The sequence below is a fragment of the Shewanella carassii genome (assembly GCF_002777975.1).
Taxonomy (GTDB): Bacteria; Pseudomonadota; Gammaproteobacteria; order Enterobacterales; family Shewanellaceae; genus Shewanella; species Shewanella carassii.
Genome location: NZ_NGVS01000022.1, coordinates 1 through 57671, shown reverse-complemented (window position 1 = coordinate 57671; position 57671 = coordinate 1). Strand labels below are relative to the sequence as shown.

General features: G+C 50.4%; 52 protein-coding genes (1 of these 52 running past the window's edge). 37 read left to right on the top strand and 15 right to left on the bottom strand.

Annotated elements, in window-relative coordinates:
• The 3 genes in view from rsmB to CBE72_RS10820 are tightly spaced (at most 15 nt apart) and all read left to right on the top strand, a layout consistent with a single transcriptional unit that may run on beyond the window.
• Positions 1-554 carry the end of a 16S rRNA (cytosine(967)-C(5))-methyltransferase RsmB gene (gene rsmB / locus CBE72_RS10830; protein WP_100143537.1) on the top strand. It extends 739 nt beyond the left edge of the window, so only the last 554 of its 1293 coding nucleotides appear in the window; its start codon lies beyond the left edge, outside the window; the stop codon is at positions 552-554.
• Between the two features lie 15 nt (positions 555-569).
• Positions 570-1979, top strand: coding sequence for a Trk system potassium transporter TrkA (trkA, locus tag CBE72_RS10825; protein ID WP_100143536.1), 1410 nt, complete (start codon positions 570-572; stop codon positions 1977-1979).
• Positions 1980-1989: 10 nt separating this feature from the next.
• Complete coding sequence (locus CBE72_RS10820; RefSeq protein ID WP_100143535.1) at positions 1990-3432, top strand: TrkH family potassium uptake protein; 1443 nt, start codon at positions 1990-1992, stop codon at positions 3430-3432.
• Positions 3433-3478: 46 nt separating this feature from the next.
• Here the strand turns inward: CBE72_RS10820 and hemG (CBE72_RS10815) are convergent, their stop codons facing one another.
• Positions 3479-4021, bottom strand: a complete 543-nt coding sequence (hemG, locus tag CBE72_RS10815) for a menaquinone-dependent protoporphyrinogen IX dehydrogenase (RefSeq protein ID WP_100143534.1) — start codon at positions 4019-4021, stop codon at positions 3479-3481.
• Positions 4022-4250: 229 nt separating this feature from the next.
• On the opposite strand from hemG (CBE72_RS10815), the gene CBE72_RS10810 reads away from it, so the two are divergent.
• The gene (locus tag CBE72_RS10810) at positions 4251-4556 is read left to right on the top strand and encodes an ArsR/SmtB family transcription factor (RefSeq protein ID WP_039035694.1); all 306 of its coding nucleotides are present in this window, start codon (positions 4251-4253) and stop codon (positions 4554-4556) included.
• On the opposite strand, the gene hemG (CBE72_RS10805) is transcribed toward CBE72_RS10810, so the two are convergent.
• From hemG (CBE72_RS10805) to pepQ, 4 genes are all read right to left on the bottom strand, one after another.
• Complete coding sequence (gene hemG, locus CBE72_RS10805; RefSeq protein ID WP_100143533.1) at positions 4553-5086, bottom strand: menaquinone-dependent protoporphyrinogen IX dehydrogenase; 534 nt, start codon at positions 5084-5086, stop codon at positions 4553-4555. The genes CBE72_RS10810 and hemG (CBE72_RS10805) overlap by 4 nt on opposite strands.
• The gene (locus CBE72_RS10800; RefSeq protein ID WP_100143549.1) at positions 5086-6543 is read right to left on the bottom strand and encodes a TrkH family potassium uptake protein; all 1458 of its coding nucleotides are present in this window, start codon (positions 6541-6543) and stop codon (positions 5086-5088) included. Before CBE72_RS10800 ends, hemG (CBE72_RS10805) begins: the two co-directional genes overlap by 1 nt.
• A gap of 63 nt (positions 6544-6606) precedes the next feature.
• Positions 6607-7221: a YigZ family protein gene (locus CBE72_RS10795; RefSeq protein WP_100143532.1), complete on the bottom strand. Its 615-nt coding sequence runs from the start codon at positions 7219-7221 to the stop codon at positions 6607-6609.
• Positions 7214-8536, bottom strand: a complete 1323-nt coding sequence (gene pepQ, locus CBE72_RS10790) for a Xaa-Pro dipeptidase (protein ID WP_100143531.1) — start codon at positions 8534-8536, stop codon at positions 7214-7216. The genes CBE72_RS10795 and pepQ overlap by 8 nt, the downstream gene beginning before the upstream one ends.
• 236 nt (positions 8537-8772) lie before the next feature.
• Here pepQ and fadB point away from each other — a divergent pair, with 236 nt between their 5' ends.
• From fadB to CBE72_RS10765, 5 genes are all read left to right on the top strand, one after another.
• On the top strand, positions 8773-10923 hold the full coding sequence (gene fadB, locus CBE72_RS10785) for a fatty acid oxidation complex subunit alpha FadB (protein ID WP_100143530.1): 2151 nt from the start codon (positions 8773-8775) through the stop codon (positions 10921-10923).
• Positions 10924-10944: 21 nt separating this feature from the next.
• Positions 10945-12108 carry an acetyl-CoA C-acyltransferase FadA gene (gene fadA, locus CBE72_RS10780; RefSeq protein WP_100143529.1) on the top strand — a complete coding sequence of 388 codons (1164 nt, stop codon included), beginning with the start codon at positions 10945-10947 and terminating at the stop codon, positions 12106-12108.
• A 333-nt stretch (positions 12109-12441) separates the two neighbouring features.
• The gene (tusA, locus tag CBE72_RS10775; protein ID WP_025011832.1) at positions 12442-12687 is read left to right on the top strand and encodes a sulfurtransferase TusA; all 246 of its coding nucleotides are present in this window, start codon (positions 12442-12444) and stop codon (positions 12685-12687) included.
• 23 nt (positions 12688-12710) lie between these two features.
• A complete protein-coding gene (locus CBE72_RS10770; RefSeq protein WP_100143528.1) occupies positions 12711-13181 on the top strand; it encodes an MOSC domain-containing protein in 471 nt (156 codons plus the stop codon).
• A 100-nt stretch (positions 13182-13281) separates the two neighbouring features.
• Complete coding sequence (locus tag CBE72_RS10765) at positions 13282-16458, top strand: amidohydrolase family protein (protein WP_100143527.1); 3177 nt, start codon at positions 13282-13284, stop codon at positions 16456-16458.
• Between the two features lie 402 nt (positions 16459-16860).
• Here the strand turns inward: CBE72_RS10765 and CBE72_RS10755 are convergent, their stop codons facing one another.
• The gene (locus CBE72_RS10755; protein WP_100143525.1) at positions 16861-17424 is read right to left on the bottom strand and encodes a DNA-3-methyladenine glycosylase I; all 564 of its coding nucleotides are present in this window, start codon (positions 17422-17424) and stop codon (positions 16861-16863) included.
• A gap of 109 nt (positions 17425-17533) precedes the next feature.
• On the opposite strand from CBE72_RS10755, the gene glyQ reads away from it, so the two are divergent.
• The gene (gene glyQ, locus CBE72_RS10750) at positions 17534-18439 is read left to right on the top strand and encodes a glycine--tRNA ligase subunit alpha (RefSeq protein ID WP_028780936.1); all 906 of its coding nucleotides are present in this window, start codon (positions 17534-17536) and stop codon (positions 18437-18439) included.
• 10 nt (positions 18440-18449) lie between these two features.
• Positions 18450-20519, top strand: coding sequence for a glycine--tRNA ligase subunit beta (glyS, locus tag CBE72_RS10745; protein ID WP_100143524.1), 2070 nt, complete (start codon positions 18450-18452; stop codon positions 20517-20519).
• Positions 20520-20588: 69 nt separating this feature from the next.
• Here glyS and CBE72_RS10740 read toward each other — a convergent pair whose 3' ends face one another.
• From CBE72_RS10740 to dnaA, 5 genes are all read right to left on the bottom strand, one after another.
• Entirely contained in the window at positions 20589-21641 is a 1053-nt protein-coding gene (locus tag CBE72_RS10740; protein ID WP_229672035.1) for an HDOD domain-containing protein, read from the bottom strand.
• Positions 21642-21770: 129 nt separating this feature from the next.
• Complete coding sequence (gene gyrB, locus CBE72_RS10735) at positions 21771-24188, bottom strand: DNA topoisomerase (ATP-hydrolyzing) subunit B (protein WP_100143523.1); 2418 nt, start codon at positions 24186-24188, stop codon at positions 21771-21773.
• A 16-nt stretch (positions 24189-24204) separates the two neighbouring features.
• Positions 24205-25287: a DNA replication/repair protein RecF gene (gene recF / locus CBE72_RS10730; RefSeq protein ID WP_062793861.1), complete on the bottom strand. Its 1083-nt coding sequence runs from the start codon at positions 25285-25287 to the stop codon at positions 24205-24207.
• A gap of 19 nt (positions 25288-25306) precedes the next feature.
• Positions 25307-26407: a DNA polymerase III subunit beta gene (gene dnaN, locus CBE72_RS10725; RefSeq protein WP_028780941.1), complete on the bottom strand. Its 1101-nt coding sequence runs from the start codon at positions 26405-26407 to the stop codon at positions 25307-25309.
• A gap of 15 nt (positions 26408-26422) precedes the next feature.
• Positions 26423-27811: a chromosomal replication initiator protein DnaA gene (dnaA, locus tag CBE72_RS10720; protein ID WP_100143522.1), complete on the bottom strand. Its 1389-nt coding sequence runs from the start codon at positions 27809-27811 to the stop codon at positions 26423-26425.
• A 440-nt stretch (positions 27812-28251) separates the two neighbouring features.
• Here dnaA and rpmH point away from each other — a divergent pair, with 440 nt between their 5' ends.
• From rpmH to CBE72_RS10680, 7 genes are all read left to right on the top strand, one after another.
• Positions 28252-28389, top strand: coding sequence for a 50S ribosomal protein L34 (gene rpmH / locus CBE72_RS10715; RefSeq protein WP_011758135.1), 138 nt, complete (start codon positions 28252-28254; stop codon positions 28387-28389).
• Positions 28390-28407: 18 nt separating this feature from the next.
• A complete protein-coding gene (gene rnpA, locus CBE72_RS10710) occupies positions 28408-28764 on the top strand; it encodes a ribonuclease P protein component (protein WP_025889662.1) in 357 nt (118 codons plus the stop codon).
• Entirely contained in the window at positions 28731-28985 is a 255-nt protein-coding gene (yidD, locus tag CBE72_RS10705; RefSeq protein ID WP_100143521.1) for a membrane protein insertion efficiency factor YidD, read from the top strand. The genes rnpA and yidD overlap by 34 nt, the downstream gene beginning before the upstream one ends.
• A 3-nt stretch (positions 28986-28988) precedes the next feature.
• Entirely contained in the window at positions 28989-30614 is a 1626-nt protein-coding gene (gene yidC, locus CBE72_RS10700) for a membrane protein insertase YidC (protein WP_100143520.1), read from the top strand.
• A gap of 81 nt (positions 30615-30695) precedes the next feature.
• Positions 30696-32057: a tRNA uridine-5-carboxymethylaminomethyl(34) synthesis GTPase MnmE gene (gene mnmE / locus CBE72_RS10695; RefSeq protein ID WP_100143519.1), complete on the top strand. Its 1362-nt coding sequence runs from the start codon at positions 30696-30698 to the stop codon at positions 32055-32057.
• Between the two features lie 769 nt (positions 32058-32826).
• Positions 32827-33417: a hypothetical protein gene (locus tag CBE72_RS20320; protein ID WP_188726047.1), complete on the top strand. Its 591-nt coding sequence runs from the start codon at positions 32827-32829 to the stop codon at positions 33415-33417.
• A 150-nt stretch (positions 33418-33567) separates the two neighbouring features.
• Positions 33568-33750, top strand: a complete 183-nt coding sequence (locus CBE72_RS10680; protein WP_100143518.1) for a hypothetical protein — start codon at positions 33568-33570, stop codon at positions 33748-33750.
• Between the two features lie 282 nt (positions 33751-34032).
• Here the strand turns inward: CBE72_RS10680 and CBE72_RS10675 are convergent, their stop codons facing one another.
• Positions 34033-34884, bottom strand: coding sequence for an endonuclease/exonuclease/phosphatase family protein (locus tag CBE72_RS10675; RefSeq protein ID WP_100143517.1), 852 nt, complete (start codon positions 34882-34884; stop codon positions 34033-34035).
• A 148-nt stretch (positions 34885-35032) separates the two neighbouring features.
• Here CBE72_RS10675 and mioC point away from each other — a divergent pair, with 148 nt between their 5' ends.
• The 18 genes from mioC (at position 35033) to glmS (ending at position 54098) form a co-directional block, all read left to right on the top strand.
• On the top strand, positions 35033-35494 hold the full coding sequence (gene mioC / locus CBE72_RS10670) for an FMN-binding protein MioC (protein WP_100143516.1): 462 nt from the start codon (positions 35033-35035) through the stop codon (positions 35492-35494).
• Positions 35495-35923: 429 nt separating this feature from the next.
• Complete coding sequence (mnmG, locus tag CBE72_RS10665) at positions 35924-37813, top strand: tRNA uridine-5-carboxymethylaminomethyl(34) synthesis enzyme MnmG (protein WP_100143515.1); 1890 nt, start codon at positions 35924-35926, stop codon at positions 37811-37813.
• Between the two features lie 100 nt (positions 37814-37913).
• Entirely contained in the window at positions 37914-38537 is a 624-nt protein-coding gene (gene rsmG / locus CBE72_RS10660) for a 16S rRNA (guanine(527)-N(7))-methyltransferase RsmG (protein WP_100143514.1), read from the top strand.
• Positions 38538-38623: 86 nt separating this feature from the next.
• Complete coding sequence (locus CBE72_RS10655) at positions 38624-39412, top strand: ParA family protein (RefSeq protein WP_100143547.1); 789 nt, start codon at positions 38624-38626, stop codon at positions 39410-39412.
• Positions 39413-39422: 10 nt separating this feature from the next.
• The gene (locus CBE72_RS10650) at positions 39423-40304 is read left to right on the top strand and encodes a ParB/RepB/Spo0J family partition protein (RefSeq protein ID WP_100143513.1); all 882 of its coding nucleotides are present in this window, start codon (positions 39423-39425) and stop codon (positions 40302-40304) included.
• Between the two features lie 225 nt (positions 40305-40529).
• The gene (locus CBE72_RS10645; protein WP_100143512.1) at positions 40530-40913 is read left to right on the top strand and encodes an ATP synthase subunit I; all 384 of its coding nucleotides are present in this window, start codon (positions 40530-40532) and stop codon (positions 40911-40913) included.
• Positions 40914-40925: 12 nt separating this feature from the next.
• Complete coding sequence (gene atpB, locus CBE72_RS10640) at positions 40926-41720, top strand: F0F1 ATP synthase subunit A (RefSeq protein WP_100143511.1); 795 nt, start codon at positions 40926-40928, stop codon at positions 41718-41720.
• Positions 41721-41785: 65 nt separating this feature from the next.
• Positions 41786-42037, top strand: a complete 252-nt coding sequence (gene atpE / locus CBE72_RS10635) for a F0F1 ATP synthase subunit C (RefSeq protein WP_025011729.1) — start codon at positions 41786-41788, stop codon at positions 42035-42037.
• 37 nt (positions 42038-42074) lie between these two features.
• Positions 42075-42545 carry a F0F1 ATP synthase subunit B gene (atpF, locus tag CBE72_RS10630; protein WP_100143510.1) on the top strand — a complete coding sequence of 157 codons (471 nt, stop codon included), beginning with the start codon at positions 42075-42077 and terminating at the stop codon, positions 42543-42545.
• Between the two features lie 15 nt (positions 42546-42560).
• A complete protein-coding gene (gene atpH, locus CBE72_RS10625) occupies positions 42561-43094 on the top strand; it encodes a F0F1 ATP synthase subunit delta (protein ID WP_100143509.1) in 534 nt (177 codons plus the stop codon).
• Between the two features lie 14 nt (positions 43095-43108).
• Positions 43109-44650 carry a F0F1 ATP synthase subunit alpha gene (atpA, locus tag CBE72_RS10620; RefSeq protein WP_039035952.1) on the top strand — a complete coding sequence of 514 codons (1542 nt, stop codon included), beginning with the start codon at positions 43109-43111 and terminating at the stop codon, positions 44648-44650.
• A gap of 50 nt (positions 44651-44700) precedes the next feature.
• On the top strand, positions 44701-45561 hold the full coding sequence (gene atpG / locus CBE72_RS10615) for a F0F1 ATP synthase subunit gamma (RefSeq protein ID WP_100143508.1): 861 nt from the start codon (positions 44701-44703) through the stop codon (positions 45559-45561).
• A gap of 35 nt (positions 45562-45596) precedes the next feature.
• On the top strand, positions 45597-46985 hold the full coding sequence (atpD, locus tag CBE72_RS10610; protein ID WP_100143507.1) for a F0F1 ATP synthase subunit beta: 1389 nt from the start codon (positions 45597-45599) through the stop codon (positions 46983-46985).
• Positions 46986-47021: 36 nt separating this feature from the next.
• A complete protein-coding gene (locus CBE72_RS10605; RefSeq protein WP_100143506.1) occupies positions 47022-47450 on the top strand; it encodes a F0F1 ATP synthase subunit epsilon in 429 nt (142 codons plus the stop codon).
• A 155-nt stretch (positions 47451-47605) separates the two neighbouring features.
• Entirely contained in the window at positions 47606-48970 is a 1365-nt protein-coding gene (gene glmU, locus CBE72_RS10600) for a bifunctional UDP-N-acetylglucosamine diphosphorylase/glucosamine-1-phosphate N-acetyltransferase GlmU (protein WP_100143505.1), read from the top strand.
• A 181-nt stretch (positions 48971-49151) separates the two neighbouring features.
• The gene (locus tag CBE72_RS10595) at positions 49152-51242 is read left to right on the top strand and encodes a TonB-dependent siderophore receptor (protein WP_100143504.1); all 2091 of its coding nucleotides are present in this window, start codon (positions 49152-49154) and stop codon (positions 51240-51242) included.
• Positions 51243-51472: 230 nt separating this feature from the next.
• A complete protein-coding gene (locus CBE72_RS10590) occupies positions 51473-52243 on the top strand; it encodes a DeoR/GlpR family DNA-binding transcription regulator (protein ID WP_100143503.1) in 771 nt (256 codons plus the stop codon).
• Between the two features lie 25 nt (positions 52244-52268).
• A complete protein-coding gene (gene glmS / locus CBE72_RS10585; protein ID WP_100143502.1) occupies positions 52269-54098 on the top strand; it encodes a glutamine--fructose-6-phosphate transaminase (isomerizing) in 1830 nt (609 codons plus the stop codon).
• A 57-nt stretch (positions 54099-54155) separates the two neighbouring features.
• Here glmS and CBE72_RS10580 read toward each other — a convergent pair whose 3' ends face one another.
• The 3 genes from CBE72_RS10580 to CBE72_RS10570 form a co-directional block, all read right to left on the bottom strand.
• Positions 54156-54359 carry a DUF2061 domain-containing protein gene (locus CBE72_RS10580; RefSeq protein WP_100143501.1) on the bottom strand — a complete coding sequence of 68 codons (204 nt, stop codon included), beginning with the start codon at positions 54357-54359 and terminating at the stop codon, positions 54156-54158.
• Positions 54360-54491: 132 nt separating this feature from the next.
• Positions 54492-55394, bottom strand: coding sequence for a 1,4-dihydroxy-2-naphthoyl-CoA synthase (locus CBE72_RS10575; protein ID WP_028780956.1), 903 nt, complete (start codon positions 55392-55394; stop codon positions 54492-54494).
• A 110-nt stretch (positions 55395-55504) separates the two neighbouring features.
• The gene (locus CBE72_RS10570; RefSeq protein ID WP_100143500.1) at positions 55505-55855 is read right to left on the bottom strand and encodes a hypothetical protein; all 351 of its coding nucleotides are present in this window, start codon (positions 55853-55855) and stop codon (positions 55505-55507) included.
• Between the two features lie 87 nt (positions 55856-55942).
• On the opposite strand from CBE72_RS10570, the gene ccoG reads away from it, so the two are divergent.
• The gene (ccoG, locus tag CBE72_RS10565) at positions 55943-57370 is read left to right on the top strand and encodes a cytochrome c oxidase accessory protein CcoG (RefSeq protein ID WP_100143499.1); all 1428 of its coding nucleotides are present in this window, start codon (positions 55943-55945) and stop codon (positions 57368-57370) included.
• Positions 57371-57671 lie beyond the last annotated feature (301 nt).

The window sequence follows — 57671 nt, the reverse complement described above, 5'->3', positions numbered from 1 at the left end:
TCGATGCCTGCGCCGCTCCGGGAGGCAAGAGTTGCCATCTGCTGGAGCTGTGTCCGGACATAGAGCTGGTGGCGGTCGACAACGACAACAAACGGCTGCGGAGAGTTGCCGAGAACCTGCAAAGGTTGCAACTGAATGCCCAGTTGGTGCACGGCGATGCCGCCGATATCGCGTCATGGTGGCAGGGTGGCCAGTTTGATCGCATATTACTGGATGCTCCCTGCTCGGCTACCGGCGTTATTCGGCGCCATCCGGATATCATGTGGCTGCGTAAGCCGCAGGATATTGAGGAGTTGGCCAAGGTGCAGCAACAGATATTGGATCACTGCTGGCAATGGTTGAAGCCAGGCGGTGTACTGTTATACGCCACCTGCTCTATCCTGCCCCAGGAAAACCGCGATCAAATTGCCGCCTTCCTGGAACGTACGCCGGATGCCCGCCTGGAGGCTATCACTCAGGCAGACCAGCCAGATGCAATAGGCTGGCAAATCTTGCCCGGACAGGACAATATGGACGGGTTTTACTACGCGCGAATCGTTAAGTCGAAACTTTAGGGATAAGACGAGGCCATGAAAATAATCATCTTGGGCGCAGGTCAGGTCGGTGGCACCCTTGCGGAAAACCTGGTGGGTGAAAATAACGATATCACCATAGTCGACAGTGACAGAAACCGCCTTAGGGCACTGCAAGACAAATATGACTTGCGGGTGGTTGTCGGTCATGGAGCCCACCCCGGCGTCTTGAAAGAAGCCGGCGCCGAAGATGCCGATATGCTGATCGCTGTAACCAACAGCGATGAATGCAACATGGCCGCCTGTCAAATTGCCTATACCCTGTTTGGCACGCCAACCAAGATAGCTCGTATTCGCTCAGAGCAATACTTAGGGATGCAGGATAAGCTGTTTATCGACAGTGAAACCAAAAATAGTGAACTTCGCACCCGAGGTGGTTTCATCATAGATGAGCTGATAGCTCCCGAACAGTTAGTAACCGCTTACATACAGCGTCTGGTAGATTATCCAGGGGCTTTACAAGTTTTGGAGTTCGCCGAAGGCAGACTAAGCTTGGTGGCGGTTCGCGCCTATTATGGCGGCCCCTTGGTGGGTAACGCGCTGGCAGCGCTGCGCGAACACATGCCGAATATTGATACCCGGGTAGCGGCCATTTTCCGTCAAGGTCGGCCGATTATGCCCAGGGGAACCACCATCATAGAAGCCGATGATGAAGTGTTCTTTGTTGCCGACAGTCGCCATGTTAGAGCTGTGATGAGTGAGATGCAGAAGCTGGACAACAGCTACCGCAATATCATGATCGCCGGGGGCGGTAACATAGGTTTGGGGCTGGCTCAGAAACTGCAACGTAACCACTCCATCAAACTCATAGAACACCGTCAGGACAGAGCCGAGGCGCTGTCGGAAAAGCTGGAAAATACCACGGTATTCTGTGGCGATGCTTCCGATCAAGAACTCCTGATGGAAGAGCACATAGATCAAACCGATGTGTTTATCGCCGTCACCAACGATGATGAGGCCAACATAATGTCTGCCCTGCTGGCCAAGCGCATGGGAGCCAAGAAAGTGATGGTGCTCATTCAGCGTGAAGCCTATGTCGATATCGTTCAGGAAGCTAATATCGATATCGCCATTTCGCCGCAGCAAGCCACCATCTCGGCCTTGCTAACCCATATCCGCCAGGGGGATATCTGCAACGTATATTCACTGCGCCGAGGCGCCGCCGAAGCGATTGAGGCCATTGCCCACGGTGACTCCAGCACCAGCAAAGTCGTCGGCAAACAGATAGGCGAAATTAAGCTACCGCCAGGTACCACCATAGGCGCTATAGTCCGTGACGATGAAGTCTTGATGGCCCACGATAAGACAGTTATCGAACAGGGAGACCATGTCATTCTATTTCTGGTGAACAAGAAGTTTATCGGTGAAGTAGAAAAACTTTTCCAGCCGAGCGCTTTCTTCTTCTAAGGCTCTGGCCATGCTGAATTTTCGCCCGCTGCTATTCATCCTAGGTCTGTTTCTGTCCATGTTAACGGCCTTTATGTTTATTCCCCTCTTCTTCGCCCTGTTTTACGGCGAAGAAACCGTGGCGGCCTTTATGGCATCGGCATTGGTCACAGGCACAGTCTCCAGTATCTGCATGCACAGAGGCCAGGGACAAAAGCTCAATCTGAATATCCGTGACATGTTTCTGCTGACCAGCCTGACCTGGTTTATTGTCAGCCTATTTGCCGCCATGCCTTTTACCCTGTATCACGGCATTGGCTATACCGATGCCTTCTTTGAAACCATGTCGGGGATCACCACCACAGGTTCTACAGTGCTATCCGGACTGGACAGCATGGATCACAGCATTCTCATCTGGCGCTCACTACTGCAGTGGCTTGGTGGCATAGGCTTTATCGTGATGGCGGTGGCGATCCTGCCATTTCTTAACGTAGGGGGGATGCGGCTATTTAGAACTGAATCCTCAGATTGGTCCGAAAAAACCATTCCTCGCACGCAGAGCCTGGCCAAATATCTTTTTCTGGTGTACTTGGGACTAACCGTTTGCTGCGGTTTGGCTTATCACCTGGCGGGGATGAACTGGTTTCAAGCGCTCAACCATGCCATGACCACACTCTCCACCGGGGGCTACTCGACTTCAGACAGTTCCATGGCAGCCTTTCCTAAGGAAGCACACTGGGTCGGGGTGGTATTTATGGCCGCCGGCGGCCTGCCGCTGCTGATGTTTGTCCAAAGCTTGCAGCAACGCAGCATCAAGGTGTGGAATGATGCTCAGGTGAAAGGCTTTATTCTCTTTCTGCTGCTGGTGTCTTTCTCCCTGGCCTATTGGCTCTACAGTTCGCGGGAAATCGCCTTTATCGATGCCCTGCGGCTCTCGAGTTTCAACGTGGTTTCCGTAGTCACGACCACAGGCTATGGCCTGACCGACTATGGCAGTTGGGGGGCGCTGGCAAATATCGCCTTTCTATTCCTGATGTTTGTCGGCAGCTGCTCAGGTTCGACCTCCGGCGGCATCAAGATATTCCGCTTCCAGATCGCCGGCGCCATTATGCGCGAACAGTTGAAGCAGCAATTTCATCCCAATGGTATTTTCCGCGAGCGCTACAACAACCGACCTATCAACGAGGAGATTGTGCGTTCCCTGGTAACCTTTGCGTTGCTGTTTATGCTGGTTATCGTGATGCTGACACTGGTGTTGGTGCTTTGTGGTCTTGACCCTGTCACCAGCCTGTCAGGTGCAGTCACGGCAGTGACCAATGTCGGCCCAGGACTTGGCCCTGTCATAGGTCCTGCAGGCAACTTTTCCAGCTTGCCGGACTTGGCTAAGTGGGCGCTGTCGATAGGCATGTTATTGGGCCGCTTGGAGATCCTTACCGTTGCCGTGTTATTCCATCCCAGTTTCTGGAAGTACTAAATAAAAACAAGCGCAGTACCATGACTGCGCTTTTAAAATATTGTTTTTATCGGGATGCCAGCTCACTCAGATACTCGGCATAACGCTTAACATCTTCCCAGTCCGTGTAGTCGATAACCGTTTTGGGATCCGTTGGTCCTCCGGTCATCTTCATGATCAGCCGGATCATAAAGCTGTCCAGCCAGCCCCAAGAGGGGTAATCCACCTTACCGGCGATAATCTTCACATCCTTGGGTTTCCAATCCGACAGAGCAATGAACTTCTGCAGATACTTGTTGTTTTCAGGAATCCGTTTCTCCGGTTTGCGAGCCACCACATTGACAGAAAAGAAGCTGAGCCCTTTCTCTGTCAGCTCCTTTTGATGTTGGCTACAAAAGGCAAATACACTCTTGTCGTAGGTGCCATAAAGCACACAGGCGCCAAGGACTACGGCATCATACTTTTGCCAATCAATCCCATTACTTTCGGCTTCAGTCAAACTCATGCTGTCACAGTCATGACCCAACTGCTGTAGCCGGTCGGCAATACAGCGACTGATCTTGGCAGTGTGGCCGCCTCGAGAGAAATAAAGCACTAAAATGGATTTCATAAATTTGCCTGATGGTATATCTATAGTTTGGATTCTGTGGCCTATAGCCTTGATTGAACAGCCTGAAGGATCACAAAATCAACTTCAAGCCTCATGAATCTTGTTGCAAATTGTCCTAGATCGGTATTTTTCAGGATAGAATTGCAATCCTGATAAAAGACTAATGATTGTGCTCATCTCTCCATTCAATTAGAATAAACTAATCAAAAGGCGAAGAGGTTTCAAGCTGATGCAAAAAGATATCGATATCGCAGCCATGCTTTCCAATGCGGAAAATGCTGCCAAGTGGCTTAAGGCCATCGCCAACCCCTACCGCCTGATGATCCTCTGTTTACTATTAGATCAGGAGTTGAGTGTCACTCAACTGAACGAAACCGTGCCCCTAAGCCAGTCCGCGCTATCACAACATCTGGCGGTACTGCGCGCTGAAGATCTGGTAGCGACCCGCAAGAGTTCGCAGGTTGTTTACTACTCGCTCAAGAACCAGCAGGTCACAGAGGTCATCTCTATCCTGCACCGCAAGTACTGCGCTTAGGCCTTAAGCTCGGCAAACTCGGCGGCAAAGGCCTTCACCCGCTGCCAATCGGTGAATTCATAAGTACCGCTGATATCTGTTGGCCCCTTGGTTATCCACATAATCAGCCGAATCATACTACGGTCAAATAAGCCGTAGTTAGGATAGGCTATCTTGCCGGCAAACACGCCTTGCAATTGCGGCTGCCACAGGGACAACTGCAAAAACTTCTGCATATAAGGGTTGGTTTCCGGGGTATTCTTTTCCGGCTTGCGGGCCACAACATTCACGGTAAAGAAGGCGTTCTTCTTGGCACTCAGCAGCGCATGGTGGTTATTGACGAAACGATACAGCTCAGGTCTGTGCTTACCATAACGTATGCTGGCACCCACCAAGATTTTATCGAAAGCCTGTAGTTTCTCGGTTTCCGCATCAGCCAGCGATACCATAGAGACTGTCTCACCCGCTTTGCTCAATTCATCGGCCATGGTCTGGCATATCGCCTTGGTCTGGCCATCAACGGTCGAATAAATAATCAGGGTTTTGCTCATCAGTTCTTCCAGAAAGTCGGGGTAAACAACACCAATAAGGTAAAGATTTCCAAGCGCCCAAACAACATGGCAACCACAAGCACATACTTGGCACCATCGCCTATGCTGGCATAGTTGCTGGCAACTTCGCCAAGGCCAGGCCCCAGGTTGTTGAGGCAAGCAGCGGTGGCACTGAAGGCCGTTATCGCATCCATTCCCATGGCCATCAGGATCAACATACAGATGACAAACACCAGAGCATAAGCGGAGAAGAAGCCCCAAACCGCGTCTATCACCCTATCCGGCAACGCCTTGGAACCGATACGAATGGAGAACATGGCCCGGGGATGAATTAAACGCTTAAGCTCGCGCGAACCCTGCAGCAATAGTAGCACCACGCGGATAACCTTGATCCCGCCCGCAGTAGAACCACCACTGCCACCGATAAAGCTGGAAAACATCAACAGAATAGGCAGAAACAGCGGCCAAACATGGAAGCTCTCGGTACCAAACCCGGCGGTAGTGGAAATGGATACCGCCTGAAACAGCGCATGATCCAGAGTTTGCTCCGGTGTGTCATAAATGCCTGAGTGATACAAAGTGGCGAAACAGATGGCGGTCAGCAACAACTGAATACCAATAAGAGCCTTGAATTCGGCATCACGAAAGTAAACCTTGAAGTTGATCCCCCGGCGGGAAAACGCCGCAAAGTGCAGGCTAAAGTTCACCGCGGCAACCAGCAAAAATACCACGCAAATCAAATTGATGGTTGGGCTTTGAAAGTAGCCCATACTGGCATCATGGGTTGAGAAACCACCGATGGCGATAGTAGAAAATGAATGACAAATGGCATCAAAGGCGCTCATACCGGCAAGCCAATAGGCCCCGGCACAGGCCAGGGTCAGCATTAGATAGATATACCACAGCGTCTTGGCGGTTTCGGCTATCCTGGGGGTCATCTTGGAATCTTTTACGGGCCCGGGGATCTCGGCTCGGTAAAGCTGCATCCCCCCAATCCCCAACACCGGCAGAATAGCTACCGCCAGCACAATGATCCCCATGCCACCGAGCCATTGCAGCAAGTGACGATAAAAGAGTATCGCCTTTGGCAAATTATCCAGGCCGACAATCACTGTGGCCCCCGTGGTTGTCAGTGCCGAAAAGGATTCGAAGATACTGTCGGCCAGCGACAAGTCGGGTTGTTTCGATAGCAAAAAGGGCAAGGTACCTATGGCACCAAGTACGGTCCAGAACAGCACAACAATCAAAAAACCCTCTCGGGTCTTGAGTTCGGCTTTATTATGTCGATTAGGATACCAGAGCCAGAAACCGATAAATAAACTGATAAAGAAGGCTTTAATAAACGCCGTACCACCGCCATCTTCATAGATGAAGGCCACCAATGCCGGAGGCAACATAGTGATGGAGAAGAGCCCTATCAGCAACCCAGTAATACGGGTAATCGTTCGGTAATGCATGCCGCTTTCAATCAGTCCATTGGCCAATAAAACCCTACATTGTCGCACAAGTTATCAGAGTGTTCACACTGAAAAATCTATCTTTAACTGGCCTTGGCTCATGGGAGCCAACTCTTTATTGATACTTCCGGTAACAGATAAGGGCACGGCCAGTGTCAGGCGGATATGGTCAGTAAACTCCCGCTCTTCTATCAACACATCGAGCCTCTGCAACAGATGTTCGACATCGGGCAGTTGGTCGTAACGGCAAACCAAGCTGCCTTTTTCCCTGAGCATTTTGGTCTTGGTCGCCAGCCGGGGCAACATCTGCTTGAGCCCACTACTGTAGGCACGAACCAGCCCACCCACACCCAACTTGGTGCCGCCATAGTAACGCACCACAACGGCGCCAACCTCACCTATGCCAGCCCCCTGCAACACCGCCAACATGGGACGCCCGGCACTACCACCCGGCTCGCCATCATCACTCGAGCCCATGGTCGACTGCCCCATGGGTGCACCACAAATAAATGCCTGACAATAATGACTTGCACCGGGATAACGCTGCTTTATCTGTTGTAATTGCTGTTTAAACTCTTCCGGCGAATGACAGGGAAATACCAGAGAGATAAAGCGGCTGTGCTTTATCTCCTCTTCATATTCCAGCTCCTCGGCCGCAATGGGATAACTTTCAATCAATGAGACCAGACTCTCGAGTCATATTTTCGTTGCCATGGGCGTGAATTATGACATTGTCTTCGATACGGATCCCACCAAACGGGCGCAAACTGGCGATCAGATCCCAATCCACCAACGCCTTGCGGCCATCTTGTTTGAGTGGCGCCAACAGGCTGTCGATGAAGTAGAGCCCGGGTTCTATGGTTACGACATGCCCGGGCGCCATAGTCCTGGTGCAGCGCAGAAACGGGTGCTCTTCCGGAGGGGCCACATGAGTGCCGCGTTCGTCATTGAAGAAACCACCGACATCATGCACCTGCAATCCCAACATATGCCCCAGCCCGTGAGGGAAGAACGCCCGGGTAATGCCCTGCTCCAACAGCGTCTCTTGTGAGCCTTTGGCCAGACCGACTTCAAGTAACAGAGTCGCCAGCTGTTGATGAGCTAGCAGATGCAGCTCGGTATAACGTTTGCCGGGTCGCAAGTGCTCAATCAGTTGAAGCTGCAGTTGATTCATCGCCTGGATAAGATCGTGAAACCGATTTTTTTCAAAAGCATAGGTACGGCTGATATCGGCGGCATAGCCGTGGAAAGAAGCACCAGCATCGATCAGAAAAGACAACCTCTGCTGTGGGCTTTCATGCTCCAACGCAGTGTAATGCAAAATAGCGGCATTTTGGTTGAGGGCTATGATGTTGCCATAAGGAACCTGATTCTCCCCTTGTGCTATGGCACTCAGATATTGCTGCTGGATTTCAAACTCACTGGCACCACTGTAGAAGGCGTTCTTGGCCGCGCGATGGCCCTTGACCGCAATGCGGTTGGCCTGACGCATACATTCCAACTCGTAATCTGTCTTACAAGCACGATAAAAGTGCATGTAACTCATTACGGCTTCGGGATTACAGTTGTTAAACCCGAGCACAGAAGCCACTTCCAAGTGTTCACCTATATAGGCCCAGCGACCTTCGGCCACAGGCAGGAGGTCAGCCACCTTATCGGCCTTGGTCAAAATACGGATATCAAAACTGTCACACCAGAAGCTTTGCGGCAGATCTGTCACCTTATGCCAGAAGTCTTCGGGACGGTAGAAGATCAGTACAGGCTTGTCACGACCATTGACGAGCAGCCAACAGTGAGGCGTTTCCAGTAAAGGCACCCAGGCCTTGAAATGGGGATTCACCTTGAAGGGGTAATCGATATCGTCCAGAAACTGCCTGTGGGGTTGACCCGAATGAATTGCCAATCCAGACAGTCCCTCACGGGCACAAATCTCGGCAACCCTTTGATTAAGAGTGTTTATATGTGATTGATAATGCTGAGCCAGTTGCATAATAAGCCGTTCCTGTTATCTGAAATCAAGGTTCCCCTTGCTATTGGAAGCTGTTCACAGTTACAACAAAAGCCAATGTGCAGTGTATCACAAAGCTGAAATTTGCAGCTAACCGGCAAGCAATTAAACGATCGTTTAAATTGGGTGTTGTATTTTTCCTTTTTTCGAAGCACACTGAGCAACAACTGGTCAAATGATGGCCTGAGCTGCCCTACTCCTAAGCAATAAGGATGCAAGCAATGATCTACCAAAATTCGATGATTCAGGTTGAGTTACTCGAGAATAATATCGCCCGCCTTTGCTTCAATGCCGAAGGATCGGTAAACAAATTCGACCGCGCCACCCTGACCTCTCTGGATGAGGCGCTGGACGCCATCAAAGCAGAATCCAGCGTTAAGGCACTGCTGCTGACATCGGCCAAAGATGCCTTTATTGTCGGCGCCGACATTACTGAGTTCCTCGGGTTGTTCGCTCAGGAAGATGAAGTACTCTTGTCCTGGTTGCAGCAAGCCAATGCGGTATTCAACAAGCTGGAAGACATGCCTTTCCCTACCGCTTCTGCCATCAATGGTTTTGCCCTGGGCGGTGGTTGCGAAACCATTTTGGCCACCGACTTCCGTATTGCCGACACCAGTGCCCGAATCGGCCTACCGGAAACCAAGCTGGGGATCATCCCAGGATTCGGCGGCACAGTGCGCCTGCCCAGAGTGATAGGTGCAGATAATGCACTGGAGTGGATCACCACAGGCAAAGACCAACGCCCGGAAGCCGCCCTCAAAGTCGGCGCAGTAGATGCCGTTGTGGCCCCAGAGCAACTCCAGGCCGCAGCACTACAGATGCTACAGGACGCGCTGGCGGGCAAACTTGACTGGCAGAGCCGCCGTCAACGTAAACAGTCGCCACTGACACTGCCCAAGCTGGAAGCCATGATGTCGTTCACCACAGCCAAGGGTATGGTGTTCTCTGTTGCCGGCAAGCATTATCCGGCGCCAATGGCGGCGGTTAACGTCGTGGAAAAGGCAGCCGGTCTGGGGCGTGAAGAGGCTTTATTGGTAGAACATCAAGCCTTTATTCAACTGGCCAAAACAGATGTGGCCAAGGCGCTGATCGGCATCTTCCTCAATGACCAACTGGTCAAAGGCAAAGCCAAGAAGGCCGCCAAACAAGCCAAGAACATAGAACAAGCCGCGGTATTGGGCGCAGGCATTATGGGCGGCGGTATCGCCTACCAAAGTGCCAGCAAGGGTACGCCGATTGTGATGAAGGACATAGCGCAGAAAGCGCTGGACCTCGGCCTTAACGAGGCGGCCAAGCTACTGACGGCACAGGTAGAGCGTGGTCGCTCCACCCCGGCCAAGATGGCCAAAGTGCTCAACAACATCACCCCATCGCTCGATTACAGCGCTGTCAAAGACGCCAATATAGTAGTAGAAGCGGTAGTAGAACATCCCAAGGTCAAGGCGACTGTGCTTGCCGAAGTCGAGCAGCAGCTAGCTGCCGATGCCATCATAGCGTCCAACACCTCAACCATCTCGATTAACCTGCTTGCCAAGAGTCTGAAAGATCCTTCCCGCTTCTGCGGTATGCACTTCTTCAACCCCGTGCACAAGATGCCACTGGTGGAAGTGATCCGTGGCGAACACAGCTCGGAAGAAACCATCTCCTCTGTAGTGGCCTATGCCAGCAAGATGGGCAAGACGCCGATAGTGGTCAACGACTGCCCCGGCTTCTTTGTTAACCGGGTACTCTTCCCCTATTTCGCCGGCTTTAACGGCCTGCTGGCCGATGGTGCAGACTTTATCGCCGTCGACAAGGTGATGGAGAAACAGTTTGGTTGGCCTATGGGCCCGGCTTATCTGCTGGATGTAGTCGGTTTGGATACAGGCCATCACGCCCAGGCCGTCATGGCCGAAGGCTTCCCGGACCGTATGGGCAAAACAGGCAAAGACGCCATAGATATCATGTTTGGCCATGAACGCCTGGGGCAGAAGAACGGTAAAGGTTTCTACCAGTATTCTGTGGATAAGCGTGGTAAGCCGAAGAAAGACAAGGATCCTGTCAGCTACGAATTACTGCAGGCCGAATTCGGTGAACTCAAGGAGTTCAGCAGCGATGAAATCATCGCCCGCACCATGATCCCCATGATTATTGAAACCGTACGCTGCCTGGAAGAAGGCATTGTCGCCACCCCGGCCGAAGCCGACATGGGGCTGGTGTATGGTCTTGGCTTCCCACCATTCAGAGGCGGTGTGTTCCGCTATCTGGATACCATGGGCGTTGCCAACTTTGTCGCCCTGGCTGACAAATACGCCCACTTGGGGGGACTCTACCAGGTGACCGATGGCATGCGTGAACTGGCAGCCAACAACGGTTCTTACTATCAGGCCTAATTTGCGGAAAGGATTTTAACCATGAAACAAGCAGTTATCGTAGATTGCATTCGTACACCCATGGGCCGTTCCAAGGCCGGTGTTTTTAGAAATGTTCGTGCAGAGACACTCTCTGCCGAGTTGATGAAAGCCCTGCTGGTACGTAATCCCCAGTTGGATCCCGGCACCATAGAAGACGTTATCTGGGGCTGTGTGCAGCAGACTCTGGAGCAAGGTTTCAATATCGCCCGTAATGCCTCTCTGCTCGCGGGTATCCCCAAGCAGGTTGGTGCGGTTACCGTAAACCGTCTCTGTGGCTCCTCCATGGAAGCCATTCACCAGGCAGCCAGAGCCATCATGACAGGCATGGGTGACACCTTCATCATTGGTGGTGTTGAACATATGGGTCATGTTCCCATGAGTCATGGGGTCGACTTCCACCCTGGCCTGGCAACCCGGGTTGCCAAGGCAGCCGGCATGATGGGACTGACGGCGGAAATGCTCGGTCGCATGCACGGTATCAGCCGTGAAATGCAGGATGAATTTGCCGCTCGCTCGCACAAACGTGCGCATGCAGCCACTGTTGAAGGCCGTTTTGCCAGAGAGATCCAGGCTATCGAAGGCCATGATGCCAATGGTGCCTTGATCAAAATCGATTATGACGAAGTGATCCGCCCTGAAACCAGTATGGAATCACTGGCAGGCCTGCGTCCCGTGTTTGACCCGGCCAACGGCACTGTTACCGCTGGTACCTCTTCGGCCCTGTCAGATGGCGCATCGGCCATGCTAGTGATGGAAGAAGAAAAAGCTAAGGCGCTGGGACTACCTATCCGAGCTCGTATCAAGTCGATGGCGGTTGCCGGTTGTGACCCATCAATCATGGGCTATGGCCCGGTTCCAGCCACACAAAAGGCACTGACTCGCGCAGGTCTTAGCATAGCGGATATCGATCTGGTTGAACTGAACGAAGCCTTTGCCGCGCAGTCTCTGCCTTGCGTGAAAGACCTAGGTCTTATGGAGTTGGTCGATGAGAAGGTTAACCTCAACGGTGGTGCCATCGCTTTGGGTCACCCTCTGGGTTGCTCGGGTGCCCGTATCTCCACCACTTTGATCAATCTGATGGAGAGTAAAGACGCGACTTTGGGTCTGGCAACCATGTGTATTGGTCTCGGCCAAGGTATTGCCACCGTATTTGAGCGTGTCTGAGTAAATATCGCCAACACAGAGGGGCATAGAGAAGCCGCCCTTCTCAATGAAAAACCGCTTATTTCTTAAGCGGTTTTTTTATGTAAAGTTGTTTGTCCCCATCACAGAGATAGTCCTTTAATTAACCTGATGTCCACAAAGACAAAATCAGCTCGCTGACAATAAAAGCGCTTTGATTAAATGTGGAGCTAGAACCCCCTTACTGAATAACGAGTAGAACCATGTTCCACGTGGAACAATGCGGTAGAGCACAAAAAATAGCTGCCAACTTGGTTTGACCGCTGCCTTGGAGTAATATTAGCCACTTCTGTTGTTCTCGTTGTAAGAGGTTATATGAGTCAGGTCTTCGCCAGTGCCCAACATCAACTGGATGCTTTAGGTTTGAGGTGTCCGGAACCTGTCATGATGGTTCGTAAAAAAGTCCGTCATATGGCCGAAGGAGAAACGCTACTCATCATCGCCGATGATCCGGCTACCACCAGAGATATTCCCAGCTTTTGCCAGTTTATGGACCACACCTTGGTGGCCAGTCAAACGGATAACCTGCCTTATCAATATTTGATTAAGAAGGGTCTCTAATTAACTCCATCAGGAAGGAACCTATGATTACCCTGCTCGCTATCGCTCATAAAAAGCAAAGAAACGCCCCGATGGATTTATTGCCTCATGCCGAAGTCAGTTTGGCCCAGGGTGTAGAGGGCGACGTATTCGGTAAACCGGGAAAGCGTCAGGTGACGCTGTTGTCTCAACAACAGTGGCAACAAGCCTGTGCTCAATTGCAGACAGAGCTTCCCTGGACGAGCCGCAGAGCCAACTTGCTGCTGGATGGTCTGGAGTTTGCACCTGAATTGGTGGGTAAATACCTGAAAATTGGTGAGCAACTGGTACTTGAACTTACCGGAGAAACTGACCCCTGCGGCAAAATGGAGCGAGCATACCCAGGGTTGGAAGCAGCATTAACGCCTGCTTGGCGTGGTGGCTGTACCGCCAAAGTGATCAATCCGGGGAAAATCAGGCCTCAAGACCCGGCTCAGTTACTCGATAGCTGGCCAAATCGCAACTTAGACTTATAAAACATGGAAAACCAATTGATACAGTATTGAGGTTTTACTGTTAACAAATTTGTGAGATAACAGACAGTCGGTAACCGATAACTAAAATAAGGCCGCTGTCATGTTGAGACCTAAACTAACCCCTCTGTACACAGCTGTTTCATTGCTCTTTTCAGCTTCGGCATTCAGTGACGATCAAGCCCCCAAGTGGGATGTCAATGCCCCGCTGAATGCTCCTCTTGAACAAGCCAAAATTCAGGTATCTGAAGGTACCTGGATGAATCTGAGCCTGAGCCCGGATGGCAAATATCTGGTTTTTGATCTGCTGGGTGACATCTACAGAATTCCCGCTCAGGGCGGCGAAGCCAAACCTCTGGCACAAGGCATCGCCTGGCAGATGCAACCTGTCTATAGCCCAGATGGCAAATACATTGCCTTTACGTCGGATCAAGATGGCGGCGACAACATCTGGGTAATGAATGCTGACGGCAGTAATCCGCGTCCGGTAACCAATGAAACATTCCGCCTGCTCAACAGCCCGGCCTGGAGCCCAGACTCCCAGTATCTGGTGGCGCGAAAGCACTTCACAGCCAGCCGCAGTCTAGGAGCCGGGGAAGTCTGGATTTATCATATTGCCGGTGGCGAAGGAGTTAAACTCACCGAGCGGCCAAATGATCAGAAAGACTTGGGTGAACCCGCCTATTCCCCTGACGGCCGATATATCTACTTCAGCCAAGATGCCACCCCAGGCAAGACCTTTCACTACTCCAAAGACTCGGTCAAAGGCATATACAAGATAAAGCGCTACGATACCCAAACCGGGGATATTGAAGTGCTTATCGAAGGCACAGGTGGTGCTATCAGGCCTACTCCGAGCCCGGATGGTAAACAGTTGGCCTATATCAAACGCGACGGTTTTCAGTCAACCTTATATCTGTTGGATCTGGCTTCCGGTAAAGAGCAAAAGCTCTATGGCAACCTTGACAGAGACATGCAGGAAACCTGGGCGATACACGGTGTTTATCCCACTATGGCCTGGAGTCCAGATAGTGCAGAGATCTATTTCTGGGCAAAAGGCAAAATCCACAAACTCGAATTGGCTTCCAAGCAAGCGGCAGAGATCCCATTCAATGTCACCACAGAGCTTGCTGTGCAACCAGCGGTGCGCTTTAAGCAGGATATAGATCAGCAACAACTGGATGTCAAAATGCTGCGCATGGCTCAGGTGTCGCCAGATGGAACCAAAGTCATCTACGAAGCTCTGGGAAAAATCTGGATTAAAAAGCTGCCGGACGGCAAACCGAAGCGCCTGACCCGTTTGGATGAACAGTTGGAAGAGTTATTCCCTCAATGGTCCCGTGACGGTAAGCGAGTGGTGTTTACCACATGGAATGATCAGCAACAAGGCAGCGTTAGAACCATCAGTGCCCGGGGAGGAAAAACCACAACACTGACCCAAGAGCCGGGGAAATATATCGAGCCAACCTTCTCTCCCAATGGCAAACAGGTGGTGTTTCGTAAAATTGCCGGCGGCTATATTACCCCCAAAACCTGGAGTCAGGATCCCGGGCTCTACTTGGTTGACAGCAATGGTAAAGAACTAAAGAAACTCTCAGCTCAGGGCTTCCAGCCACAGTTTGGTGCCGACAATGACAGAGTCTACTTTATAGAGAGTGGTGAAACGCCGCAGCTAGCCTCGATATCACTTAGTGGTTTCGATAAGCGGGTACACTACACCAGCAAACACGCCACAGAATTCAGGGTATCTCCCGATGGTAAGCAACTCGCATTTGCCGAGCGTTTCCGGGTTTGGGTCACCCCATTCGCCAAGCATGGTGAAACCGTTGATATCGGGCCTAAGGCGACTAATTTACCGGTGACACAGCTCAGTACCCGCGCCGGTGAGAGTATCAGTTGGGGCGCCAACAGCGATCAACTCTATTGGACCCTTGGCCCAGAACTCTATCAAGTGAGCCTGGATAATGACTATCGAGAGAAGAATGCCAAGGACAAGGTCCAAGTTACTGAGATTGGCTTTAGGGCAGAGATGGATGTTCCACGTGGAACAATCGCTTTCGTCGGCGGTAAGATCATCACAATGGAGAATGATAGGGTCATAGATAAGGGTGTGGTGTTGGTGAAAGATAACCATATCCAAGCCGTGGGTGAAGCCGGCATGGCTATTCCGGATGATGCCATGCTAGTGGATATCTCAGGTAAGACACTGATGCCAGGTCTATTTGACGCCCATGCCCATGGCGCTCAAGGTGAAAGCGAAATCATCCCCCAGCAGAACTGGCAGCTATATGCCGGCTTGGCCTTGGGGGTTACCAGCATCCATGATCCCTCCAATGACACTACCGAAATTTTTGCTGCCAGCGAGCAACAAAAAGCCGGAAAGATTGTTGGTCCGCGAATCTTCTCTACCGGCACCATACTCTATGGTGCCAACTTACCTGGCTACACCAGTCACATAGACTCATTGGATGATGCCAAATTCCACCTCGAACGACTTAAAAAAGTCGGCGCTTTCAGCGTCAAGAGCTATAACCAACCCAGACGCAATCAGCGTCAACAAGTTATAACCGCGGCCAGAGAACTGGAGATGATGGTGGTTCCTGAGGGAGGAAGCCTGCTGCAGCATAATCTCACCATGATTGCCGATGGCCACACCACAGTGGAACATTCCCTGCCGGCCGCAGCAATCTACGACGACATTAAACAGTTCTGGAGCCAAACCCAAGTGGGTTACACCCCCACTCTGGTGGTGGCCTATGGCGGGATTTCGGGTGAAAACTATTGGTACGATAAGACAGATGTCTGGGCTCATCCACGATTGTCAAAATATGTTCCTGCCGATCTGTTGCGGGCTCGCTCCATGAGAAGGCCTACCGCACCGGATGAACATTACAACCACTTCAATGTAGCCAGAGTCGCCAATGAGGTGAATCAATTGGGGATCCATCCCAACATTGGTGCCCATGGTCAGCGTGAAGGCTTGGCTGCTCATTGGGAGATGTGGATGTTTGCCCAGGGCGGTATGAGCAATATGGAAGTGCTGAAGACGGCAACGCTTTATCCCGCCAAGACCTTCGCTATGGACCATCTGCTTGGTTCAATTAAACCAGGCAAATTAGCCGACCTTATTGTTATCGACGGTAACCCGCTAGAGGACATTAGGGTCACAGACAGGGTCACTCATACTATGGTCAATGGCAAACTCTATGATGCCGAAACCATGAATCAACTCAATGGTGATAAGAAGCAGCGCCAGCCCTTCTTCTTTGAAGAGATTTAAAAAAGATTAGACCCGACGTGAATACGGAAGGATGTTCCACGTGGAACATCCTTTTATTTTATAAGCAGTAGCAGTACCAAAGATAATAGTAGGTAGCTAACAAGCGCCGGCAACAGGAAACGGATGAGTGTAGGTATGATGGCTTGTTTGCCAAAGCTGAGTCGCAGTAAAGTATCGCCCACCCGTACGGCCCACAAGTTCACCAGCACCAGAGTTGGCAATGCAAATAGCGCCCCAATAAACACACTTACGCCATCACTAAGCGCCAATAATCGACCAAAAACAAATGCGATAAACATCCAGAATAGCATGCACAATGGCAGATAAATTATCGCCGCAAAGGGCCCGGGCCCTGGACCCGAACTGAACAGCGCCAGCAAAAAACGGCGACGCCGGGAAAACTTAATCATGGGGATAACAACAGCAATCCAACAGATGATCGTTGACCATGCCTACAGCCTGCATAAAGGCATAGCAAATCGTCGGGCCACAGAAGTTAAACCCCAGTTTTTTCAGCGCCTTGGACATAGCCTCCGACTCGGGTGTTTGAGCCGGAACCTGAGTCAGGGTTTCAAAGCGATTCACTTTGGGTACCCCGCCGACAAAACCCCAAAGAAATTCTGAAAAATCATTACCTTGTTCCACAAATGCCAGATATGCCTTGGCGTTTCGAACTATGGAATTCACCTTGGCTCTGTTGCGCACTATCCCTGGGTCTTGCAGCAATTCCTCTATTTGGGCTTGGTCGAACCCGGCAATGACTTGGGGATCAAACCCGGCAAAGGCGCGTTCATAGTTAGCCTGCTTTTTGAGTATGGTCAGCCAAGACAGTCCCGCCTGCTGACCATCGAGACAGAGCTTGGCAAACAGTTCCTTGGCATCGTAAACCGGCCTTCCCCATACCTTGTCGTGATATTCCAGATAGAGAGGATCATCAGTCACCCAGCCACAACGAACTATATCCATTACTCAAAATCCCTTAAATCGCTAAATCCGATAAAAAATAACCTACATAAGCCTATATCGACAAGGTATAATCGAAACCATTTTCTATTAATAGCTGACAGCAGTAGATATGACGACGAAACACGACGTGAAGACATTCCAGGGTTTTATCTTGACCCTGCAAGAATACTGGGCGCAGCAAGGTTGCGCCATAGTTCAACCCCTGGACATGGAGGTCGGTGCCGGCACCTTCCATCCACAAACCTTTTTGCGTTCATTGGGCCCTGAGCCGATGAGCAGCGCGTATGTCCAACCATCGCGCCGCCCTACCGACGGCCGCTATGGTGAAAACCCCAACCGTCTTCAGCACTACTATCAGTTTCAGGTCGTATTGAAACCTTCACCGGATAATATTCAGGAGCTGTACCTGGGCTCACTGCAAGCCCTGGGTGTAGACCCAAGTATCCATGATATCCGTTTCGTTGAAGACAACTGGGAATCACCTACTCTGGGTGCCTGGGGCCTGGGCTGGGAAGTTTGGCTCAACGGCATGGAAGTCAGCCAGTTCACCTATTTCCAACAGGTTGGTGGCCTCGAGTGTAGCCCGGTAACCGGCGAAATCACCTATGGTCTAGAACGTCTTGCCATGTATATTCAAGGCGTAGACAGCGTCTATGATCTGGTGTGGACCGACGGCCCAATGGGAAGGATCACCTATGGTGACGTGTTCCACCAAAACGAAGTGGAGCAGTCAACCTACAACTTTGAACATGCCGATGTCGACTTCCTGTTTGGTCTGTTCGATCAGTGCGAAAAAACCTGTCAGCATCTGCTTTCACTGGAAAAACCTCTGCCTCTGCCCGCTTATGAGCAAGTCATGAAGGCCTCACACGCCTTCAACCTGCTCGATGCCCGTCACGCCATCTCTGTGACCGAGCGTCAGCGCTATATCCTGCGGGTGCGCACCATGGCCAAGGCGGTAGCCGAAGCTTATTACCAGGCGCGTGAAGCCCTGGGCTTCCCAATGTGCAAGTGAGGTAGAACTAATGAATTTTGACAACTTACTCATAGAGATAGGTACCGAAGAGCTGCCACCAAAAGCTTTGCGCACTCTGGCCGAGTCTTTTGTAAACAACTTCTGCGAAGAGCTGGACAAGGCCGAACTCAGCTATAGCAAGGCACACTGGTATGCCGCTCCGCGCCGTTTGGCGCTCTACATAGAGCAACTGGCCCTGGCACAACAGGATAAAGTGGTTGAGAAAAGAGGCCCTGCGGTCAGCTCGGCCTTTGATGCCGAAGGCAAGCCAACCAAGGCCGCCGAAGGCTGGGCCCGCGGCAATGGTATCAGCGTTGCCGAAGCCGAGCGTCTGGTTACAGACAAGGGTGAATGGCTGCTGCACCGCGCCAAGGTTGAAGGTGTGACCACTGAAAGCCTGATCCCGGCCATGGCCCAGCGCGCGCTGGACAAGCTGCCTATCCCCAAGCCTATGCGCTGGGGCAGCAACAAGACTCAATTTATCCGACCCGTGCATACAGTTACCATGTTGTTGGGTGACAAGCTGGTTGCCGGTGAGCTGTTGGGTATCACCTCGGCACGTACCGTTCGTGGTCACCGCTTTATGGGCGAAGCCAGCTTCGAGCTGGATCATGCCGACAACTACCTCAGCAGCTTGAAAGAACGCGGCAAGGTGATTGCCGACTACCAGGCCAGAATGAATATCATCAAGACAGACGCCGAAAAAGCGGCTGCCGAGTTGGGTGGCCGTGCCGATATCGCCGACGAACTGCTTGAAGAAGTCGCCTCCTTGGTTGAGTGGCCAGTGGTACTGACAGCGGCTTTCGAAGAGAAGTTTTTGCAGGTGCCCGCCGAGGCCCTGGTCTACACAATGAAAGGCGATCAGAAATACTTCCCGGTATTTGATGGCAACAATAAGCTGATGCCCAACTTCATCTTTGTGACCAATATTGAGTCCAAAGATCCGGCGCAAATCATTGCCGGGAATGAGAAAGTTGTCCGCCCTCGCCTGGCCGATGCCGAATTCTTCTTTAACACAGATAAAAAGCAATCACTCGAGTCCCGCATTGCCAGCCTGGAAACCGTGGTATTCCAGAAGCAATTGGGCACCCTTAAAGACAGAGTGGAGCGTATCTCCTGTGTGGCCGAGGCCATTGCGGCCAAAATCGAAGCCAATCAAGCCGATGCCAAGCGAGCCGGTCTGTTGTCCAAGGCCGATTTGATGACCAATATGGTCATGGAATTTACCGACACCCAAGGCACCATGGGTATGCATTACGCACGCCTCGAAGGGGAAACCGAAGCCGTTGCCCTGGCATTGGAAGAACAGTACAAGCCTAAGTTCTCCGGTGATACTGTGCCTACAGCGCCGGTATCCTGCGCCGTTGCACTGGCAGAGAAGCTGGATACCCTGAGCGGAATATTCGGTATCGGCCAGGCTCCTAAAGGCGCTGCCGACCCCTTTGCCCTGCGCCGAGCGGCCATAGGTGTACTGAGGATCATTGTTGAGAACAAACTGCCACTGGATCTGGTCGAGCTGATTGCCAGCGCCATCAAGGCTCACGGCAGCAACCTCAGCAATCAGCACTGCGCCGAAGAGGTGCTGGAATTTCTGATGGGCCGTTTCCGCGCTTGGTATCAGGATAAAGGCATCAGTACCGATGTAATTCTAGCGGTTCTGGCCCGTCGGCCGACTCGTCCGGCCGACTTTGACAGCCGTATCCAGGCCGTCAGCCATTTCCGCAGCCTGGAACAAGCCGCCTCTCTGGCCGCAGCCAACAAGCGGGTTTCCAATATTCTCGCCAAGGTTGAAGGTGAGCTGCCAAGCGAAGTCGATACTGCCCTGCTGCAGGAAGATGCCGAGAAGGCCCTGAATCAAGTTCTGAGCTCACTTCAGCCACAACTTGAGCCCTTGTTTGCCAAAGGGGAATATCAACAGGGATTGACCCTGCTATCGACGCTGAAAGAGCCGGTAGATACCTTCTTTGAAGATGTAATGGTAATGGCCGACGATGAGGTGCTGCGCCGCAATCGTCTGGCACTGCTGAACCAGCTGCGAAATCAGTTCCTGCGGGTGGCCGATATATCACTGTTGCAGTGATGGCAGTTGCAGTGATGGCAGTTGCAGTGATGCCAAACAGCTAAAAAACGCGCCGAAAGGCGCGTTTTTTCATTTTATTTCAAGTAGTTTCTGGTGCCACTGTTCAAACATTTCCCGGCTGATATTGGCTTCCTTCAACAAGGCGTCCAGCAATTCCGGGGGCAACTTATCCTCTTCCACCAGCATAGAGCATTCACTGATCAGATTGGCTTGCCAAATCAGCTGGCTTAAACGATTTTCCGGCTTGGCACCGACATTGGCCAGAGGTTGCAGTACAGTCTCAAATGCCTTGGGCAACTGCCAGCAGCTCACCAGCAGGCTACTCAGTGACAAAGAGCGCGTCGTCATCACCTGACGGAACAGCCAGGACTTGGGCTGCTCACTAGGGTCGGCCTGATTGAAAGCATCGAGCAACAGCTTGAAGATGGCTATCTTGCCGACATCGTGCAGCAGCCCCACCATAAAAGCAGTATCCGGTTCTTCGGTTTCCAGTTCTCCGGCCAGAAAAGCCACCTGCAGTGAATGGCGCCACAAATGGGCTCCAAAGCGGCGAAAGTAGATGGGTTTGATATCTATCATCTCTTTCATCATGCAGGTAGTCACTATCCGTCTCAGTTTGTTGCTACCCAATTGAACCAGTGCCTGTTGAAGACTGGTTATCTGCCGCTCGCTGCGGCGAAAAGCCGCCGAGTTGCAGATGCGGATCACCTCGGCACTCAACACGGGATCTTGCTGAATAAGCGCGACTATATCCTGACTATCAAATTCTGGATCGCTGAGTTTGTTGTCCAGCTCCAGTATTCGACCAGGGATCTGCAGTACAGAATCGGCTATCTGCTGCGGTGAGGCCAGTGCCTGTTCAATGTCGCCCATGACCCGCTTTTCGAGTTTATTGGCAACACCACCGCTATTTTGGCTGCTGACGGAAAACAGTAAACTGTAAAACAGTGCCGTAGCATCGACGGCGGCCACCAGCTCATCGCTCTCGGCACCGGTCTCCCGCGAGCGACTCAAGGCTTGCTGCTCATGCTGAATATTGGGCGGTGCTTCGTTGAAGCTTTTCGGGCGCTCTACTTCAACCTTTTCCCTGACATTAAACAGTTTCCTGAAGAGTCCTATCAATTGATTTCCTGCGCAATTATTTCACCCAAGATGGTTCAGTATAATCGCTATTTAACAAAGTAAACGCGGCGAACATCCAATAAAAAAGGAAGGCCTGAGGCCTTCCTTTTAAAGAAATAAGCAGTTTGATTAAACGTCGAGGTTCGCCACGTTGAGGGCGTTGGCCTCAATAAAGTCGCGTCTTGGCTCAACCTGATCGCCCATCAGAGTGGTAAACAGCTGATCGGCCGCTATCGCATCTTCAATGGTGACTTGCAACATGCGGCGGCTCTCGGGATCCATGGTAGTTTCCCATAGCTGCTCGGGGTTCATTTCACCCAGTCCTTTATAACGCTGGATATAGAGACCGCGCTTGGACTCGGCTATCAGCCAGTCAAGTGCTTCAACAAAACTGCTGACCTCTTTGACCCGCTCACCGCGTTTAACATAACCGCCGTCTTCAATCAGATCACAGATCTGCTCACCCAGCTTGGCGATACGCTCATAATCGCTGGAATGGAAGAAGTCATAACCAAACAGATAATGGGTATCTATACCGTGTTTGCGCACAATGAGCTGCGGCAGATACACCTTACGTTCTGGATCCAGCACAGTTTCCATCTTGTAGATCACGCCGCCGTTCTCTTCATCTTCGAGATCCTGCAGCAGGCCTTTGCACCAAGTGGTCATAGCGGCTTCGTCGGCCAGCATTTCGGCTGTCACCCGTGGACGATACAGCATGCGGTTGGTCACATTGGTTGGATAACGTTTTTCCAAGCGCTCAATGATGGCTTCCACTTCACGATATTGGTAAACCAGACGCTCCAGGCCTTCACCAGACATGGCCGGTGCATCCTTGGATGGATAGATGCAGCCGCCATCCAAAGCCTGAGTGGTCAAGTATTCAGTCAATGCCGGTTCATCTTTCAGATATTGCTCCTGCTTGCCTTTTTTCACTTTGAACAAAGGAGGCTGGGCAATATAAACAAAGCCACGTTCAATCAGCTCTGGCATCTGACGGAAGAAGAAGGTCAACAGCAGCGTACGAATGTGCGAGCCGTCGACGTCAGCATCCGTCATGATGATGATGTAGTGGTAACGAGTCTTGTCCGGATCATATTCATCACGGCCGATACCACAGCCAAGGGCGGTGATAAGAGTCGCCACTTCTTGAGAAGACAGCATCTTGTCGAAGCGGGCCTTCTCTACGTTAAGAATTTTACCCTTGAGTGGCAAAATGGCCTGGTTCTTTCTGTTTCGGCCCTGTTTGGCACTACCGCCGGCCGAATCACCCTCCACTATGTAGATTTCAGAAAGACCTGGGTCTTTTTCCTGACAGTCTGCCAATTTACCCGGCAAACCACCTAAATCCAGGGCACCTTTACGACGGGTCATCTCACGGGCTTTACGGGCCGCTTCACGGGCGCGGGCAGCATCGATAATCTTGCCAACAATCATCTTGGCATCGGCTGGGTTTTCCAGCAGATAGTCATTCAGCTTCTCACCCATGGTCTGCTCCACAGCGCCTTTGACCTCACTGGAAACCAGCTTGTCTTTGGTCTGGGAGCTGAACTTGGGATCCGGAACCTTCACTGATACCACAGCGGTCAGGCCTTCACGGGCATCGTCACCAGTGGCGTTGGTCTTGCCCTTCTTGTTGAAGCCCTCATTCTCCATGTAGTTGTTCAGGTTACGGGTCAATGCCGCCCGGAAACCTGCCAAGTGGGTACCACCATCACGCTGAGGAATATTGTTGGTAAAACAGAAGATATTCTCTTGGAAACCATCGTTCCACTGCATGGCCACTTCGACAGTAATGCCATCTTCCCGCTCTTGGGAGAAGTGGAATACATCCTTATTCACCGGAGTCTTATTACGGTTCAGGTATTCTACGAAGGCCTTGATACCGCCCTCATAGTGGAAAAATTCATCTTTGTTGTCGCGCTCGTCAACCAGACGGATACCCACGCCCGAGTTCAGGAATGACAGTTCGCGAATACGTTTGGCCAGCAACTCATAATGAAACTCGGTATCTGTAAAGGTTTCATGGCTGGGCCAGAAACGAATTTCAGTACCTGTCTTGGTCGCTTCGCCGATTTCCTTGATAGGCTCTTGCGGCTCACCATGCTTGTAGAACTGCTCATAAACCTTGCCATCGCGGCGAATGGTCAACTGCAGCTTTTCCGACAGGGCGTTAACCACGGACACACCCACACCGTGCAAACCACCGGAAACTTTATAGGAGTTGTCATCGAACTTACCGCCGGCGTGCAGCACTGTCATAATAACCTGAGCTGCCGATACCCCTTCTTCGGGGTGAATGGCGACCGGAATACCACGACCATCGTCTTTGACGGAAACAGAGCCATCAACATGAATGGTGATCACTATGTCACTGCAGTGGCCCGCCAAAGCTTCATCGATAGAGTTATCGACGACTTCGAATACCATGTGATGCAGACCCGTGCCATCGTCGGTATCACCAATATACATCCCAGGTCTTTTACGTACCGCATCAAGGCCCTTAAGGACCTTGATACTCGAAGAATCGTAACTGTTCTCTGACATATTATTCTCTCATCGGTTATTCAATGACCGTTACCCGCCCCTGTTCCACCTGAAAAATCCGGCTTGGGGGCGTGCTTAATGAATCTGATATTGCTGCCGGGTCAATCGCAGTGACAAACACTTGCGCCCCGGTTTCGCTCAACTGCCGCAGCAATAACTTCCTGTGTTTCGCATCCAACTCTGACGGCAGATCGTCGACCAGATAGATACTATTCTTATCTATTTGTTGTTTAAGCAACTTTCCTTGTGCTATTCGCAATGCACACACCAATAACTTCAGCTGACCACGGGACAAAGCATCCTGAGCAGGTAGATTACCCACTCTGAGTCTCAAGTCGGCTTTATGGGGGCCACTGACGGTGTGCCCCATGGATAGATCCCGGGAATAAGACGCCTGTAACAGGGTCGAAAACTCCGTTTTACTATCCCAACCACGGGTAAAGGAAACCTTGATATCAACCTGTGGTAAAAACTCCCCGATTATACCCTTAAGTAGCTCATTTAACGAGTCTACATATGCCTTTCGTATCTCGGTGACCAACTCGGTATAACGGATAAAATCCCGGTCCCAGTATGCGATTTGCTGGTAGGCTGCACCGTCCTTAAGTAATTGATTACGTTGCTTGAGGATCCGCCTTACATTGACCCAGGCCTGATAGAACTGGGGATCGCAATGAAACGCGCCCCAATCGATAAACTGGCGCCTGGCCTTGGGGCCTTCAAACAACAGCGAAAAGCTCTCTGGGGTTATCACCTGAATAGGCAGGGTGTCGGCCAGCACAGACAGGCGTTTTATCTTCTCGCCATCCATTCTGACCTCGGTTTCGCCGCTGCGAAACCGCCGCAGTCCCAACTTACTGTCACCGGATGGCAGGCTCAAATTGGCAAACAGGGTCAACTGATCCTGTTGGTTATTGATCACCCTCTGAGACAGATGACTGCGAAACGAGCGCCCCATCCCCAGAAAGTAAATTGCCTCCAGGACACTGGTTTTGCCACTGCCATTTTGGCCGTAAATAAGATTCAGCCCAGTGCCGGGGAGCAGTTGGGCTGAATCGATATTACGAAAAGCTTGGATATTGAGACGAGTTAGACTCATTTATGGCCCAAAGTCGCCCCTAGAGGCGCATCGGCATCACCACGTACATGGAGTCTTCCTCGACGTGGTTTTCAATCAAGGCACTGGAGTTACCGTCACTGAGGGTGATCCTCACTTCATCGGCCTTGAGGCCATTGAGCACATCCAGCAGATAAGAGACGTTGAAGCCGATTTCGAGCGGCTGACCGGCGTAATCCACATCGATGATCTCTTCGGCTTCTTCCTGCTCCGGGTTATTGGCGGTGATCTTGAGCAGCGCATTTTCCAGCTGCACCCTGACACCACGGAATTTCTCATTGGACAGGATAGATGCCCGCAATAGTGCTTGCTTAAGCTGATTGCGACTCGCCAGCACTATCTTGTCGCCGCCTTTGGGCAGTACCCGGCGATAATCCGGGAAGCGACCGTCCACCAGCTTACTGGTGAACACGGCGCTGGCTGTGGTAGCACGAATGGCGTTATCACCAATGGCAATATGGATATCCTGATCTTCACTGTCCAGCAGGCGAGCCAGCTCCATCACCCCTTTACGAGGCACGATCACCTGATTTTCCGGCAAAGAGGCTGCTATCTCTCTGTGGCTCAGAGCCAAGCGGTGACCATCTGTTGCAATGGCGCGCAGTACATTACCCTCGGTTTCCAGCAGCAAGCCGTTGAGGTAGTAACGCACATCCTGGTTGGCCATGGAAAACTGAGTGGCATCTATCAGTGACTTGAGTGTGCCCTGCTTGAGGCTAAATTCGATAGCGGGCTGGAAACTCTCGACATTGGGATATTCTTCCGCCGGTAGCGTCGCCAACGAGAAACGGCTGCGACCGCTGCGAAGCAGCCACTTGTTTTCCTGCTGCTCGATCTTGATTTCGCTCTGCTCAGGCAGTGACTTGACGATATCGAGCAGTTTCTTGGCCGGCACTGTGGTACGACCTTCCTGCACTTCGCCACTGACCTCGGCACTGCCGACCAATTCCACCTCAAGATCTGTACCCGTCATCTTGAGTGAGTGATTACTTACTTCCACCAGGAGGTTTGCCAGAATGGGCAAGTTATGGCGTCTTTCCACCGCGCCACTGACCAACTGGAGCGGCTTTAATAGGGCATCCCTATCGATCGAAAATTTCATGGTCCTGTTCCCTGATTAAGAAGATAAGGTTCTAATCAAGTTGGCATAATCTTCTTTAATGTCGTGACTCTCTTCCCGCAGTTGCGCAATCTTGCGGCAGGCATGCAGCACAGTTGTATGGTCACGACCACCAAAGGCATCACCTATCTCAGGTAAGCTCTGATTGGTTAATTCTTTAGATAATGCCATGGCCATCTGCCTCGGTCTCGCCACACTGCGGGAACGGCGCTTGGACAGCATATCGGCCATCTTGATCTTGTAGTATTCAGCCACTGTTTTCTGAATGTTGTCTATAGTGACTAATTTTTCCTGCAGAGCCAAGAGGTCACGCAAGGCTTCGCGCACAAAATCAATGGTTATTGGCCGACCGGTAAAGTTGGCATTGGCGATAACCCGGTTCAATGCCCCTTCCAGTTCACGCACGTTGGAGCGCAAACGCTTGGCGATGAAGAAGGCCACTTCATCCGGCAAGTTGATCCCACTCTCCTGCGCCTTGCGCATCAAAATGGCGACCCGGGTTTCCAGCTCAGGCGGCTCGATGGCCACAGTAAGACCCCAGCCAAAGCGCGACTTGAGCCGATCTTCCACGCCATCGATCTCTTTCGGATAACGATCCGATGTCAAAATGATCTGGTGATTGCCCTCAAGCAAGGCATTAAAGGTGTGGAAAAACTCTTCCTGGGATCTATCTTTATTGGCAAAGAACTGAATGTCATCGATAAACAGGGCATCTACGCTACGGTAGTAACGCTTGAAGTCTTCGATAGCATTGTTCTGCAACGCCTTGACCATGTCCTGCACAAAGCGCTCTGAGTGCATATAGACCACTTTAGCGTTGGGATTATTCTTGATAATGCCGTTGCCTACGGCGTGCAGCAGGTGAGTCTTACCCAGACCGGTACCGCCATATAGAAACAGAGGGTTATAGGCACCACCCGGGTTTTCAGCCACTTGCAATGCGGCCGCCTTACCCAGTTGGTTGGACTTACCTTCAACAAAGTTATCGAACTGGTAAGTAGGGTTAATATTGCTGCGATAACTGTGGTTTACGGCCGGCTCGGCAGCTGTGTTAAAGGTTGCACCTTTACCTGCCGCACTCTTGGGCGCGCTGACAGAGGCCTTGGTCGCAGTTGGGGCCTGCACCTGGGGCTTGGTCGACGGACGACTACCAATATCAAACCTGAGTTTTGGTGCATCATTGCCCAAATGCTCAGTAAAAAACTGATTGATAATGTTGAGATATTTATCACGAACCCAATCAAGCACGAACCGATTTGGTGCATATAGCACCAGGGTATCCCCATCCATTTCGGCTTGTAACGGTCTGATCCACATACTGAATTGTTGAGCAGAAAGCTCATCTTGCAGTCGTCCGATACATTGCTGCCAAAGTGAAACCGCCACGTACTTATCCCCAAAAGATCGCCTCGAAAGGAGGGTATTCTATAGCGAGATCTGAATAATCGCTATCCTTTAAGTGTAATTATCCCCAGGCAGATCCCAATCACTGGATCCTCCTGATCCGGATCGATCGAACCGGATCAGCTATTTGCACACCCGGTTAAAATCCCGCTTTATAAAGCGATCCCCCCTGATCTATAATCAGCGACCGCCGATCTGCAAAGAGATCCATGGATCCACAAGATATAGTGTCCGTACACAGAGTTATCCACATCTTGTGGTGACCTCAACTCAGCAGATCGCGAAAATGCTGAGAGAAATTACCTTGAGAGGGGCTGCACGTGTTGACTGCCCTGACTAAAGTGATTACAATTCGGCCTCTTTTTTGCCCTTACCTCACTCCAGAGATAAGGTAAATTCACTAACAAAGACGGATTGCCATCATGAGTAAACGTACTTTTCAACCTAGCAACCTGAAGCGCAAGCGTTCTCACGGCTTCCGCGCTCGTATGGCTACAGCGAACGGCCGTAAGGTACTGGCTCGTCGCCGTGCCAAAGGTCGCGCTCGTCTGTCAGCTTAATTGCGAGTAGACAACTAGGTGACTCGTTACACCTTTACGCGGGAGTTACGCTTGCTAACTCCCGCGCAATTCAAAACCGTATTTACCAACCCCATTAAAGCCTCCTCAGCTGAAATAACCCTGCTTGCTGTACCCAATGAGATGCAACATCCGCGTCTGGGACTCACTGTGGCCAAACGCCACGTAAAGAGAGCCAATCAACGCAATCGTATCAAGCGGGTGATCCGGGATAGCTTCCGCCTAAATCAACATGATTTACCACCACTGGACATAGTGGTGCTGGTTCGCGGCGGTGTGCTGGATATGGATAATGAACAGCTCAGAAAGCTGGTAGAAAAGTTATGGCGCAAGCTCAGTCGCCGTTTCAATGGCTGATAATCAAGGCTATCAGAGCCTATCAACTCCTTATCAGCCCTCTGCTGGGGCCTCGCTGTCGCTTTAATCCAACCTGCTCTCACTACGCCATAGAAGCGGTGCGAGTGCACGGAACGATTAAAGGGAGTTGGTTTGCAATCAAACGCATATTAAAATGTCACCCTTTACATCCGGGCGGCAGTGATCCCGTCCCCCCTAAAAATGACAGGTGTAATAAATAGGCTATGGAATCTCAACGCAATTTACTGCTTATCGGCCTGCTGTTTGTCAGCTTTCTGCTGTGGCAACAGTGGCAAACCGATAAAGCACCCAAACCCGCTGTAACTGAAACAACAGTTGCCACTTCCGTTCAAGAGACAACTCACAGCGCTGACGTTCCGGTCGCCGATTCAGGCATGCCAGAAGAAACAGCAGTGGCGTCCAAAGATCTTATCAGAGTCACCACAGATCAACTGGATGTGCTGATCAATCCTGTCGGTGGTGACATAGTGCATGCCGCTTTGGTTGCTCACAAACTGGAGCTGAACAAAGACGAGCCTTTCGTTCTGTTGGAACAGAAACCTGGTTTCGTATACATAGCCCAGAGTGGCCTGATGGGCAGCGGCGGCACTGACAGTACCAAGGGGCGTGCCACCTACTCTGCCAACGCCAAGGAATTTACCCTGGCTGCAGGCGAAGATACTCTGACAGTACCTTTGAGCTACACAGCAGCAAACGGTGCCAAGTACACTAAGATCTACACCTTCCACAAAGGTCAGTTTGCCGTAGACGTTGAGTACAAGATTGACAACACCACATCTGAGCCACTGCAGGTTCAGATGTACGGTCAGATAAAACAGACCATCAAACCTTCAGACAGCAGCATGATGATGCCAACTTATCGTGGTGCCGCCTTCTCGACTGCCGATATCCGCTACGAAAAGTATAACTTTGAAGATATCCAGGAAAAGGATCTGGAGAAGAAGACTGAAGGTGGCTGGGCCGCCATGCTGCAACACTACTTTGTGTCAGCCTGGGTTCCGCCAAAAAATGAAACCAACATCATATTCACCAGAGATAGCTCAGGTACCGCCAACATTGGCTTCATGGGCGAGAAAAAGACAGTAGCCCCGGGCACTGAAATGACCCTGAGCGCCGACTTCTACGTAGGTCCAAAGGATCAGGCCGCCCTGTCCGAGCTGTCTGACACCCTTAACCTGGTTGTGGATTATGGCTTCCTCTGGTGGCTGGCAGTGCCTATCTACAAGCTGCTGATGTTCTTCCAATCCATCGTGGGTAACTGGGGTGTGGCCATCATACTAATCACCCTGACGGTGCGCGGTATTCTGTTCCCGCTGACCAAGGCGCAATACACCTCTATGGCCAAGATGCGAAACCTGCAACCTAAATTGCAGGAGCTAAAGGACAGATTCGGTGATGATCGCCAGAAGATGGGCCAGGCCATGATGGAGCTGTACAAGAAGGAAAAAGTGAACCCTATGGGTGGCTGTCTGCCTATCTTGCTGCAAATGCCTATCTTTATTGCCCTTTACTGGGTACTGATGGAAGGCGTGGAACTGCGTCATGCGCCATTCATGCTGTGGATTGACGATCTGTCGGTACAGGATCCTTACTACATTCTGCCGCTGCTGATGGGTGTCTCCATGTTCCTGATGCAAAAAATGCAGCCAATGGCACCGACCATGGATCCTATGCAACAGAAGATGATGCAATGGATGCCAGTAATCTTTACCGTATTCTTCCTCTGGTTCCCATCCGGTCTGGTACTCTACTGGTTGGTGGGTAACATAGTTGCCATTATCCAGCAGAAGATTATCTATGCCGGCCTGGAGAAAAAAGGCTTAAAATAAGCCGATTTCGGGTCAAATGATCAAGGGCGGCCTAAGGGTCGCCTTTTGTTTTTTATAAATACGTTTTCAAGGGTTAATGCAGTGACAACAGATACTATCGTGGCGCAGGCCACCGCTCCAGGCCGCGGTGGTGTAGGCATAGTCAGAGTTTCGGGGCCCAAGGCCCAAGCCGTTGCACAGGCATTGCTGGGCCATCAGCCCAAGCCAAGATATGCCGATTACTGTGACTTCAAGGGAAGTCAGGGAGAAGTGCTGGATCAGGGTATCGCCCTGTTCTTCAAAGGCCCCAATTCTTTTACCGGTGAAGATGTGCTGGAACTTCAGGGCCATGGTGGTCAAATCGTCATGGACATGCTGATCAAACGAGTCCTGGAAGTCGAAGGACTCCGCTTGGCACGCCCGGGGGAATTCAGCGAACAGGCCTTTATGAATGACAAGCTGGATCTGACTCAGGCTGAAGCGATAGCCGATCTCATCGATGCCACCAGCGAACAGGCCGCCAAGAGCGCCCTGCAATCACTTCAGGGCGAGTTTTCCCGGGAAGTGCATGAGCTGGTGGAACAGGTTACCAACCTGCGCCTCTATGTCGAGGCCGCCATCGACTTCCCCGATGAAGAGGTGGATTTCCTCTCCGATGGCAAGATTGCCAATGCCCTTTATCGCATCATAGATAAACTGGACTTGGTACAGGCCAGTGCCAAACAGGGCGCCATCATCCGCGAAGGGATGAAAGTAGTGATAGCCGGCCGCCCCAACGCCGGTAAGTCCAGTCTGCTCAACGCTCTGGCGGGAAAAGAGTCGGCGATTGTCACCGAAATAGCTGGCACCACAAGGGATGTATTGCGGGAGCATATCCACTTGGATGGCATGCCGCTGCATGTCATAGACACCGCCGGCCTGCGCGACACCACTGACACAGTAGAACAGATAGGCATAGAAAGAGCTTGGGCCGAAATCGCTACCGCCGACAGAGTGTTGTTTATGGTCGATGGCACAGAAACCCAAGCCGTTGATCCTCATGAAATCTGGCCTGACTTTATTGATCGCCTGCCGGAAAACCTCGGCGTCACTGTGGTACGCAATAAGGCGGATCTGACCGGTGAATCGCTGAACCCCAGCGAAGAGAAAGGCTATGACGTCTTTAGGATCTCAGCCAAAACCGGGCTCGGGGTCGATGCGCTGAAACAGCACCTCAAAAACTTGATGGGCTATCAGAGTAACCTGGAAGGCGGTTTTATCGCCCGTCGCCGTCACCTGGAAGCCTTGGAAGTCGCCGGTGAACATCTACAGCAGGGCAAAGTACAGCTGGAAGTCTATCAGGCAGGTGAGCTGCTGGCCGAAGAACTGCGCATGACTCAACAGGCTCTGGCCGAAATCACCGGCCAATTCACCTCGGACGATCTGCTGGGAAGAATTTTTTCCAGCTTCTGTATCGGAAAGTAAAGCGGGCAAATAACGGAAAACAACAGCAAACGATAGCAGATAACCAACTGATTTTATTAGTTCGTCATTTTCCGTTTGTTGCCAAATCTAGTCCCCAGTTGGGCCCCATGACATGCTACTCGCACTGATTGGGGCCTAAGTAGAGTCTAATCACGACGTCCCCCAAACACCCACCCAGCGCCAACACAACAAAGAACATATGCTTCTCACCGAAACCATGAAGAGTAAACGACTGGTTGAGTGGCAATCCCAAAAGAATATATTTGAGAATAGAACCAAGGACTTTCACCTGAATCGTCAAACTGAAATTTTCACCGAACACTGTGAAAATGCATCTCCAACATATTTACCGAAAACAACCTTAAAGGGTTAATTCAACTGAGGCCGCCATACCAATCACCTAATCTTTCAGGGTGTAATTCCTAGGCTATTTTATTCTCAGGAGCAATTGAATCATTGAAGGATTGATCTAATAATGACCGCAAAATGATTATCAATAGCTTCAAGTGGTTTAAGCTATATACCACGAAATTTTTACGTTCACGGTATGACTTGGTATATCGAAATTGTTGCTCTAATTGCCATTGCTGCCAAATCAACAAACCGTGAGGCAGAGCACTGCCGAGGCCGGAGGCTTGAACGATTACAACAAGACGGCTTTAAAGGCCAGTACTCATAAGTAACGTGCACAAGTAAAGATAAAGGGCATTGTTATAAATGGCCTATTCCTGTTTAGGGATAAAATAACTTAGTTCTTCAGGGAGGTAGAATGTCATTTCACTTAATGCCATCGATTTTAAATTCAGCTTGCGCCAGCGTTACACTCTGTATCTTCCTTATAGGAACTCCCTCCATTTTGATGGCAAACGAGAGTGGCGAACCAGCGCAATTGCTGATGGACAGGTTCCCAAAGCCGCATGAAATTGAACTGGCGCGCAAAGGTATAGCCGAAACAAATATCGATAAGCCTTGGGATAGATCTTGCCCCTATCGAGAGCTAACAGGCACTGCTGAGGCTGAGGACGAGTATTTCTTTCGCTGCCAACGTTGGGACGACTGTGTGTCTGCGGGCGCTTCGGCCAGCATCTACAGCGAGGCGTTCTTCCATAATCATCAACGACGACCTAACGATCAGATGCCCTGGGAGTCTTACAGGGATGGCAGCATATTTCTTCTCGAACCATCCGATTTTGAGAGGGTCACAGGTCACTTGAGACAGTATGCCCTGAAATCTGCGGAGGAAAATTGGCACTTATTTGAGGGGCGGGAGGCAGCAGAGGCAAGCGACTTGGTTGAGAAGAAATTCTGGCAATGGTGCTCTGCCGAACCTTTGACTTTGTGGAAGGCAGAATATCAGTAGCCGACGTACCTACTCACACCCACACAACAAATTTAATTTGAATAAAGGCTAAGAATTTAAGCATAGCCGTCGACTTTTCCATGCACTCGATATCGGAAGAGTTAACGACGAGCACCACTTGAAGGACAAACCACGACCAAGGATTGAGCCATGCAAGTGTTCTACCGCTACCTGTTATACAGAGTCGCTGCAAAAGCTAATTTAAGTCAATTCCCTAACAGGCAGGCTGGGTACGCCAGTGTCCTTTTTCTGGCGATGTTTGCTGCAATTGGTTTGGCGGTATTTTCATTGTATGACTCTGGTGTGGTCGCAACAGAAGTGGAGCAATACTGAGGCATTTATGTCTTTGATGAACCCACCGCTGACCTGAATATGACCGATGTAGAGTAGCTGCTTGAGCTGTTTACCTTACTCGCAGTTCAAGGAAAAACAGTGATAATCATCGAGCATATTCTTCAGATGACAGTCATGCCGCCCACTTACTAGTAATGGGCCCGGGAGCCGGAGATGTGGCGAAAAAAACAATCTGCCAGGGCCCTCCGTTAAGTATGCTGACTTCGGTCACAGGCCCTTTGTTGCGGTACAGGAGTCAGGGAAACATGAGTTACTTAGGGCCTAGCGCTCGGCAATCACAAAGTTGGCGATAATGGGATTGTGATCAGACACTTCAGTTTCCGGTACATACAGCTCTTTGGGTTTCAGTCCCCGATAAAAGAGATGATCTAGGGGATATCCCAGCACTCTCACCCTGTTATCCTCAACAAAATGAGCTTCTTTCAACCCTAAAGAAGACACCAACCGAGCCAGCAGTTGGCTGCGCTCTCCACTCCAGGTGTTGAAATCACCTGCCAGAATAATGGGATCTGTGATCTTTTCCCCGGCTAGAGCTTCGGTCAACGACTTGAGTTGCTGTCGATATTCCTCAATCCCAACGCTGAAATTAATTCCGTGAACGTTGACTACCGTCAGGGAGGTGCCATTGGACAAAAGATATTTGGCAACCAAAGCCGTCTTAGGCAACCGCAACCAGGGCTCAAGGGTACGGTAACCACAACTGCTCAAGGGAGCACTGCGGGAGAGGTTCATCACCCCAGCAGGGGTATCCAATACGCTAAAAGCATTGACGAAACGCCAGAACCACTTTGCTGAGATCAAATAATGGTACATGCCGGGATCCAGGCTGGCTTCTTGCAATAATACCAACTGCCGAGCTTCAGCAAACTCATCGAGACGAGAACGCCACAGGCCATTCTGCTGCTTCTGAATATTCCAGATCAACACGCCAAACTCGCCATGCTTATCCAGTGCCCTTGTCGTCGACGTCTGGATACAGGTAACGTTGGAATCGGCGTTAACCCTGTCAGATTGCAATTGAACATTTGTCGGGACAGTAAACAACCAATGCCATCCCCCGAGTAACACCAGCAAAGAAAGCAACGGGAAGATCAGCAACCACTTCAGTTTCATATCAGCCTCAAGCGCAGAAAGAGCCTACAACAGGATCAATGCAATAGTACTCAAACTCAGGTTACCCAAGGCTGTCTGTCACCGCAAATTGGATTAATATGGGCCATTGAAATAAAGGCGCCAGGCGCTCACTAACAGAGGATTATTCATGGCAAAAGTCGAAGTATTGGTCGGAACCACCTTGGGGGGCGCTGAATATGTTGCCGAAGAACTCATCAATAAGCTTGAACAAAACGGCCACCAGACAAACCTGTATTTGAACCCACAGTTGGATCAACTGGATCCCAAAGCCCTTTGGTTGATCGTTTCTTCCACCCATGGGGCCGGCGATCTTCCGGACAACTTACAGCCTTTCTATCAGGAGTTACTCCTGTCAGAACTCAATTTACAGGATTGCCGGTATGCTTTATGTGCGATCGGTGACTCGAGTTACGATACCTTCTGCCAAGGACCGGAGAAGCTGTTGCAACAACTGATCGCAAAAGGTGCCAAACCCTATGTGGATAAGATCCAGATCGATGTTCAGTATGATCCAATTCCGGAAGATCCTGCCACAGCTTGGCTTGATGAATGGTTGGACGATCTCGAAAACTCATTTCAACCTGAATAAAGCATAAAATACTCACAATTTAGATCTAACTTACCCACAGAGTGTGTTTTTAAAAGATAAGTCTGTGGATAATACTTTATTTTGATCTGATCAAACTTTGCATGAATCAGATCTCCCATTGGTGTTAGATCCTCCTTGTGGATAAGATCGCGATCTATCCCCAGCTTTAATGGAGTTAGATCGCTAACAGATCACAGGATCGCTTTACCGCAACATATTGTTTATATTGAATTATATCCATTACCCACAGAAAAACACGATCCTAATAGTAAACATAATAAGAAGATCTATATAAAGATCTTAAGATCTATAAGTCCGATCCTCTACGATCCATCAGCATAAAATAGAGCATTCACCTGCATCCATACAGGTGCTAAAATGATCGGCTGATATTCCTTTTTCATCCCTTACCCAGCCAAAGGTAAATCTATGCGTTTTCATGAACGGTTTGATGTAATTGTTGTAGGTGGTGGTCATGCCGGAACTGAAGCCGCATTGGCTGCTGCCAGAATGGGAGTCAAGACCTTACTCCTGACCCACAATATTGACACTTTGGGTCAGATGTCCTGCAATCCAGCTATTGGTGGAATAGGTAAAGGACATCTAGTTAAAGAGATTGATGCCTTGGGTGGTGCCATGGCCGTAGCAACCGACTATGCGGGGATCCAGTTCAGGACTTTGAATTCAAGTAAAGGACCTGCGGTAAGAGCAACCCGAGCTCAAGCGGATCGCGCCTTGTATAGGCAAAAGATCCAACAGATATTGCAAAACCAACCTAACTTAAAGATCTTTCAGCAGGCCGTTGACGATCTGGTTGTTGAAAATAACAGAGTCATTGGTGTTGTTACCCAAATGGGACTGGCTTTTGAAGCTCCAACAGTGGTGTTGACAGCCGGCACTTTCCTGGGAGGCAAGATCCATATCGGATTGGAAAATTACAGTGGTGGGCGTGCTGGCGATCCTCCAGCGATCGCTTTAGCTCATAGACTCAGAGAGTTGCCTATTCGAGTTGGCCGCCTCAAAACGGGTACACCACCACGTATCGATGCCCGCAGTGTCGACTTCCAACAGATGACAGAACAGCAAGGAGATAATCCTCTTCCTGTGATGTCTTTTATTGGTGATGTAAGCCAACATCCACAGCAAATTTCTTGCTATATCACTCATACTAATGAGAAAACCCATGAAATTATTCGTGGTGGCTTGGATAGAAGCCCTATGTATTCTGGCGTTATCGAAGGCATAGGTCCGAGATACTGTCCGTCAATTGAAGACAAGATCCATCGTTTTGCCGATAAGAGTTCGCATCAGATCTTTATTGAACCCGAGGGGCTAAATACCAATGAGTTATACCCCAACGGTATCTCAACTAGTCTGCCATTCGATGTACAAATTGCCTTGGTCCGCTCGATAAAAGGGATGGAGAATGCCGAGATCATGCGTCCTGGTTATGCCATCGAATATGATTACTTCGATCCCAGAGATCTGAAAAACTCACTGGAAACCAAAACCATAAATGGGTTGTTCTTTGCAGGTCAAATCAACGGCACCACAGGTTATGAAGAGGCCGGGGCTCAAGGCCTGTTGGCCGGTATGAACGCGGCCTTACAGGTGCAAGGTAAAGACGCTTGGGCGCCTAGAAGGGATCAGGCTTATCTTGGCGTGCTGGTGGATGATCTGTCGACGTTAGGCACTAAAGAGCCCTATCGTATGTTTACCAGCCGCGCCGAATATCGCTTGTTGCTGCGCGAAGACAATGCCGATCTGCGCCTGACCGAGAAAGGCCGCGAGCTGGGATTGGTTGATGATCAGCGCTGGGCCAAGTTCTCAGCCAAGGTTGAGGCGATAGAATCTGAACTGCAACGCCTGCGCAGTCAGTGGATCCATGTGAATTCACCTCTAGTGGAAGCGTTGAATCCGCATCTCAATACGCCAATATCTCGTGAAGCTTCGTTTGAAGAGTTGCTGCGTCGCCCTGAGTTGGATTATGACAAGCTTATGGGGATCGAAGGTTTTGGACCGGGTCTCGAGGATCGTCAAGCAGCCGAACAGGTGCAGATCCAGGTTAAATATGCCGGTTATATTCAGCGTCAGCAGGAAGAGATTGCCAAGGCGCAGCGCAACGAAAATACTGGCCTGCCGCTGGAGCTCGATTATAACGAAGTGCCTGGCTTGTCCAACGAGGTGATTGCCAAGCTCAATGCCCATAAACCGGAAACCATAGGCCAGGCCTCCAGGATCTCCGGGGTGACACCTGCGGCCATCTCCATTTTGCTGGTGCATCTGAAAAAACGGGGATTACTGCGCCGTACGGCCTGATACAGTAAACCATTCCAGAGCCGGGGAAGCTGTAGATGCTTCCCTTGGCCGTTTTGGGGCCGCATAATAGCCCCGCAGTATCTTTCTGGGGAGAATACCCGTGCTTGCAGCACAGTTAAAAACATATTTGGCAGAGACAGGTCTCAATGCATCAGATGAGCAACAGCAACAACTGCTCGGTTTTGTCGCTATGCTCAACAAATGGAACAAAGCCTATAACCTGACCTCGGTGCGTGAACCTGAGCAGATGCTTATCCGGCATATCATGGATAGTCTGGTCGTCTCTCCTCATCTCAAGGGGCAGCGTTTTATTGACGTGGGCACCGGCCCTGGATTGCCCGGTATCCCGCTGGCGATTTTGAATCCGGAAAAAGAGTTTGTGTTGCTCGATAGCCTTGGCAAGCGGATCCGTTTTCAAAAACAGGTTCAGATTGAACTCAAATTGCAAAATATACAGTCGGTAGAAAGCCGGGTGGAAGCCTTTCAGGATCCACAAGGATTTGATGGAGTGCTTAGCCGCGCCTTTGCCTCAGTAGCCGACATGTTAAGCTGGTGTCAGCATCTACCGGCGAAAAATGGGGTATTCTATGCCCTCAAAGGACAGTTGAATCCAGAGGAGTTGACCGGGATCCCTGAGGGATACAGCATCAGGGAATCTATTGAACTCAAGGTTCCTCAATTGGATGAACAGAGACATCTGCTGATTATCGCCCCCCAGGTTTGAATGCCTTGCAATTGGCTGGCGTATCAAGCAACTTGATGCAAACGGAACCGGGCATCAATAACAAAATTGACAGACAAGGTGACAGTGTGGCGAGAATTATTGCCGTAGCCAACCAGAAAGGTGGCGTTGGAAAAACAACAACTTGCGTTAATTTGGCTGCCTCTTTGGCGGCTACCAAGCGGCGGGTGCTGTTGATCGATCTGGATCCCCAGGGCAATGCCACCATGGGGAGTGGTGTCGACAAGTACGAAGTTGAAAACACCGCCTATGAATTGTTGGTGGAAGAAAAGAGTTTTGACGAAGTCGTCGTGCGGAACACCGCTGGGAAATATGATCTCATTGCCGCCAACGGTGACGTAACCGCCGCCGAAATCAAATTGATGGAGTTCTTTGCCAGGGAGATTCGCTTGCGTAACGCCTTGGCAAAGGTGCAGGATGAGTATGACTTCATCTTTATCGATTGCCCTCCTTCGCTGAATATGTTGACGGTGAATGCCATGTCGGCGGCCGACTCAGTGCTGGTTCCCATGCAGTGTGAATACTATGCCCTGGAAGGTTTGACTGCGCTGATGGACACTATTTCCAAATTAGCGGCCATGGTTAATCCCAAACTCGGGATCGAGGGGATACTCAGAACCATGTACGATCCCCGCAACCGCTTGGCTAACGATGTTTCCGATCAGCTTAAGCAGCACTTTGGGGACAAGGTTTATCGCACTGTGATCCCAAGAAATATTCGCTTGGCCGAGGCCCCGAGTTTTGGCGCACCGGCTATGTACTACGACAAGAGCAGCGCTGGTGCCAAGGCCTATCTGGCTTTAGCTGGCGAAATTATTCGTCGCTCCGAGCAGAATCAGCAAGCGAAACTGGCATAAAGGAATGAGCATGACATTGAAAAAACGGGGTCTGGGCAAGGGCCTGGACGCACTTTTGAGTACCAGCCATGCGGCGAGCAAGAAGCGTGATGATGCCGAGCAATCCAAGGTTGATGCCGGCGAAACCCTGCTGACTCTGGATGTGGATCTGCTGCAGCCAGGCAAGTATCAACCCCGTAAAGACATGTCGCCCGAGGCTCTGGAAGAACTGGCTGAATCCATCAAGGCTCAAGGAGTCATTCAACCCATAGTGGTACGTAAGATCAGCGATGACAAGTACGAAATCATCGCCGGTGAACGTCGCTGGCGTGCCGCACAGTTGGCCAAGCTGGATAAGGTACCCTGCATAGTCAAACAGGTTGCTGACGAGGCGGCTGTGGCTATTGCCCTGATAGAAAACATTCAGCGGGAAGATCTCAATGCCATGGAAGAAGCCATTGCGCTTAACCGCTTGATCGAAGAATTTGATCTTACTCACCAACAAATAGCTGATGCTGTGGGAAAATCTAGGGCTACTGTTTCGAACCTACTGCGACTCAATGGTCTGAATGAACCGGTAAAGCGGTTGTTGGAGTACGGTGATATCGAAATGGGTCATGCTCGAGCCTTGCTGGCCTTGCAAGGCGAAGAACAAACTTCGGTTGCCCGATTGGTGGTAGCGAAGGAATTGACTGTTCGTGAAACCGAACGATTGGTGAATAAGGTCTTAAATCCTGCCAAAGAGTCCGAAAAACCTGTAAAAGATGCCGATGTTGCCCGTCTTGAGAGTCAGTTAATTGAAAGGTTAGGTGCAAAAGTTTCCATATCCCATGGTAGTAAGGGAAAGGGGAAAATTGTAATTAACTATCAGAATCTGGCTGAATTAGACGGAATTCTTGCCAAAATCCATTAAAAAAATGTGGTTAACACCATTTAATGTAAATTTGTGACATATGTTAATGTTGCACTTTTACTTATTTGGCGCTGTATCACGTTAAAAGGTGAGATTTTTACTTATCTCAAAGTTGCAAAGAAGACTTGAAACGGTATACTTTCGCAAGCTTTTTGTGCCTCGACTTCATACGGGTTTTTGTAGTCCGGTCATCGAAACAAAAAGTAGGAATGCGGAGAAGAATGATTGAGTAAGGTTTTAGCGCGTCGTGGCCGTTGGTCAGCCTATAAATTGGTGATGATGCAGGCGGCGATAGCTGGGGGTGCTTCAATTATCTTTTTCGCCGTGTGGGGAGCTCGGTTTGGCTATTCTGCTCTGGCAGGAACTGCCATAGCTGTGCTCCCTAATTTTGTATTCGCGACCCTAGCTTTTTCCCATATGGGAGCAAGCGCTGCCGGTAAGGTCCTCAAAGGCTTTTACTGGGGGGAAGCGGTAAAGTTGCTGTTAACAATAGCATTGTTTTCGTTGGTATTTATCAATTTAGAGGTCGCATTTTTGCCCCTTTTTATCTGTTATGTACTGGCGTTGATAGTGCATTGGGCAGCTCCTTTGTACTTCAAGCAAAGTTAAGTGGGATGAATCATGGCTGCATCTGGTGAAGCATTAACACCGCAGGGCTATATCCAGCACCACCTTACCAACTTAGCCGTTGGTGAAGGTTTCTGGACGTGGCACATTGATTCATTGCTCTTTTCGGTTGGTCTTGGCGTGCTGTTTCTGTGGTTGTTCCGCAGCGTTGGCAAAAAGGCAACCTCTGGCGTTCCCGGTAAGCTTCAATGCTTTATCGAAATGATCGTCGAGTTTGTCGACAACAGCGTTAAAGATACATTCCATGGTCGCAATGCCTTGATAGCACCTCTTGCTCTGACTATTTTCATGTGGGTATTCATGATGAACCTCATGGATATGGTACCCGTTGACTGGGTTCCACATGCGGCCGCTTTGGCTGGTGTGCCTTATCTGAAGATAGTTCCGACTACTGACCTTAACATCACTTTCAGCCTTGCGTTGGGCGTGTTTGTGCTGATTATTTACTACAGCATCAAGGTCAAAGGTGTGTCAGGGTTTGCGAAAGAACTGACGCTACAGCCCTTCAACCACTGGGCAATGATACCCGTCAACTTCCTGCTCGAAACAGTTACCTTGATAGCTAAGCCCATTTCATTGGGGTTACGTCTCTTCGGTAACTTGTATGCAGGTGAGTTGATCTTCATCCTTATTGCGCTGATGTATGGTGCCAACATGGCGATTGCCGCTCTGGGTGTGACTCTGCAACTGGGCTGGCTGATCTTCCATATTCTGGTTATCACGCTGCAAGCGTTTATTTTCATGATGCTGACTATCGTTTACCTAAGCATGGCACATGAAGATCATTAAGGACTGCTGAAGAAATTTTTTAACTAAATCATCAACTAACATAGATTTAGATACTGGAGATACAGATGGAAACGATTCTGGGCTTTACTGCAATTGCTGTTGCTCTGCTCATTGGTTTGGGTGCACTGGGTACCGCTATCGGTTTCGGCCTTTTGGGTGGTAAGTTCCTGGAAGGCGCTGCGCGTCAACCAGAAATGGCTCCTATGCTGCAAGTTAAGATGTTCATCGTAGCGGGTCTGCTCGACGCCGTAACCATGATCGGTGTAGGTATTGCACTTTACATGCTGTTTACTAACCCACTGGGTGCAATGCTGTAATAAACGCTTCTGTCTTAACTCTAAATAGGAGGCTGTTGTGAATATCAACGCTACCCTAATCGGTCAGACGGTCGCCTTTATTATCTTCGTGTGGTTCTGCATGAAGTTTGTATGGCCCCCTTTGATGAATGCCATCGAAGCGCGCCAGAAAAGGATTGCTGATGGTCTTGCTGACGCTGACCGTGCAGCAAAAGACCTGGAGTTGGCTCAAGCGAAAGCGACTGACCAACTGAAAGAAGCCAAGGCTACAGCCAACGAAATCATCGAGTCTGCCAACAAGCGCAAGGCTCAGATTATTGATGAAGCCAAAGCTGAAGCAGACGCTGAGCGTGCGAAAATCATTGCTCAGGGTAAAGCAGAAATTGAAGCTGAACGTAATCGCGTGAAAGAGGAACTGCGTAAGCAGGTTGCGACTCTTGCCATCACTGGTGCAGAGAAGATCCTCGAGCGTTCGATTGATGAAGCCGCCCAAAGCGACATAGTTAATAAACTTGTTGCTGAAATTTGATAAGGGAGTTGAGTTATGGCTGAGTTAACCACCATTGCTCGCCCTTACGCTAAGGCAGCTTTTGACTTTGCTGTTGAACATCAAGCAGTAGAAAACTGGGCAGAAATGCTCGATTTCGCGGCAATGGTGAGTGAAAACGAATCCATGAAGCCACTGCTGGCTGGATCTATGTCCAGCATTAAGCTAGCTGCACTCTTTATCAATATCTGTGGCGAGCAAATTGATGAGCACGGTCAAAATCTGATCAAGGTAATGGCTGAAAACGGTCGCTTGGAGGTACTGCCTGCTGTATCTCAGCTCTATGCTGAGTTTCGCCACGAATGGGCTAAGGAAATCGAAGCCAGCGTGGTGTCTGCTACTGAGCTCAGCTCTGAGCAGCAACAGCAGATCAGTGTTTCTTTAGAGAAACGTCTCGCACGCAAAGTTAAGCTGAATTGCAGCGTCAACGCCGAGCTTATCGCCGGTGTAATTATCAAGGCAGGGGATCTGGTGATAGATGGATCCGTCCGCGGCAAATTGAACCGCCTGTCTGATAAGCTGCAGTCGTAATTGGGAGTTTGAGCATGCAACTGAATTCCACTGAAATCAGCGATCTGATTAAGCAGCGGATCGAGCAGTTCGAAGTCGTCAGTGAAGCCCGCAACGAAGGTACTATCGTTTCGGTCAGTGACGGCATCATCCGCATTCACGGCCTGGCCGATGTAATGCAGGGTGAGATGATCGAACTGCCTGGCAACCGTTATGCAATCGCGTTGAACCTTGAACGTGATTCTGTAGGTGCCGTAGTTATGGGTCCTTATGCCGGTTTGGCTGAGGGCGTAAAAGTTAAAACCACCGGCCGTATTCTGGAAGTCCCAGTGGGTCGAGGTTTGCTGGGACGTGTTGTTAACACCCTGGGTGAGCCAATCGACGGTAAAGGACCTATCGACAACGATGGTTTCGCACCTGTTGAAATGATTGCTCCTGGTGTTATTGAGCGTCAATCCGTATCTCAACCGGTACAAACCGGTTATAAGGCGGTTGATGCCATGATCCCTATCGGTCGTGGTCAGCGTGAGCTGATCATCGGTGACCGTCAAACTGGTAAAACTGCGATGGCTATCGACGCCATCATCAACCAGAAAGATTCCGGCATCAAGTGTGTGTACGTTGCAGTAGGCCAGAAGGCTTCTACTATTGCCAACGTAGTTCGCAAGCTGGAAGAGCACGGTGCTCTGGCCAACACTATTGTTGTGGTTGCTACTGCTTCTGAAGCGGCTGCCCTGCAATATCTGGCACCATACTCTGGTTGTACCATGGGTGAATATTTCCGTGACCGCGGTGAAGATGCACTGATCGTTTACGATGACCTGTCTAAGCAGGCCGTTGCTTACCGTCAGATCTCACTGCTGCTGAAGCGTCCACCAGGCCGTGAAGCTTACCCAGGTGACGTATTCTATCTGCACTCTCGTCTGCTGGAACGTGCTTCCCGCGTGAACGAAGAGTACGTTGAGAAGTTCACTAATGGTGAAGTAAAAGGTAAGACCGGTTCTTTGACCGCTCTGCCAATTATTGAAACCCAGGCAGGTGACGTATCTGCGTTCGTACCGACCAACGTAATTTCTATTACCGATGGTCAGATCTTCCTTGAAACCGACCTGTTCAACTCTGGCCTGCGTCCAGCAGTTAACCCAGGTATCTCTGTTTCTCGTGTAGGTGGTGCGGCTCAGACCAAGATCATCAAGAAACTGTCCGGCGGTATCCGTACTGCGCTGGCACAGTATCGAGAGCTTGCTGCGTTCTCACAGTTTGCGTCTGACCTTGACGATGCAACTCGTGCCCAGCTGGAGCACGGTGAGCGTGTAACCGAACTGATGAAGCAAAAGCAATACGCTCCTATGAGCGTAGCTGACCAAGCTGTATCTATTTTTGCAGCTGAAAAAGGCTACCTGAAAGGTATTGAGCTGAAGAAGATCGGTGACTTCGAAGCCGCTCTGCTCTCTTTCATGAACGGCGAGCATGCTGAGCTGATGAAGCTGATCAACGATAGCGGCGATTACAATGCCGAAATCGAAGCTGAGCTGAAGGCTGGTCTCGACAAGTTCGTGGCAACCCAAACCTGGTAAATACATGCGAGGTGTCATAAGGCACCTCAGGTCCAGATTGGAGAGTAGAGATGGCCGGCGCTAAAGAGATTAAAACCAAGATCGCGAGTGTGAAAAACACTCAGAAGATCACGTCCGCCATGGAAATGGTGGCAGCCAGCAAAATGCGCAAGGCGCAGGATCGCATGGCTGCGAGCCGTCCATATGCGGAGAGCATGCGTAAGGTGATCGGTCACGTCGCTCAAGGTTCTCTGGAGTACAAACACCCCTACTTGGAGGTGAGAGAACCCAAGCGGGTTGGTTACATAGTAGTGGCAACCGACCGTGGCCTTTGTGGTGGTCTGAACGTCAACCTGTTTAAAAAGGTTGTCGCAGACGTGAAAAGCTGGAAAGAGCAAGGTGCAGAAGTTGAATTCTGCCCTATCGGTGCTCGTAGTGTTCAGTTTTTCAAGAGCTTTGGTGGCAATGTACAGGCCCAGGCTTCAGGTTTAGGTGATGCTCCCAAGCTCGCTGACCTGATTGGTACTGTGCGGGTAATGCTCCAGGCTTACAACGAAGGCAAGCTGGATCGTCTGTACGTGGTATTCAACAAGTTTGTTAATACCATGACGCAGACTCCTGTGATCGAGCAGCTGCTACCTTTGCCTAAATCAGACGAAGATGACGTAGCGCATCGCTGGGACTACATCTATGAGCCAGATCCAAAGGTCTTGTTGGACAAGCTTTTGGTTCGTTATGTGGAGTCTCAGGTGTATCAGGGTGTCGTTGAAAACATTGCTTCCGAGCAGGCTGCCCGTATGGTGGCCATGAAGGCAGCAACAGACAACGCCGGCACGCTGATCGATGATCTGCAACTGGTATACAACAAGGCCCGTCAGGCGGCGATTACGCAAGAGCTGTCGGAAATTGTGTCAGGTGCAGCCGCGGTTTAGGCTGGGTAACGAATACAAGTTTTAGAGGATTAATCATGAGCACAGGTACTGTTGTCCAAGTGATTGGCGCGGTTGTGGACGTTGAGTTTCCACAAGATGCCGTACCTCAGGTATATGACGCTCTGAAGATCACAGGCGAAGGCGCCTGTAAAGGCCTGGTGCTGGAAGTTCAGCAACAGCTGGGTGGTGGTGTAGTTCGTACCATCGCCATGGGTTCTTCCGATGGTCTGCGTCGTGGTATCGAGGTAGAAAACTCTGGTTCACCAATTTCCGTTCCGGTTGGGGCTGCGACCCTTGGCCGTATCATGAACGTTCTGGGTGAGCCTGTGGATGAAGCGGGCGCTATCGGTGAAGATGAGCGTTATATCATTCACCGTGATGCTCCTTCTTATGAAGAGCAATCTAACACCACTGAATTGCTGGAAACCGGCATCAAGGTTATTGACCTGGTATGTCCGTTCGCCAAGGGTGGTAAAGTAGGTCTGTTCGGTGGTGCGGGTGTTGGTAAGACAGTTAACATGATGGAACTGATCAACAACATCGCTAAAGCCCACTCAGGTCTGTCCGTATTCGCCGGTGTAGGTGAGCGTACCCGTGAAGGTAACGACTTCTACTACGAGATGAAAGACTCAGGCGTACTGGACAAGGTAGCCATGGTGTACGGTCAGATGAACGAGCCACCAGGTAACCGTCTGCGTGTTGCTCTGACCGGTCTGACTATGGCCGAGAAGTTCCGTGACGAAGGTCGTGACGTACTGTTGTTCGTTGACAACATCTACCGTTACACCCTGGCAGGTACTGAAGTATCTGCACTGCTGGGTCGTATGCCTTCTGCTGTGGGTTATCAGCCAACACTGGCTGAAGAGATGGGTGTTCTGCAAGAACGTATTACTTCTACCAAAGTGGGTTCTATCACTTCGGTACAAGCGGTATACGTACCTGCGGATGACTTGACTGACCCAAGCCCTGCAACCACCTTCGCCCACTTGGATGCGACTGTGGTACTGTCTCGTCAAATCGCTTCTCTGGGTATCTACCCAGCGGTTGACCCACTGGATTCCACCTCTCGTCAGCTGGATCCACAGGTTGTTGGCCAAGAGCACTATGACGTGGCAAACGGTGTACAGACAGTTCTGCAGCGTTACAAAGAGCTGAAAGACATCATCGCTATTCTGGGTATGGACGAGTTGTCAGATGACGACAAGATGACAGTATCCCGCGCCCGTAAGATCGAGCGTTTCCTGTCTCAGCCATTCCACGTAGCTGAAGTCTTTACCGGTTCTCCAGGTAAGTACGTGCCCCTGAAAGACACCATCCGTGGCTTCAAGGGAATTCTGGACGGTGAGTTCGATCACCTGCCAGAGCAAGCGTTCTACATGGTTGGTTCTATCGACGAAGCCGTTGAGAAAGCCAACAAGAAATAACTAGGCAATATTGCATAGTTTGGTAAGGAGAACGGGATGGCAGCCATGACAGTACAGCTTGATATCGTCAGTGCAGAGAGCAAAATTTTCTCAGGCCTTGTTGCCCATTTACAGGTAACAGGTTCTGAGGGTGAACTGGGTGTTATGCCTGGTCACACTCCGCTGCTGACCAATATCAAACCTGGCATGGCGCGCATCGTCAAACAAAATGGTCAGGAAGAGGTGTTTTACCTTTCAGGTGGTTTACTGGAAGTTCAACCCAACTCCGTGTCCGTATTGGCTGATGTTGTAATGCGTGCCGATGAGATTGACGAGCAGGCTGCAGTAGAAGCCAAGCGTCGTGCAGAGGCCCACATGGCCGATGCCGGTGCTGACTTCGATTATGCTGCGGCAGCAATTGAACTGGCTAAGGCCGTGGCTCAGTTGCGGGTCGTTGAGACCATCAAGAAGAACATTGCCAGATAACAGCACTGCTGAAAAAAGGCGCCTCAGGGCGCCTTTTTTGTGTCTGTTATTCCTGCTTGCCTCAAGCAGATTTACAAGCTTCCAAGCTGCTTGAGCGCTGCATTTTTACTGTGATTCCGGTACACTTGCGCCAGCCTATAGAAAAGGAATCTCCCATGTCATTGAATGTTGTAATTCTCGCCGCCGGGAAAGGGACCCGGATGCGTTCCGATTTGCCTAAAGTCCTGCATAAGGTTGCCCATAAGCCTATGGTGCAGCATGTGATTGATACGGCTCATTCACTTAATGCCGACAAGATCAATCTGGTTTACGGTTATGGCGGTGACAAGCTGATGACAGAACTGGGCGAGCAACCGCTTAACTTTGTGCTGCAGGCTGAACAGCTGGGCACCGGCCACGCGGTAGCTCAGGCTATTCCCCATATAGATGACAATGACACTGTATTGGTGCTCTATGGTGACGTTCCACTCACTCGCAAGGAAACTCTGGAAGCCCTGCTTGCTGCCAGACAAAACGATGGCGTAGCCGTACTGACAGTACATCTAGATGATCCAAGCGGTTATGGCCGTATCGTGCGCGAGCAGGGCAAGGTAGTGGGCATAGTCGAACAGAAAGATGCTACTGCCGAGCAACTCAAGATTAATGAGATCAACAGCGGCATCATGGCATTGCCGGGCAAACAATTGAAAAACTGGCTCGGACGCTTGGAAAACAATAATGCTCAGGGCGAGTACTACCTTACCGATGTGATCGCCATGGCTCACGCCGATGGGGTGGCCATAGACACGGCTCATCCAGTTAACTCCATAGAGACAGAAGGCGCCAATAACAGGGTGCAGCTAGCGGCGTTGGAACGTGCTTATCAGCAGCGCTGTGCTGAAGCCTTGATGCTGGATGGTGCCAATCTTAGAGATCCGGCACGTATCGATGTTCGCGGTGAAGTGACTGTCGGCATGGATGTGATGATCGATATCAATGTGATCTTCGAAGGTAAAGTGGTGCTGGGTAATAACGTGACTGTAGGCGCCGGGGCTATCCTTATCGATTGTGAGATTGCCGACAACGCCGAGATTAAGCCTTACAGCATAGTCGAGGGCGCCAAGTTGGGTGATGGCGCTAGTGCCGGCCCGTTTGCTCGTCTGCGTCCGGGTGCAGAACTAAAACAGGATGCCCACATAGGCAATTTTGTTGAGATGAAGAAAGCCGTACTCGGTGTGGGCTCCAAAGCCGGACATCTGGCTTACCTCGGAGATGCACAGATTGGCCAAGGGGTAAACATAGGGGCCGGTACCATTACCTGCAATTATGATGGCGCCAACAAACATCTGACCGTTATTGAAGATGAGGTGTTTGTCGGCAGTGACACCCAGTTGGTTGCTCCTGTCACCATAGGTAAGGGAGCCACTCTGGGAGCCGGTTCCACTGTAACCCGTGATGTCGGCGCCGGTGAGTTGGTGATAACCCGGGTCAAGCAGAGACACATCAAGGACTGGAAGCGTCCGCAAAAACAGAAAAAATAACTCCTTTCTATGGAAGCATCCTGATGGGTGCTTCCTACCTCGCAAAGCCATCATTAGGTTTGAACTGAATCATAGTTAATTGTAAATATCCGTAAAGAAACTTAAATACTAATTCTTCTCATTTATATTTGCTCGCAAAAGTAGATCAGATTGCCGGTCCGGCATCGAGAATGAGGTGATTATGAGGTTTAAGTTTTCCTGTGTAGGTATGGCAGTGGTTGCTGCTATCTCTTCAATGCCGTTGGCGGCAGCGCAAGCGCCAGAAGATATTGAACGTATCAGTGTTACCGGTCGTAGCTTCAATGATTATAAGACCGGCGTCGCTTCTGGTGCGATGCGTGGTGATATCAATCTGATGGATACACCTCAATCCGTTACCGTTATCCCCGATTTTGTTACCGATGAACAGCTGGCAACCAACCTGGCTGAAGTCTTGGTGAATGACTCAAGCGTGACCAGTGGCAGTGAAAAATGGAATCGCCAGGTATTTAATATTCGTGGTTTTGAGTTGGACTCAGGGTCTGGGTACTTGATCAATGGCCAGCAGCAGTGGTCACACTATGTACAACCTATTGAAACTCTGCAGCAAGTAGAAGTGCTTAAGGGGCCGTCAAGTATGCTCTACGGCCAGTCCGGCCCTGGTGGCTTGATCAACATGGTGACCAAGAAGCCGACCTACGACACACTGTTTAACTTAGGGTTTGATACAGATGACAACGGCTCTACCCGCTTTCAACTGGATGCCGGTGGTAGTCTAAACGAAGCTCAGACTATCCGTTATCGCACTGTGCTGGTTAAACAGGATACCCAGTATTGGCGTGAGTATCAGAATGGTGAAAATCAGGAAAGAGATCGCTGGTTGGGCTACCTGAATCTGGAGTTTGATATTACCGATGATCTTTTGCTGTCACTGAAATATGACCGCACCCAAGATAAAACCGGAATAGATCGTGGCGGTTGGTTGAACAGCAAGGGTGAGCTTATTGGTGGTCGGGATATTATCTGGGATATGCCATGGGCGTTTACTGACAATACCATCGAAAATTTAGGGGCCGAACTCACTTACTTTATCAGCGACAACTGGAAAGTGAAGGCCGGCTACAATGATCAGCAGTTCAACCGCCAACGGTTGGACTCTCTTCCAAGCTTGATCAAAGGTTCTGAGGATCCATTTACTGATGGTTACACTGTGAGTCCATTCGATCGTTATGATGATTGGCAACATAAAACAGGATTCATTGATATTACCGGTAACTTCAGTACCGGCGTTTTGGAACATCAGTTCCTGATCGGTGCCAATATGTTGGACTACTACTATGGGCAGTTGCGCGAAAAAGGCGAAAGTGTTTCTGTTATGCCTGGCCAGCCCATTGCAAATCCAGGTTTGGACTATCATAACGATACTTCACTCTATGAAAGCGACTATAAGCACTATGGTTTCTATATTCAGGACCTGGTTACTATCAATGAACAGTGGAAACTGTTGGCCGGTGTTCGTTATGACGAACAAAAGAAAGATGGTGCCGGGAACAACAGTTATGCCGTTTCACCTAAATTTGGGGTGATCTATTCGCCGATGGATAACGGCAGTATCTATGTCAATTACTCAAAGAGCTTCAGTCCCCAAGGGAGCGTCAATGATCCTAATGATGTTAATGACAAGATGAATCTAGATCCTGAGTATGGGGAACAGTATGAAATAGGCACCAAGTGGGAACTGTTCGATGGTGGGTTATTACTGACAGGCGCCGTGTTTGATATAACTGTCTCCAATGTTACCGTGACTCAAGACCTGGGTGCTGGTGAATCAATAACCACTCAGAGTGGTGAACAACGTCATAAAGGGTTTGAGATGGGCGCTCAGGGACGACTCAGTGATAAGTGGTTTATGACAGGTTCCATGATGTATCTGGATGCAGAGTATGATCGCCCTGCAGAAGATAGTCTCAATGGTAAAACGCCGATAGATGCGCCTGAATGGTCGGCCAATATCTGGACCCGTTATGAGATGACAGAAGCGTTGGCTCTGAATTTTGGTGCCGTCTATGTTGGTGAACGCTTTGCCGATAAAGAGAACATGATCACCAAAGATGGTTATGTACGTTTTGACCTAGGCGCCGCCTATACCATGGATGTGATGGGAACAGATGTCAGCGTAAGGGTTAACATGAAGAATCTGTTTGATAAAGAATATCTTGCCGGCGGTACCAATACAGATGTGACTGTGGGTGAAGGTCGTCATGTGAGCCTGGCGCTGGAAGCCAAGTTTTAATCGCCAATAGATAACATGCTAACAGCAATGCCGGTCACACCAGTGGCTGGCATTTTTTATGGATGAAATCTAATTCTTTCGGCTTCTAGGGGCGTGCCTAGACTCGTGCCGCCTTTAAGGCATGCCTGTATATCGGCTGAACTACTAACGGGCTTTTTTCACTCTGCAATTGCGTTTAGGTTTCGAAGTTATATAATTCGCCTTTCGAATCGAAACTTATTCAGTCTGGAATGACCAAACGCAACACTCAACAAAGGCGTCACGCTATAGTTACCCTGCTGCAGCAGCAGGGTGAAGTCAGTGTAGATGCCTTGGCGCTGAAGTTTGAAACTTCGGAAGTGACCATACGTAAAGATTTGGCAGCCCTGGAGAAAACCGGTTTGCTGCTGCGTCGTTATGGTGGCGCCGTCGTCGTTCCTCAAGAGATGACCCAGACCTTGTCTGAACCGCCTTCCCGCAATAAGTTGGCCATAGCTCAGGCCGCTGCCGGGCTTATCAAAGATCATAACCGCATCATCATAGATTGTGGCAGCACCACTTTGGGGCTTATACCTGAGCTCAATGATAAGCGCGGGCTGGTGGTTATGACCAACTCCCTGCAGCTGGCCAATGCGATACATGAATTGGAAAACGAGCCTACACTCTTGATGACAGGGGGCACTTGGGATCCCCACTCCGAATCTTTTCAAGGACAGGTGGCTGAGCAAGTACTGCGTTCCTACAACTTTGACCAGCTTTTTATCGGCGCCGATGGCATTGACTTGCAGCGAGGCACTACCACTTTCAATGAGTTGATTGGACTCAGCCGGGTGATGGCGGAAGTCTCCAGGGATGTGGTGGTGTTGCTCGAATCGGAAAAGGTGGGTCGCAGAATTCCTAATCTTGAGTTGCCCTGGGAGTTGGTCACTACCCTGGTGACAGATGACAGGCTGCCTGATGCAGCCGCTGAAAGTATTTTAAATCAAGGGGTAAAGCTGATCTTAGCCCCTTTTACAGCATAAACTTTTAAATTAAGCGGATATTGATATGTGTGGAATTGTTGGCGCAGTAGCGCAGCGGGATGTAGCTGAAATCTTGATAGAGGGGCTGAAACGCCTGGAATATCGTGGCTATGATTCGGCCGGTGTGGCTGTCATACACCAAGGTGAACTGACCCGTACCCGCAGAGTTGGCAAGGTGCAGGAGTTGGCCGATGCTTTGCAAACGGCTCCTTTGGCCGGTGGTACCGGCATCGCCCATACCCGTTGGGCGACCCATGGTGAGCCCAGTGAGCGCAACGCGCATCCACATCAATCCGGCAGCGACATAGCCGTGGTGCACAACGGGATTATTGAAAATCACGCTAAATTGCGGGAGATGCTCAAGGGTTTGGGGTATCAGTTCAACTCAGACACAGATACAGAAGTCATTTGTCATCTGGTTGACCATGAGCTTAAGTCTGCCCCCGGCTTGCTGGCGGCGGTACAAGCCACAGTAAAACAACTGGAAGGTGCCTATGGCACTGTGGTCATCGACCGCCGAGACCCTGAACGGCTGGTGGTCGCCCGCAGTGGCAGCCCATTGGTAATAGGCTTTGGTCTGGGAGAAAACTTCGTCGCTTCGGATCAGTTGGCGCTGCTGCCGGTGACCCGTACTTTTGCCTTCCTGGAAGAGGGCGATGTTGCCGAAGTGACTCGCCGTGAGGTCCATATCTATGATCTGGACGGTAACCCGGTTGTACGTGAAAAGAAAGAGTCTGAAATCACCCATGATGCCGGTGACAAGGGTGAGTATCGTCACTATATGCTTAAAGAGATCTATGAGCAGCCCATGGCGCTGGCCCGTACTCTCGAAGGACGAATTGCCCAGCAACAGGTGCTGGATACTGCCTTTGGTGATAATGCAGCCGAGCTTCTCAAAGATATCAAACACGTACAGATCATTGCCTGTGGTACCAGTTACCATGCCGGTATGGCGGCACGTTATTGGCTGGAAGATTGGGCCGGCGTTTCCTGTAATGTGGAAATCGCCTCTGAATTCCGCTACCGCAAGTCGCATCTGTTCCCCAACAGCCTGTTGGTCACCATTTCTCAATCCGGTGAAACGGCCGATACCCTGGCGGCAATGCGTTTGGCCAAAGAGATGGGGTATAAGGCAACCTTGACCATATGTAACGCCCCTGGATCCTCGCTGGTTCGCGAGTCCGATATGGCATATATGATGAAAGCCGGTGCCGAGATAGGTGTGGCTTCCACCAAGGCCTTTACCGTGCAGTTGGCCGGTTTGTTGATGCTGACGGCGGCACTGGGACGTTATAACAACATGAGTGTGGAAATGCAGGCGGCAATCGCCCAGAGTCTACAGTCTATGCCGGCTAAAGTGGAGCAGGCTCTGGGGTTGGATGATGCCATTGCCGAGTTGGCAGAAGACTTTGCCGATAAGAGCCATGCCCTGTTCCTGGGACGTGGCGATCAGTACCCCATAGCGATGGAAGGCGCGCTGAAGCTGAAGGAGATTTCCTATATTCATGCCGAGGCTTATGCATCCGGAGAGCTGAAACATGGGCCATTGGCGCTGATCGATGCCGACATGCCTGTGATAGTGGTGGCACCCAATAATGAACTGCTTGAAAAGCTCAAGTCGAATGTGGAAGAAGTACGTGCCCGTGGTGGCTTGATGTATGTGTTTGCCGATGTTGATGCTGAATTTGCATCCGATGACACCATGAAGGTAATACCTGTGCCACATTGTGATGAGTTTATGGCACCGCTTATTTACACCATTCCGCTGCAGTTGCTGTCATACCATGTTGCCCTGATCAAAGGGACTGATGTGGATCAGCCAAGAAACTTGGCCAAGTCGGTTACTGTGGAGTAATTGGCCGGAATCAAGCGCAAACCTGAAAGTGTTGCCACTAATCGCCTGAGTGTATGCTCAGGCGGTTAATTGCGTCAGCCGCTGCTGCTTTTTTGCTTCGTATCTCTTCCAGACCTTTTCGTGGAAGTAGAAAACAACAGTGTTGATGCTGGGTTCTACCAGGGCCACGGCACCACCGATAAGCGCACTGCCGGTAAGCAGGTAAGTGATGGTAAAGGCTACGCTGAAGTGCAGTATGGCAAAGGTCATTGTCTTAATCATGGCGGTTCTCCTCTCCTGATAATTTAATGGTAATAATTCTCATTAATAATTGAAAGAGGGTTTAACAGATTAATTTGACCGTTTTTATCTATTAAAAAGGCCGCTTATGCGGCCTTTAGTCGTCTAAGGCTATCAGTAATGCCAAGGGAAGCTGGAAAAGTCTTGATCGCGTTTTTCAAGAAACGCGTCTCGGCCTTCCTGGGCCTCGGCTGTGCCATAGGCTAAACGGGTCGCTTCTCCGGCAAACAGCTGCTGGCCAACCAAACCATCATCAGGCAGGTTAAAGCCATATTTGAGCATGCGCATTGCGGTTGGGGACTTGGAATTGATCTCCTTGGCCCAGCGCAGAGCTTCGGTTTCAAGTTCTGCATGAGGAACCGAACGGTTAACCATGCCCATGGCAAAGGCTTCATCGGCACTGTAGTTAAAGCCACAGAAAAATATTTCTCTTGCCCGCTTCTGACCTATCATCTTCGCCAGATAAGCACTGCCATAGCCGGAATCAAAGCTGGCTACATCCGGGTCTGTCTGTTTGAAAACGGCGTGTTCTTTCGATGCCAGTGTCAGATCGCACACCACATGCAGGCTGTGACCGCCACCAACCGCCCAACCGGGAACAACGGCTATGACAACCTTGGGCATAAAGCGGATCAAGCGCTGCACTTCGAGAATATGCAGGCGGCCCATGCGAGCCAAATCGGCCTTGCCGGCTTCCTCACCTTCATATTTGTAGCCGTCTTTGCCGCGAATACGCTGATCGCCACCGGAGGAGAAGGAATATTGCCCTTTGGCCGATGGACCATTACCTGTTAACAGCACACAACCTACATCAGACCATTGCCGGGCGTGGTCCAGAGCTATGTAAAGTTCATCAACTGTCTTGGGACGAAAAGCGTTCAGGCAGTCGGGACGGTTAATGGCAATTCGCACCGTACCTTGGGATTTGGCTCTGTGGTAAGTGATGTCTTCAAAAGCGAACCCGGCAACCTCTTCCCACAATTCAGGTTCAAAAGTATCGGAAACAAAAGATGTCATAACAAACAGCCCCTATATTGATAATGGCTCAAAGGCTAGGTGGATTGGCGTGGGAGGTCAATGATTTCAGGTGCGGGTTTTGCAACAGTCGACAAAACCCGGTGCTTTATTCAGAGGTTATCGCAGATGAATAACAGATTATCTTTGCTGAAAACTGGATGAGATATGACATTGCCACGACAATACTCGTCTTTGAAGTCCATCAGGGTATCTGGCGTGGTCAGTATGCCGTCCAGCTCCTGCAGCTCAGAAGCCGACAAGCGCTCGGCAATATCGGCCTTGAGGCGGGCCTTTTTCTGATCGAGACGAATGATCTGCGTGCCCGTCATGGCATCCAGCTTGCGTTCAATTTTCTTTACTAATGCTTCGGTTTGGGCAATGGGCTCATCGAGCTTATCCGTCTGAGTGACCAGGTAATAAAGCACTCCGGCCAATATTGCCAAAATAATCCAGCCTTTCATCATTTAGTCCAACTAAGGTTAATAACCCTTGTGTTACAAGGTATAATACGCCATTTTTTATACAATAAGCAGTAAAAGGCTGTAAAGATGAGTGAAGAGTCGAGCAATAAGGATTATTCGAAAGCCAATCGAATCAAGATTCACCAGCCTGATGCGAGTAAAGCAGACCGCTTTAATCCTCGCAATCGAATTTACGTTCGTGCGGTTGACGGTCTATGGAGTACTTTAAGGCGGCGTATGGGATGGATAGCCATGCTGTTTTTCCTCATCCTGCCCTGGCTTCCATGGGGGGATAGGCAGGCAGTCTGGTTTAACCTGGCGGAGCAGAAGTTTCATGTATTTGGCCTGACTATCTGGCCTCAGGATCTAACGTTGCTGGCGGCCTTGTTTATGATTGCCGCCTTCGCACTGTTTTTTGTCACTACCTACTTGGGAAGGGTCTGGTGCGGCTACACCTGCCCGCAGACAGTGTGGACCTTCATCTTTATCTGGTTTGAAGAAAAGCTCGAAGGGGCACGCAACAAAAGGATGAAGTTGGATCAGATGCCCTGGAGTTTTGACAAGCTCTGGCGCAAAACGGCCAAGCATACTGCCTGGTTGCTGATCTCCCTGCTGACGGCCATGACCTTTGTGTCTTACTTTGTGCCCTCCAGAGAAGTATACCTAGAGGTGTTTACCTTACAGGCCAGCGGCGCCGTGTACTTCTGGGTCATTCTCTTCACTCTGGCTACCTATGGTAATGCCGGCTGGATGCGGGAAATCATGTGTATTCACATGTGTCCCTATGCGCGTTTCCAGGCGGCCATGTTCGATAAGAACACCTATATTGTTGGCTATGACACCAAGCGTGGTGAAACTCGCGGTCCCCGCTCCCGTAAGGCTGATCCCAAAGCTCTAGGGCTGGGCGACTGTATCGATTGCGATCTCTGTGTCCAGGTCTGTCCGACAGGGATTGATATCCGTAATGGCCTGCAGTACGAATGTATCAACTGCGGCGCCTGTATCGATGCTTGTGACTCCACCATGGAGCGTATGGGATATGCCAAAGGCCTTATCAGTTACACCACGGAAAACAAACTGGAAGGGATCAAGGAAAAAGTGCTGCGTCCCAAGCTGGTGGGCTATGGTGTTGTGCTTACTGCGATGATTTTGGTGTTTATCTACGCCAGTGCCAATATCGCCCCTGTGCGCATCGATATCATTCGTGACCGGAATCAGCTCTATACCGAGAATACTCAGGGGATGACAGAGAATACCTTCACTTTGAAGATATTGAACAAAACGGAAACGGCTCACGAGTACCAGATGCACATTGATGGGTTAAACAACTATAAGTGGTATGGCCCACAAACAGTGCAGATTGCGGCCGGTGAAGTATTGACGCTGCCTATCAGTGTGGCGGTCGACCCTGTGGAGCTGAAACGTCCTATTACCAAGATAGACTTTATTGTCACTACCGAAGTCGATGGTGAGACGGTTGAAGCCAAACAGGAGTCCCGCTTCTTCGGACCTTAAGCCTTAAGAAACGACTCCATATAGATAAAAAAGGGGCGCGAGCCCCTTTTTTCATCAATAAATATCGTTTTTTTGGTCGTTTGGCTGCTTTTATGAGCGAACGATAAATTAATCCTGTTTTTCTTAGATTTAGCCCTTGCACAAAAGTTTTTGCTCCCTATAATGCGCTCCCACTGACACGGCACAGCGGCAACGCGAAAGACGTGACAGGGTCGACGAAAAGAGGCTTTTGAGTCCTTTCAACGACAGGCGAAAAAAGATGGTAAATACCTCTTGACGCCGCAGCAGGAAAGCGTAGAAT

Coding starts and splice junctions, on each gene's coding strand:
- yidC (WP_100143520.1), top strand. CDS start 28,989: ATGGAATCTCAACGCAATTTACTGCTTATCGGCCTGCTGTTTGTCAGC.
- CBE72_RS10675 (WP_100143517.1), bottom strand. CDS start 34,884: ATGAAACTGAAGTGGTTGCTGATCTTCCCGTTGCTTTCTTTGCTGGTG.
- CBE72_RS10820 (WP_100143535.1), top strand. CDS start 1,990: ATGCTGAATTTTCGCCCGCTGCTATTCATCCTAGGTCTGTTTCTGTCC.
- CBE72_RS10810 (WP_039035694.1), top strand. CDS start 4,251: ATGCAAAAAGATATCGATATCGCAGCCATGCTTTCCAATGCGGAAAAT.
- atpB (WP_100143511.1), top strand. CDS start 40,926: ATGGCTGCATCTGGTGAAGCATTAACACCGCAGGGCTATATCCAGCAC.
- atpG (WP_100143508.1), top strand. CDS start 44,701: ATGGCCGGCGCTAAAGAGATTAAAACCAAGATCGCGAGTGTGAAAAAC.
- gyrB (WP_100143523.1), bottom strand. CDS start 24,188: ATGTCAGAGAACAGTTACGATTCTTCGAGTATCAAGGTCCTTAAGGGC.
- atpD (WP_100143507.1), top strand. CDS start 45,597: ATGAGCACAGGTACTGTTGTCCAAGTGATTGGCGCGGTTGTGGACGTT.
- CBE72_RS10770 (WP_100143528.1), top strand. CDS start 12,711: ATGATTACCCTGCTCGCTATCGCTCATAAAAAGCAAAGAAACGCCCCG.
- fadB (WP_100143530.1), top strand. CDS start 8,773: ATGATCTACCAAAATTCGATGATTCAGGTTGAGTTACTCGAGAATAAT.
- CBE72_RS10765 (WP_100143527.1), top strand. CDS start 13,282: ATGTTGAGACCTAAACTAACCCCTCTGTACACAGCTGTTTCATTGCTC.
- CBE72_RS20320 (WP_188726047.1), top strand. CDS start 32,827: ATGTCATTTCACTTAATGCCATCGATTTTAAATTCAGCTTGCGCCAGC.
- ccoG (WP_100143499.1), top strand. CDS start 55,943: ATGAGTGAAGAGTCGAGCAATAAGGATTATTCGAAAGCCAATCGAATC.
- atpA (WP_039035952.1), top strand. CDS start 43,109: ATGCAACTGAATTCCACTGAAATCAGCGATCTGATTAAGCAGCGGATC.
- tusA (WP_025011832.1), top strand. CDS start 12,442: ATGAGTCAGGTCTTCGCCAGTGCCCAACATCAACTGGATGCTTTAGGT.
- recF (WP_062793861.1), bottom strand. CDS start 25,287: ATGAGTCTAACTCGTCTCAATATCCAAGCTTTTCGTAATATCGATTCA.
- CBE72_RS10575 (WP_028780956.1), bottom strand. CDS start 55,394: ATGACATCTTTTGTTTCCGATACTTTTGAACCTGAATTGTGGGAAGAG.
- glmU (WP_100143505.1), top strand. CDS start 47,606: ATGTCATTGAATGTTGTAATTCTCGCCGCCGGGAAAGGGACCCGGATG.
- glmS (WP_100143502.1), top strand. CDS start 52,269: ATGTGTGGAATTGTTGGCGCAGTAGCGCAGCGGGATGTAGCTGAAATC.
- glyS (WP_100143524.1), top strand. CDS start 18,450: ATGAATTTTGACAACTTACTCATAGAGATAGGTACCGAAGAGCTGCCA.
- CBE72_RS10605 (WP_100143506.1), top strand. CDS start 47,022: ATGGCAGCCATGACAGTACAGCTTGATATCGTCAGTGCAGAGAGCAAA.
- CBE72_RS10590 (WP_100143503.1), top strand. CDS start 51,473: ATGACCAAACGCAACACTCAACAAAGGCGTCACGCTATAGTTACCCTG.
- atpH (WP_100143509.1), top strand. CDS start 42,561: ATGGCTGAGTTAACCACCATTGCTCGCCCTTACGCTAAGGCAGCTTTT.
- CBE72_RS10800 (WP_100143549.1), bottom strand. CDS start 6,543: ATGCATTACCGAACGATTACCCGTATTACTGGGTTGCTGATAGGGCTC.
- CBE72_RS10570 (WP_100143500.1), bottom strand. CDS start 55,855: ATGAAAGGCTGGATTATTTTGGCAATATTGGCCGGAGTGCTTTATTAC.
- trkA (WP_100143536.1), top strand. CDS start 570: ATGAAAATAATCATCTTGGGCGCAGGTCAGGTCGGTGGCACCCTTGCG.
- rpmH (WP_011758135.1), top strand. CDS start 28,252: ATGAGTAAACGTACTTTTCAACCTAGCAACCTGAAGCGCAAGCGTTCT.
- CBE72_RS10755 (WP_100143525.1), bottom strand. CDS start 17,424: ATGGATATAGTTCGTTGTGGCTGGGTGACTGATGATCCTCTCTATCTG.
- CBE72_RS10650 (WP_100143513.1), top strand. CDS start 39,423: ATGACATTGAAAAAACGGGGTCTGGGCAAGGGCCTGGACGCACTTTTG.
- mioC (WP_100143516.1), top strand. CDS start 35,033: ATGGCAAAAGTCGAAGTATTGGTCGGAACCACCTTGGGGGGCGCTGAA.
- atpE (WP_025011729.1), top strand. CDS start 41,786: ATGGAAACGATTCTGGGCTTTACTGCAATTGCTGTTGCTCTGCTCATT.
- fadA (WP_100143529.1), top strand. CDS start 10,945: ATGAAACAAGCAGTTATCGTAGATTGCATTCGTACACCCATGGGCCGT.
- hemG (WP_100143533.1), bottom strand. CDS start 5,086: ATGAGCAAAACCCTGATTATTTATTCGACCGTTGATGGCCAGACCAAG.
- hemG (WP_100143534.1), bottom strand. CDS start 4,021: ATGAAATCCATTTTAGTGCTTTATTTCTCTCGAGGCGGCCACACTGCC.
- dnaN (WP_028780941.1), bottom strand. CDS start 26,407: ATGAAATTTTCGATCGATAGGGATGCCCTATTAAAGCCGCTCCAGTTG.
- CBE72_RS10580 (WP_100143501.1), bottom strand. CDS start 54,359: ATGATTAAGACAATGACCTTTGCCATACTGCACTTCAGCGTAGCCTTT.
- glyQ (WP_028780936.1), top strand. CDS start 17,534: ATGACGACGAAACACGACGTGAAGACATTCCAGGGTTTTATCTTGACC.
- CBE72_RS10595 (WP_100143504.1), top strand. CDS start 49,152: ATGAGGTTTAAGTTTTCCTGTGTAGGTATGGCAGTGGTTGCTGCTATC.
- mnmG (WP_100143515.1), top strand. CDS start 35,924: ATGCGTTTTCATGAACGGTTTGATGTAATTGTTGTAGGTGGTGGTCAT.
- yidD (WP_100143521.1), top strand. CDS start 28,731: ATGGCGCAAGCTCAGTCGCCGTTTCAATGGCTGATAATCAAGGCTATC.
- CBE72_RS10680 (WP_100143518.1), top strand. CDS start 33,568: ATGCAAGTGTTCTACCGCTACCTGTTATACAGAGTCGCTGCAAAAGCT.